Raw genomic sequence first — 57,671 nt, 5'->3', positions numbered from 1 at the left:
GCAGGCCCAAGGGCATCTCCCAGACTCACGGCGCCCTCGCCCAGTTCGTCACCTGGATGGCGGAGGAGTTCCGGATGGGGCCGGGGGCGCGGGTGGCCCAGTGGGTGGCGCCCGAGCACGACCCCGCCCTGTGCGAGGTCTTCGCGACCCTGGTAGGCGGCGGGACGTTGTGCCCGATCCCCCCGGCGATCCGGCTGAACCCCGACAAGCTGGTCGACTGGCTGATCGACGAGCGGATCACGCACATCCAGCTGATCCCCAGCTTCGCCAGAGAGCTGCTGTACGTGATCGAGGACAGAGGACTGGCCGGCCGGCTGGACTCGCTCGGTCACCTGCTGCTCATGGGCGAGGCGCTGCCGGCGGAGCTGGCGAACGAGCTGCGGGCGCGGCTGCCGCACACCAGGCTGCTCAACCTCTACGGCCCGACGGAGACGATCGCGGCCACCTGGCACGAGATCGACGGCCCGGCCCGCGGCCCGGTGCCGATCGGGCGGCCCATTCCCGGCCGGCAGGTCCTCGTGGTGGACGAGCGGGACCGGCCCTGCCCGGCGGGCGTGACGGGCGAGATCGTGATCCGCAGCCCGTACGTCACCCCCGGCTATCTCGGGCGGGAGGGGGACCACCCCGCGTTCGCGCCGCTGCGCGGTTTCGGGCCGCAGGGCTGTTACCGCAGCGGCGACCTGGGGCGCAGGCGCTGGGACGGGCTGCTGGAGTTCCGCGGCCGCAAGGACTTCCAGGTCAAGCTGCTCGGCAACCGGTTCGAGCTCAGCGACGTCGAGGCCGCGCTGAACGCGCACGAGAGCGTGGCGGAGAGCGCCGCGGTCGCCGTCGCCAACCACGAGGGGCTGGTCACCCGGCTGGCCATCTTCGTGGTGCCCCGCGAGGGCGGGGCGCCGGACGTGTGGCGGGCCCACCTGCGGCGGCGGTTCGGCAAGCTGAACGTGCCCGCCACGTTCACCGTCATGAGCGACCGGCTGCCGCGCAACCTGGCCGGCAAGATCGACAGAAGGCGGCTGCCGCGCCCGGCCGAGCCGTCCAGGCCCAGGGCCGCACGCCCGCCGCGCACGCCGGTGGAGCGGCGTCTGGCGGAGATCTGGTCGGAGCTGCTGGGGATCGAGGTGGAGGACGTCCGCGCGGAGGACACGTTCTTCGCGGCCGGCGGGCACTCGCTGCTGCTGCCCCTGCTGGCCGGCCGGATCGGCGAACGCCTCGGCGTACGGCTCCCGCTGCGGGCCTGCTTCGCCAACCCCTCCCTGGCCGCGCTCGCCGCCCTGGTCGAGTCGATGGATTCCGCTGCGACTTCCGATGCCATGCCAACCAACCCATGAAGGGGTGAGGGATTTGACGCTAGCCGAGGCCGACGTGACCGAGCAGGGCGCCGGGCAGCCGGTGAGCATCGACGGCGAGAGCCTGGACATCGCGGGCGTCCGGAGGGTCGCCGAGCTCGGCGCGCCCTGCGAGCTGGGCCCGGACGTCAAGGACAGAACGACCAAGAGCAGGCGGATCTTCGAGGACATCGCCCGCCAGGACATCCCGATCTACGGGGTCACCACCGGCTTCGGCGAGATGATCTACATGTTGGTGGGCACCCAGAAGGAGGTGGAGCTCCAGACCAACCTGGTACGCAGCCACAGCGCCGGCGTCGGGCCGCTGTTCGCCGAGGACGAGGCCAGGGCCATCCTGGTGGCCAGGCTCAACGCGCTGGCCAAGGGCCACTCGGCGGTACGGCCGCAGGTGGTCGAGCGCCTGGCGCTCTATCTCAACAAGGGCATCACCCCGGCCATCCCGGAGATCGGCTCGCTGGGCGCCAGCGGCGACCTGGCCCCGCTGTCCCACATCGCCAGCACGGTCATCGGCGAAGGCTACTTCCTGCGCGACGGCGGCCAGGTCAAGGCCGCGGAGGTGCTGCGCGAGCACGGCATCCAGCCGCTGGAGCTGCGCTTCAAGGAAGGGCTCGCGCTGATCAACGGCACCTCGGCGATGACCGGCCTGGGCGCCCTCGTGGTCGGCCGGGCCATGGCCCAGGTACGGCAGGCCGAGATCGTCTCCGCGCTGGTGATCGAGACCCTGCAGGGGTCCACCAGCCCGTTCCTGCCGGAGGGTCACGACGTGGCCCGCCCGCACCGCGGGCAGATCGACACCGCCTACAACATGCGCGTCCTGATGCGGGACAGCGAACTGACCGTCGACCACGCCCGCCTGCGCCGCCTGGTGCAGGACGACAGGAGCGACGACCAGGTCGTCCAGCGCAGCCCGCACTACCTGCAGAAGGCGTACTCGCTGCGGGCCGTCCCGCAGGTGCTCGGGGCCGTACGCGACACGCTCTACCGGGCGACCGAGACGATCGAGATCGAGCTGAACTCGGCCAACGACAACCCCCTGTTCTTCGAGGGCCAGGAGATCTTCCACGGCGCGAACTTCCACGGCCAGCCGGTCGCGTTCTCGATGGACTTCGTGACGATCTCGCTCACCCAGCTCGGCGTGCTGTCGGAGCGGCGTACGAACCGGCTGCTGAACCGGCACCTCAGCTACGGGCTGCCCGAGTTCCTCGTCGCCGGCGACCCCGGGCTCAACAGCGGGTTCGCGGGCGCGCAGTATCCGGCGACCGCGCTGGTGGCGGAGAACAGGACGATCGCCCCGGCCAGCATCCAGAGCGTGCCGTCCAACGGCGACAACCAGGACATCGTCAGCATGGGGCTGATCTCGGCCCGCAACGCGCGCCGGGTGCTGGGGAACAACAACACGATCCTGGCGCTGGAATATCTGGCCGCCGCCCAGGCCGTGGACATCTCCGGACGCTACGACCGGCTGAGCCCCGCCGCCAAGGCGGCCTACGAGTCGGTACGCGCGCTCGTACCCACGCTGGACGCCGACCGGTACATGTCCGACGACATCCAGACGATGGCCGCGGCGCTCTCGCGTGGCGAGCCGCTCGCGGCCGTCACCGCCGCCGGCGCCGAGCTGCGCTGACCCGTCACCGGTCCGGGCCGCCATCCGGCCCGGGCCGCCGCGACCGTCACCCAGCCCGCGCGGTCATCACGCCTGAGCTGCCATGAGAACAGACCTGTCACGAAGGAGGCCGAACGTGCCAACTGAGACCACGCTTGAGTACGACGCCGTCGTGGTCGGCGGCGGCCCCGCCGGAGCGACGGTGGCGACGCTCGTGTCCCTGCAGGGCCACCGGGTCCTGCTGCTGGAGAAGGAGCGGTTCCCGCGCTACCAGATCGGCGAGTCGCTCCTGCCGTCCACCGTGCACGGCGTCTGCCGGCTGCTGGGCGTCACGGAGGAGCTGGAGCGGGCGGGGTTCACGATCAAGCGAGGGGGCACCTTCCGGTGGGGCAGCAATCCCGAGCCGTGGACGTTCGCCTTCGCCATCTCCCCCAAGTTCGCCGGTGAGGGGGCGACCGCCTACCAGGTCGAGCGCATGAAGTTCGACCAGATCCTGCTCGACAACGCCCGTGCCAAGGGCGTCGAGGTCCGCGAGGAGTGCTCGGTGCTCGACGTCGTCGAGGAGGACGGCCGGGTGGCCGGCGTGCGCTTCACCGACCAGGACGGCGTCCGGCACACCGTACGCAGCCGCCATGTCGTGGACGCCTCGGGGCACAAGAGCCGCATCCACGGAAAGGTCGGCGGCAAGCGCCACTACTCCGAGTATTTCCGTAACATCGCGCTCTTCGGCTATTTCCTGGGCGGCAAGCGGATGCCGCCGCCCAACCAGGGCAACATCCTCGCCGCCGCCTTCGACTCGGGCTGGTTCTGGTACATCCCGCTCACCGACGAGCTGACCAGCGTGGGGGCGGTGCTGCGGCACGAGGAGCTGGAGCGGGCCCAGGGCGACCGCGAGCAGGCGCTCCTGAGCCTGATCGACGACTGCCCGCTGATCGCGGAGTATCTGGCCGGCGCCCGCCTGGTCGACAGCGGCCCGTACGGCGAGATCCGGGTGCGCAAGGACTACTCCTACTCCAAGGAGAGCTTCTGGCGGCCCGGCATGGTGCTGGTGGGCGACGCGGCCTGCTTCATCGACCCGGTCTTCTCCTCGGGCGTCCACCTGGCCACCTACAGCGCGCTGATGGCGGCCCGCTCCATCAACACCGCGCTGCGCGACCCGGCGGCGGAGCAGGCCGCGTTCGAGGAGTACGAGGCCCGCTACCGCCACGAGTACGCGCTCTTCCACGACTTCCTGGTCGCGTTCTACGACATGCACCAGGACGAGGAGTCGTACTTCTGGAAGGCCAAGCGGGTCACGCACCACACCGCGACCGAGATCGAGGCGTTCGTCGAGCTCGTGGGCGGAGGCGCGTCCAACGAGACCGCGCTGATCGACGCGGGCTCCTACATCGAGCGGCGTGACTTCAGGGAGCTGACCGAGATCGTGGAGTCGCCGGTGCTGGCCCTGGGCGAGGACCGCAACCTGCTGCAGGCCTCGCTGGCCAGGTCGGTCGTCAAGGCGGGCGCCCGGATCCAGGTGCAGGCCGCCCTGGGCGAGAACGTGGACGAGGTGCTGCCGATGCGGGAGGGCGGGCTGGTCCCCTCGCTCGACGGCATGCACTGGACGGCACCGGCCTCCTGACCGCCCCGCCCGTCCGGCACGAAAGCGCCGCCCTTCGGACCGAAGGGCGGCGCCTCTGTTGGTGCGGCGGCTAGTTGGCGTCCCTGGACAGCCACGAGCGGCCGGGCTCGGGCCGCAGGACGGCATGGCGCAGGACGCGCAGCAGCATGGGCGGCCGCATGAGCGCCTGGGGCGGGTCGATGAGCCCGGCCACGCGCATGAACCCGTCGGTCACCTTGGCGTCCTTGGTGGCCGCGTACTGCAGGCGCGCCATGTAGGCGTTGCCCATCCGGACCTTGAGCGTGCGCCGCCCCTCGACCCCGGGGAAGTCCAGGTCGCCACCGGCGGAGATCTCCCACGGCGTGTCGATCACGCGGGCGATGTCGGCCAGGAACGGGCGCGGCCGCGGCTCGACGCCCCGGCGCAGGTGCTGGCGGAGCATGACGGCCTCGATCGCGGCCACGCTCATCCCCTGCCCGTAGACGGGGTTGAAGCTGCAGGCCGCGTCGCCCATGACCACCAGCCCGTCCGGGAAGCGGGTCAGCCGCTCGTAGCGGCGCCGCACGCTGGCGGGGAAGCGGAACGACACCGGCTCGTCCAGCGCCTCGGCGTCACGCACCGCCTCGTACACGTCGGGCACGGGCAGGGACCTGACGAACTCCATGAACGCCTCGGGCTCGGTCGGCGGGTAGTCGCCGAGGATCCCGGTCAGCGACAGGATGCAGACGTCCCGGCCGACCTGGCCGAAGAAGGCGCCGCGCGGGTGGGCGGGCGAGGCCACCGGGTTGATGGACTGCACGCCGTGGAACATCTCCGGCCGGATCCGATAGTGACGGGTCGTGTAGGCCAGGCCGACCTTGACCCGCTCCTCCACGGGCCGCTCGTACCCGAACTCCTCCAGCCAGGCGGGAGTACGCGAGCCGCGGCCGGTGGCGTCGACCACCAGGTCCGCCTCCAGCGATTCCGGCACGCTCCCCTCGGCCCGCGCCTGCACCAGCGCGCCGATGATCCGGTCGCGCGACGGGGTGGCGATCAGCCCGAGGATGTCGTGGCGCTCCTTGAAGGTCACGTTCGGCAGTGCGGCGACCCGGGTGCGCACGTGGTGCTCCAGCACCGGGCGCGGCGCGGTCACCGAGGTCAGCCCGGTGCGCGCGGGCCGCAGCCGCCTGGCGTTGAAGTACCAGCGCATCTCCCCCAGGTCGCCGGTGGGCACGCCGGCCGCGGCCAGCTCCTCGGTGAGCCCGGGGAACAGCTCCTCCAGGATGAGCTGGCCGCGGGCGTGCAGGCCGTGGGCGTGCCGGGTGTGCGGCGCGCCCTTGCGCGGTGAGCTCACCCCCAGCACCGTGTCGCGGTCCACCACCACGACCTCCCGGTACGACTCCGCCAGCACGCGGGCGGCCAGAATCCCGGCCATGCTCCCGCCGAGCACCACGACCCGATCTCCAACCTGGCTGCTCATGAGCTCCCTTTCACCTGAGGATCCCGATGGGGTGCCATGCGCCTCGGCCATACGTGCGCGATGGCCGCATGGAGGATGCGCGGCTTGATATGCGGCATTGGGCATGAAGGATGCGCGGCGCGACATGCGGGGTCACGGAAACCTCCCGCTATTCGTGGAGGTCGCCGGGCGATCGGGCGGGAATGTCGGGGGTGCGGACCCGCGGGTGTACCGGGCAAACCTTTTTCTCCCCGATCGTCATCCCGGCAGGCAGGCGGCGCATCTCTTGTCGTGCGCACCGGGTGTCCCGCGGGCGATGCGGGGTCGCGGGCCGCACGTACGAAGATGTGCCGTGGCGGGCGCGGAGGGAGACTGCACCAGGGCGGCGGACAGCGGGTGTGCGCTAAACGAAGGAGAACACCCATGCCTGGCTTCGCGCGCTCCGTCCGCCACCGAACCCGCCGTACCGGGGCGCTCGCGCTGGCCGCGCTGGCCGTCGCCAGCGGGCTGAGCGTGACCGACACCGCATACGCCCACCGCGCCAAACCGTCCGGGGCCATCCTCGGCATCTGGGAGGCGCAGAGCCTCAGCGGCGCGGGCAACAACAAGGCTCACCCCGAATGGGGCCAGGCCGGCAGGATCTACCCGCGGGTGGCGCCCGCCAACTACGCCGACGGCGTGGGCCGGCCGGTTTCCGGGCCCAACCCCCGCTACGTGAGCAACCGCATCGTCAACGACACCGGCACCGTCCTCTACACCCCGCGCGGCGTCAGCCAGTGGGCGTTCGTCTGGGGCCAGTTCGTCGACCACACGTTCGCGTTGCGGCTGGGCCGGCGGCAGTCCGGCGAGCCCGGCGAGACCGCCAACATCCCGGTCGACGCCGGCGACCCGCTGGAGTCCTTCCCCAACCGGCTGGGCATGCTGTTCTTCGAGCGCTCCATCCCGGCGCCGGGCACCGGGGAGACCGTCCCGCGCGAGAGCATCAACCAGATCAGCTCCTACGTCAACGCCGCCGCCGTCTACAGCAACTCCGAGGCGCGCCTCGACTGGATGCGCGAGGGCACCGTGGACGGCAACCCGGCCAACAACCAGGCGCGGCTGCTGATGCCGGGCAACTACCTGCCGCGCAGGGACAGCCGCGGCAACCCGGAGACCTCGCCTTCCATGGTGGTGGGCGGCCACCTCGTCAACACCCCGTTCAAGGCGGCGGTCGCCGGGGACCAGCGGGCCAACGAGAATCCCGCGCTGCTCGCCACGCAGACGCTGTTCGCCCGCGAGCACAACAGGATCGTCGCCGCGCTGCCCGGCTGGCTGTCGCAGGAGGACAAGTTCCAGATCGCCAGGGCCGTGGTCATCGCGGAGCAGCAGTACATCACCTACAACGAGTACCTGCCCGCGCTCGGCGTGAACCTGCCTCAGTACACCGGCTACAAGCCCAACGTCAACACCGAGGTGACCAACGAGTTCGCCACGGTCGGCTTCCGCGGGCACAGCCAGATCCGCGGCAAGTTCGTGATCGAGTCCGCGGCCTCCCGCTACACCCCCGCCACGCTGGACGCCCTCAGGAGCATGGGCGTGACGGTCACGGTCGAGGGCGACGACGTGGAGCTGGTCGTCCCGCTCGGCGAGGACGCCTTCTTCCGCCCCGACCTGCTCGAAGCGATCCAGCTCGGCCCGCTGCTGGAGGGCATCGGCCGGCGCGCGCAGGCCAGGAACGACGAGCAGATCGACAACCTGCTGCGCAGCTTCCCGTTCGAGCTGTCCGGGGACCCGGCCTGCCGGGACGATCCCGAGCTGCCTCAGTGCGTCACCGGCTTCAACGACCTGGCCGCGGTCGACATCGAGCGGGGGCGCGACCACGGCATGCCGACCTACAACCAGCTGCGCGCCGCGTACGGCCTGCCCGCCAAGACCTCGTTCAAGGCGATCACCGGCGAGCCGTCCGAGGCGTTCCCCGCCGACCCCGAGCTGACGCCGGGTGACGAGATCAACGACCCGGACAGCCTGGACTTCACCGCCCTGTACGACGCCGCGGGCAACCCGACGACCCTGGAGGCCGACGACGCCACCCGAGGGGTGCGGCGGACGCCGCTGGCCGCCCGGCTGAAGGCCATCTACCAGGACGTCGGCAAGGTGGACGCGTTCATCGGCATGAGCGCGGAGCCCAACCTGCCCGGCCGGGACTTCGGCGAGACGCAGCTGGCGATCTGGCGCAAGCAGTTCGCGGCGCTGCGTGACGGCGACCGCTTCTTCTACGCCAACGACCCGATGCTGCCCTGGATCAAGGTCCTGTTCGGCATCGACTACCGCCGTTCGCTCGGCGACATCATCGCGCTGAACACCGACATCCCGCGCAACGCGATGGCGGGCAACGTGTTCTTCGCCCAGGAGGCGGCCGTGCGCGGCAAGCCCGCCGAGGTGGACGCGCGCACCAAGGCCCGGACCCAGCAGGCGCCGCCGTCCGGCGCGGGCGCCAGGAAGGGCGCCGAGGCCGCGGCGCGCTTCCGCGCGCCCGGTTCCTGACCGCGGCCCTCACCCGCGGGCTCCACGCCCGCGGGTGAACTTCCGCGGGTGAACTTCCGCGAGTGAACCTTCGCGAGTGAACCTTCGCGGGCGTCTGCGGGTGAATCCGCAGGACGAGGCGCCGTCCGCCGCGCCGTCCCGCACACCGCAACACCGGAGATGCGACCCGCAGAGCCCGCCGATCACATTGGAAGGGCTTTCCGACCAGGGGGAGGGACATGACGAGCCTAGGGTCCGCCGAGGTCAAGCACGTACCGATCAACCAGGCCATGCGCGGCTACCTGCTCAGGTCCTGCACACCGCCGGATCCGGTGGTGAGCAGCCTGGTGCAGCGCACCCTCACGGTCGGGGCGGCCTCGGGCATGATGGTGCCGGTCGAGCAGTCGACGTTGCTGACGCTCCTGGCCAAGCTGGCCTCGGCCACGATGATCGTGGACGTCGGCACGTTCACCGGCCTGTCGGCGCTGGCACTCGCCCGCGGCCTGGCGCCGGGCGGCAAGGTGATCACCTGCGACGTGACCGACACGTGGTTCGACCTCGCCAAGGAGCACTGGGAGCAGGCGGGGGTGGCGGACCGCATCGAGTTCCGTCTCGGGCCCGCGGGCAAGACGCTGAGCGAGCTGCCCCAGGGCGAGGCCGACCTCATCTTCCTCGACGCCGACAAGATGAACTACGTCTCCTACTACCAGCTGGCCGTGCCCCTGCTGCGCGGCGGCGGCCTGCTGCTGGCCGACAACGTCCTGCTCGACGGCTACGTGATGGACCCGGAGCTGGCCGAGAACACGTTGATGCGCCGGTGCGCCGAGACGATGCGGACGTTCAACGCCGCGCTCGCCACCGACGACCGTCTGGAGACGGTGATGCTGCCCGTGGCCGACGGGTTCACGATCGCCAGGAAGAAATGAGGCAACATGGTGGAGACCTCGCTCTGGAAGGCCCCCGTTCCCACGGCCGAGCGGCCCGCCGGCGCGAACGGCGTGGACCGGATCCCGCTCTCCTACCAGCAGGACTTCCTGCGCCTGGTGGACATGGGCGACGAGGCCGGGCCGTTCGGGCCCCGGTACACGATCGTGGGCGGCTGGCGGCTGACCGGCCCGCTGGACCTGGACGCGCTGCAGGGCGCCCTGGACGACGTGGTGGCCCGGCACGAGGCGCTGCGCAGCACGATCATCCGCGCCGAGGACGACTCCCACCAGCGCGTGCTGCCGCCGCTCCCGGTGAACATGCGGGTCAGGAGCCTGTCCGCGGACGATCCCGGCTCCCGTGACCGGGTCGCCGAGGAGTTCCTCAACGAGATCGAGGCGGGCACGCTGACCATGCGCGAGGTCCCGGTCCTGCGGACGGTGCTCGGCCGCTTCGACGACCAGGACGCGGTCCTGGTGGTCGCCGCGCACCACACGCAGGTCGACGGCTGGTCGATCCAGGTCATCATGCGTGATCTGGCCACCTGCTACGCGGCCAGGGTGGAGCACCGCACGCCCGACCTGGCGCCCGCCCGGCAGTACCGGGAGTTCGTGACCTGGCAGCGCGGCCAGGCCGACAGCCAGGCCGTCAGGGACGCGCGCGCGTACTGGCGGCGCAAGCTGCGCGGAGCCCGCATGACCGGTATCAAGATGGACCGGCCGCGGCTCGCCGGGGCGCCCTGTGACAGCGCCTGGTACCGCTTCCTGGTGCCCGAGGAGTACCGGGCGGCGACGCTGCGGCTGTCGAGCAAGCTGCGCTGCTCGCCGTTCATGCTGCTGATGGCGGCCTACACGGTGCTGCTGCACCGCGTCACCGGCGAGCGCGACATCGTGCTGCCCACCTTCACCCTGGGACGGCGTGAGCCGTGGACGCACGAGATCGTCGGCTCCTTCAACAACTTCCTGCCGCTGCGGACCGACATCAGCGGCTGCGCCGACTTCCGCGACGTGGTGGCCCGGGCCAGGCAGACCTGCCTGGAGGCCTACGCCCAGGAGATCTCGTTCCTGGAGCTGATGGAGGAGGCTCCCGAGCTGATGGACTCGGTCACCGAGGACGACTACACCTCGTGCGGGTTCGAGGTCGTGCAGTCCCCGTTCATCATGGGCGGCGAGTCGGCGGGCGGCCTGGTGTTCACCGCGATGCGGCGCAGGCTGCTGTCGCACGCGCTCGGCTCGGAGATCCCGGACGGCGCGCTGTGGGCGCTGGAGCTGCAGGCGTCGGGAGGCATGGTCGGCAAGCTCGGCTACGTGAAGGCCCAGTTCGACGAGTCCTCCATGATCGCGATCGTGGACGAGTTCGTCCGCGTACTCAAGCACACGGTGTGCGACCCGGACCGCCCGCTCGATCGGATCTGACACATGAAGGCTCTCGTGCTGGCCGGGGGATCGGGGACCCGGCTGCGTCCCTTCAGCTACTCCATGCCGAAGCAGCTCATGCCGGTGGCGAACACGCCGGTCCTCGAACACGTGCTGCGCGGCATCCGTGACCTCGGCATCACCGAGGTCGGGCTGATCGTCGGCGACTGGGCCGCGGAGATCGCCGAGACCGTCGGTGACGGGTCCCGCTTCGGCCAGCGCATCACCTACCTGCGTCAGGACCAGCCGCGCGGGCTGGCCCACTGCGTGAGCGTGGCCCGGGGCTTCCTCGGCGAGGACGACTTCGCCATGTACCTGGGCGACAACATCCTGCTCGGCAGCCTCGGCGAGGTGGCCGAGGAGTTCCGCGCGCGGCGGCCGGCCGCGCAGGTCCTGGTGCGCTCGGTGGCCGACCCGCGCGCGTTCGGGGTGGCCGAACTGCAGCCGAACGGCAACGTGCTCCGCCTGGTGGAGAAGCCCGAGCAGCCGCGCAGCGATCTCGCGCTGATCGGCGTCTACTTCTTCACCGCCGCGGTGCACGAGGCGGTGGCGGCCATCCGCCCGAGCGCGCGGGGCGAGCTGGAGATCACCGACGCGATCCAGTGGCTGGTCGAGAGCGGCAGGGACGTCAGGGCCAGCGTGTACCACGGCTACTGGAAGGACACCGGGAAGATCGAGGACCTGCTGGAGTGCAACGCCCGCCTGCTCAGCGAGCTGCGCAAGGACGTGGCCGGCCAGGTGGACGCCGTCAGCAGGCTGCAGGGCGAGGTCTCGGTCGCCGAGGGAGCCCGCGTGGTGCGCTCGTGGATCGCCGGGCCGGTGGTCATCGGCGCGGGCACGCTGATCGAGGACAGCTACATCGGGCCGAACACCTCCATCGGCCGCGACTGCACGGTGCGCTCGGCCGGGCTGACCGAGTCCATCGTGCTGGACGGCGCGTCGATCTCCCACGTGACCGGCGTACGCGGGTCGCTCATCGGGCGCCACGCCACCGTGGGCGCGGGCGACCGCGGCGACGTGCACCACCGCCTGGTCATCGGCGATCACGGGCGTATCGAGATAGCGGCCTGAGCACGGTCGGATATGCCGGGGAAGCGCCCGCTGATGCACGCTGGGATTCCATCCGGTCGGAAAGGCTGCATAATATGACGCAAATTTGTCGTATCTGCGGTGGCGCGGTCCACAAATTTCTGGATTTCGGCCGTCAGCCCTTGTCCCACGCGTTTCTGAAACCCGCCGAGGTCGGCAAGGAGACGTTCTATCATCTGGCGGTGGGAATCTGCGCGTCGTGCACGATGGTGCAGCAACTGGAGGAGGTTTCCCGGGATTTGCTGTTCGGCCCGGGATACTCCTACCGGTCGTCCGGTTCCGCGGTCATGCGCAAGCATTTCGACCGCCTCGCGCAACGTTTCCTGAACCGTGAGCTGGCCGGCGCCGGCCGTTTCGTCGTGGAGATCGGGAGCAACGACGGCATCTTCCTCAAGACGATCAGCGAGGGCGCCGTCGCGCACCTCGGCGTCGACCCGTGCCCGCGGGCCGCCGAGATCGCCGCGGACAAGGGCGTCGAGGTGCTGGTCGACTTCTTCGACGAGGACACGGCCACGCAGATCCGCGCCACCCACGGGCCCGCGGACGTCATCTACGCGGCCAACACCCTCGGCCGGCTCCCCTACCTCCCCTCGGCCCTGCGCGGGGTGGACGCGCTCCTCGCCGACCGCGGAGTCTTCGTCTTCGAGGAGCGCTATCTGGGCGACATCGTGGCGCAGACCCGCTTCGACCAGATCTACGACGAGCAGTTCTACCTCTTCACGGTCCGCTCCGTGCACGCGGCGGCGGCCCGCCACGGTTTCGAGCTGGTGGACGCCAAGCGCCTGCCGGTGCACGGCGGCTCCGTCCGCTACACGCTCGCCCGCCCCGGGGTCCGCCCACAGAACATCAACGTCGCCGGGTTCCTGTCCCAGGAGCGCGCTCAGGGCCTGGGAGACCCCGCCACGATGCTGGCCTTCGCCGAGCGGGTCCAGCATGCCCGCAGCAGGCTGCGCACGCTCCTGCGCGAGCTGCGCGACTCCGGGCAGCGGGTCGCCGGGTACGGCGCCACCGCCAGGTGCGCCACCGTCGCCACCTATTGCGGCCTCGGGCCCGACCTCGTCCCCTACATCTGCGATCCCAGCCCGGCGAAACACGGAAGGCTGGCGCCGGGATCGCATATTCCCATCCGCTCGCCGAAGGCTTTCTCGGACCCGTATCCCGACTACGCGCTCCTGTTCGCGTGGAACCGCGCGGACGAGATCATGGCGAAGGAGCGCGAATTCAGAAAGGGAGGTGGCCGCTGGATCCTTTATGTCCCCGAGGTGCGCATCGTTTGACGCACCGGCCCGTTCCCGACGAGCCCGGGAATGGACCCAGGTCGGCCCGCTCCCGACGAGCCCGGGAGCGGGCCGAATTTTTTTGTGTCCGGCGGCCTCGGCGGCCGGCGGGGCCGTCACGCCCGCTGCCGAGGCGCCCGCGGGCGTCAGTACGGCAGCTGCCGCCCCGAGGGGGTTCGCCTGTCCGGCTGGCACTCGTCGCGTCGAATCGGTCTGCGGGGACGGATCCTGACCTGTCGCATGGTGCGCTCCTTCTGTCTTGCTGTCTGGTCGGGTGGCGACGAGCACCTGGTGTCACGATCGACAGTGCGGCCTCGCCGGCGCGCGGGCCAGGTGATCCTGGCGCAGCAAGGTGCCCGCCGCCCCCGCTTCCTGTCACCTGGCGCCGAACACGGTCATCGCCGCGAGCCACGGGTCGGACCGCAGGGTCTCCTCGGCCAGGCGCGCGAGGATCAGGTCCTCGTTGAGCGCCTCCTCGTCCGTCAGCTCGAAGTTCGTGTTCAGCGCGGCCTCCGTCATGGCGGTGGTGGCGTGCCTGGCCGCCTCGACCACCTCCGAGGAGGACGACTGCGCCAGCGACCAGTGGGCGCCCAACTGCTGGACGGCCCTGGCCCAGGCGGCCATCCCGGTCTCGACGGGGTTGCTCTGCTCTACCGCGGGTGCCGCGGCGACCTCTGTCATCTTCTTCGCGCTCCTTCACACCGGGTACGGGCGCGCGCGACGCCCTACCTGATTCACGAAGTCCCAGGTCCCGGGGGCTGCACGCCTCCGTGCGGTCTCCGTGCGTTCTCCGCCGGGCACCCGTTGGCAGGAAGCGGACGCGGCGGGGCAGCTTACTGACTTCCATTCGTCTGGATCGGCGATTGCCGAAAGCGCAGAGTTGGTTGTGCGAGAACAAACACAACAACTCCCGAAAGGCCCGAGAAATGTACACCATCGCCGCCGCCAGGACCCGCCGCATTTCCCGCGTCTCGCTCGTCGTCGGCACCGGGATCATCGCCGGAATCTTCACTCTGAACGCCACGCCCGCCTCCGCCGGCAGCACCTGGGACCGCGCCGCCAGCACCCTCTCCACCGCAGGTAGCACCTGGGACTCGGCCTCCACCGCCGGCTCCCCCGACGACAGCACCTGGGACTCGCCCGCCCGCCTCGACGACAGCACCTGGGACTAATTCGAAATCGGCTCGGGTAAATGTGAGAGGCGAATTCACATGGGCTTGAGAATTCTCGTCACCGGTGGGGCCGGATTCATCGGATCCCATTATGTGCGCACTCTGCTCGGGAAGAACGAGAACATCAGGCTGACCGTGCTCGACAGGCTGACCGCAACCGGCGACCTGGCCAACCTCGACTCCGTACGCGGCGACGACCGCCTCGCCTTCGTCCACGGCGATGTCTGCGACCCGGCCCTGGTCAACGCGCTGGTCGCGCAGCACGACGAGGTCGTCCACTTCGCCGCCGAGTCGCACGCCGGCCACCCGATCCCGGACGCCGCCGAATTCGTCAGAACCAATGTCAGCGGCACCCAGGTGCTGCTCGACGCGGCCCTGCGTACCGGGCTGCGGACTTTCGTCCACGTCTCCACCTATGAGGTCTACGGCTCCGCCGAGGACGGGCCCTGGCCCGAGACCCAGCCCCTCGCCCCCTGCTCCCCGTACGCGGCCACGAGGGCCGCCGGCGACCTGCTTGCGCTCTCCTACCACCGCACCTACGGGCTCGACGTGCGAGTGAGCCGCTGCTCCAGCACCTACGGCCACCATCAGTCGCCCCACAAGCCGATCCCGCTGATCGTCTCCAACCTGCTGCGAGGCGCCGGGGTCCCCCTGTACGGCGGCGACCCGAGCGTTCGCGACTGGTTGCACATCGACGACCACGTCCAGGGCATAGAGCTGGTCCGCGTCGCCGGGCGCCCCGGCGAGGTCTACAACATCGGCGGCGGTACGGAGCTCACTCTCGGGGAGCTGACCGGCCTGCTGCTGGAGGCGTGCGGAGCCGGCGTGAGCGCCCGCTGGGACGCGGAGGAGTTCTTCGGCGGGCAGGCGGGCCGGGCCCGGCACTGCTCGGTCGACTGGACGAAGATCCGGACCGAGCTCGGCTACCGGCCGGCGAAGGACATCGAGACCGGGCTCGCCGAGACCGTGGCGTGGTACCGGGAGAACCGGGGCCGGTGGACACCGCCCAGGCGGAGCCCGGCCCTGGACGCGACCCGCGAGCCGCAGCCGGCCAGGGTCCTGACCGCCGCGGCCTGAGCGCGATCCTCACCTCTGGGGCCTGAGCGCGATCCTCACCTCTGCGGCCTGAGCGTGGCCCGGCACCCTGGGAGATGATCCTTTCTCCTCGTGCGAGCCATCATGAGGTGGTCCCCTTCCTGGAGCGCCGATGAGACGAGCCCCCTGGACCCGTTGCGTTCATGACGTACCGAACGAGGAGGTCGCGGCATGCACGCGCCCGTAGCGCCGATCCCGGCGCACAGCCTGCTCGTCTTCCTCCTCCAGCTCGGCCTGCTCCTGCTGCTGGCCCACGTGTTCGGCAGGGTGGCGGCCAGGCTCGGGATGGCGGCCGTGGTCGGCGAGCTGTTCGTCGGAGTGGTGCTGGGCCCCTCGTTCCTGGCGCACGTGGCACCGGGGGTCCACGCCTGGCTTTTCCCCGCCGACCCCGCCCAGTTCCATCTGCTCGACGCCGTCGGGCAGGTCGGCGTCCTGCTGCTGGTGGGACTCACCGGCATCTACATGAACATGGGCCTGATCCGCCGCTTCGGCAGGAACGCCGCCGGGATCAGCATCGGCGGGCTGGTCGTGCCCCTCGGCTTCGGCATCGGCCTGGGTTACCTGCTCCCGAGCGCCCTCATCCCCACCGGCGTGAACCCGACTGTCTTCGCGCTGTTCATGGGCGTGGCGATGTGCGTGAGCGCCATCCCGGTCATCGCCAAGGCGCTGCTGGACCTGCGGATGCTGCACCGCGACATCGGGCAGCTCACCCTGACGGCCGGCGTGATCGACGACGCCTTCGGCTGGTTCATGCTCTCGATCGTCAGCGCCTTGGGCATCGGCGTGGTGACCGCGGGCACCGTACTGTCGTCGCTGGCCCATCTCCTCCTCGTGGTGATCATCGCGTTCACGGTCGGCCGCCTGATCGTCAGCGGCGCCCTGCGGCTGGCCGCCAAGTCGTCCGAGGCGGGGCCGACCGTCGCCATCGCCATCGCCCTCATCCTGCTGTCCGCGGCGGGCACGCACGCCCTGGGCCTGGAGGCGGTGCTCGGCGCCTTCGTCTGCGGCGTGCTGATCGGCTCGGCCGGGCGCGTCAACCCGGCCAGGATGCTCTCGCTGCGCACGGTCGTGCTGTCCGGCGTGGCCCCCATCTTCTTCGCCTCCGCGGGCCTGCGCATGGACTTGACCTCGCTGGCCGACCCGCCGGTGCTGCTGGCCGGGCTGGCGGTGCTGGCCATCGCGATCCTGGGCAAGTTCCTCGGCGTCTACGCGGGGGCCAAGCTGAGCGGCCACACCTCATGGGAGGCGCTGGCCCTGGGAGCGGGGCTCAACGCGCGGGGCGTGATCGAGATCGTGGTGGCCATGGTCGGGCTGCGCCTGGGCATCCTGACCGTCGAGGCGTACACCATCGTGGTGCTGGTGGCGATCGTCACCTCGCTGATGGCGCCGCCCATCCTGCGGGTGGCGATGGCGCGCGTCAAGCCGACCACCGAGGAGAAAGCCCGCGAGAGCGAGTACGCGAGCGAAGCCGCCTTCTGACGCCCGCGGCCACGCTACGACTTGTCCAGCTCCCGGGCACGGGCGGCATCCAGTTGCTCCTGCAACTGCTTGGCCAGCGCCGTGTCCAGCCCTCTCATCAACTCCTGCACCCTGGACCTGGCCTCCTCGCCCGCCTGCTCGTCGTCGGTGCTCAGCACGGCGTTCTGGACCAGGACCAGGGTCTTGGCCTCGTAGAACGGCATCTGCATCTTGCGGAACAGCGTGGCGGCCTGCTGGAAGATCACCACGGCCTGCCGCGGGTCGCCGTCCGCGAGCGCCAGCTCCCCGAGCGAGCTCAGGACCTGGGCCTTGGCCAGGCGCTGGTTGTAGGTGTCGGCCACGGCGAGCGCCCGGCGCAGCACGGTCTCGGACTCGCCGAGCGCGCCCCGGCGCAGGTGCGACACGCCCAGCCCGATCAGGCTGTACGCCTCGCCCACCGGGTCGCTGATGGTACGGGCCGCGTTCAGGGACTGCTCGAAGGCCTCCGCGGCCACCACGTACTCCTCGGCCCGCAGATGGGTCATCCCGATCCGGTAGAGCACCTGGGCCCGCACTCTCCTGCCGCCGTGCGCGTTGCTGCGCACCAGGGCCTCGGCGAGCAGCAGCTTGGCGCCGTCGATGTCCTCGCAGTCCAGCCGGAGCTGGGCCAGGCTGTGCAGCACGTAGGCCAGCTCCCCCTCGTGCCCCGAGCTGCGGAAGATCGCCAGCGCCTCCTCGTAGTGGTTGGAGGCGTCCTCGATGCGACCGTTCAGCCGGTCGAGCAGGCCGAGGTTGTGCAGGACCCTGGCGGTCCACAGGTCGTCGCCCACCTCGCGGGAGTGCTCCAGGGCCAGCCTGAAGTTGCGCCTGGCATCAACGAAACGCTGCTCGGTGATGGCCAGCGCGCCGATGGAGTAGCGGGCCGCGGCCTGGCCCCGCTTGTCCCTGGCCTGCCGGGTGACCTCCAGCGCGACCTCGTGGATCTCCCGCCAGTCGTCCAGATAGACCCGCGACTCGAAGAACTGCTCGGCGGTCACCGCGAGCCCCCAGCACAGCTCGACGAAGCCGGCCTGGGCGGCCTGCCTGATGGCCGAGACGATGGTCGGGCGCTCGCGCTCGAACCACTGGATCGGCTGGGCGACCAGCTTCTGGACCAGTTTGCCCGGCAGCGACCAGTACTGGGAGGAGTCGAGGACCCGCAGGTCGAGGCCGTACTCCTGGAGCCTGGCGGCGTCGGTCAGGGCGAGCAGGGCGCCGAGCACCCTGGTCAGCGCCGCGCTGCGCTCGGCCGCCGGCTCCTCCGCGGCCAGCCGCTCCCTGGCGAACACCCGGATGAGGTCGTGCAGGCGGTATTGGGCGTGCACGCCGTGCCCGCGGCCGGTGATCTCCACGAGCTGCGCGTCCGCCAGGTCGTCCAGCAGGTCCTGCGCGTCTTCGAGCGGCTTGTTCAGCAGGGCCGCGCTGATCCACGCGGAGAACACGAGCGTGTCGAGGATCGCCAGCCGGCGGAAGAGCCGCCTGGCCTCCTCGCTGATGCCGTCGTAGGTCAGCGAGATGCTGGCCCTGATCCCCATCTCGCCGTGCTGGAGCTCGTCCAGCCTGCGGGTCTCGTCCTGGAGCCGGTCGGCGAGCTGCTCGACGCTCCAGTGGGGCCGGGCGGACAGGCGTGCGCCCGCGATGCGCAGCGCCAGGGGAAGCTGCCCGCACAGTTCGGCCAGCGCCGTGGCGTGCTCGGCCTCCGACAGCACCCGCTCCGAGCCCGCGATGCGGGCGAGCAGGTCCACGGCCTCCGGGGAGCCGAAGACGCCCACGTCCAGGTGGGTCGCCCCGGCCAGCCCGGTCAGCCTGGAGCGGCTGGTGACGATCACGCACGAGGCCGGGTTGCCCGGTAACAGGGGCTGGATCTGGCTCTCGCTCTCCGCGTCGTCGAGCACGATCAGCATCTGCCGGTCGGCGATCAGCGACCGGTACATCTCCGCCCGCTCCTCCAGCTCCTCGGGCAGCGCGTTGCCCGGCACGCCCAGCACCCGCAGGAAGCGCCCGAGCACCTGCATCGGGGACACCGGGCGGGCGATCCCGCCGTGCAGGTCGGCGAAGAGCTGGCCGCCCTCGAAGGACTCGGCCAGGAGGTGGGCCACGTGCACCGCGATCGTGGTCTTGCCCACGCCGGCCTTCCCCCCGATGACGATGATCGGTACGGCCAGCCGGACGGAGTCGTAGCCGGTGAGCATCCTGCGGATCTGTTCGACCTCCTGCGTCCGGCCGGTGAAGTCGGCGATGTCGGTCGGCAGCATGGCGGGGACGTTCGGCACGCCGGGCGTGGGAGCCGGCGGCGCCGGCTGCGGCGCGGACTGGGACTCCTTCTCCGGCACGTCGAGGCTCTCGGCGGAGGTCAGGATCGCGTATTCGAGCTGCTGGAGGCGCTCGTTGGGCTCGATGCCGAGCTCCTCGATCATCATGGTCCTGCCGTCGCGGTAGACCCGTAACGCCTCCGCCTGCCGTCCTGAGCGATACAGGGCCAGCATGAGCTGCCCGCGGAGCCGTTCGCGCAGGGGGTGCTCCTCGACCAGGCCGGTCAGCTCGCCCACCACCTCGTGGTGGCGGCCGAGGCCCAGCTCCAGATCGACGCAGTCCTCGTTCGCGGAGATCCGGCGCTCGTTGAGCAGCCCGGCGGCCGACTGCACGACCCGGCTGTCGATGCCGTCGAGAGCGGAGCCGCGCCACAGCGACAACGCCTCGCGGTAGTGCCGGATGGCCTCCTCCACGTTGTCGCCTTCCCGGGCACGGCGCGCCTTCACCACGAGCTTCTCGAAATGGTGCGCATCGATTTGCTCCGGGTTTACCTGGATCGCGTAACCGTGGGGGCGCGTGACGATGACTTCCGGCCCGGCGTGTGTGGCGAACATACGCCGGAGTGCCGAGATGCAGATCTGCACCTGTGCCCGCGAGGTGTTAGGCGGGTCATCCCCGTAAATCGCTTCCATGAGGCGACCGACAGTGACCGTACGATTGGCTTCCAGTAGGAGAGCTGCGAGAACGGTCTGCTGTCTGATGCCTCCTAGGTCTAACTGCCGTCCGGCAACAGAGACTTCAAGAACCCCCAAAATGCGAAATTCCACGCATACTCCTTGAGGCAAAACTCCATTAGCCGGGGAGCAGTCGGAAAGATCACCTCCCCCTGGGCACGAAGCACGAGGTGATCCATTGAACAACACCGATCTATACTTTTGCGCGATCGTATAACTTACTGCATTGGGGCACCAGCTAGCCCGCAGGATAGTTCAATAGTTATCAACTCGAACCGGAACACGAATCGGCCGGAGACGCCAGGTCTCCGGCCGACCGCTGCAACCCGAATCAGCAAGTGTGCCACGGCTCTCCGCAGGGGACGGGGGCGGCGCCGGCCGCGGTCGCGGTCATCGCGCTGGTGACGGCCGCCCCGCCGGTGCCGGCGATCATGGAGATGAGAACGATCCTGATGGCCCTGGCGCCCAGTCGCTTGCTCATGTTCTGCCTGCCCCTGTGATCCGTCCGGCAGCCCCGCTGGCTCCCGATCAGGTGAACTGCCGTCACGGTCACAACCTGGGCCATCCGCTCCTTATTGGATCTCTTCCGGCGCGGTATCAACGCAGGTCAGAAACGTTTCACGGCCTCTTTCGCGGCGCGCGGGCGCAGGCGGCGGGAAATACCCCGAGACCACCGCCGTCGCGCTCGCCCGGACAGCGGCATGGGCCCGCGAATAGTGAGGCGAGGGCGATCCGATAGAGCCGCCCGGCACATTCACCGCAAGCCCGGGTGGACCTCCGCAAAACGGCGGCGGCACCCGGGCAGCAACGGCCAGGCGGAGCTTGGACCGACGAGACACTCAGGGAGACAGGTGGCCGGGAGATGGGCATAGCCGTTCAAACGTTGGACAGCGTCTACGGAAGGTCGGCGGCCGGCGTCAAGGCACGCCTGGAACACTCCGACCTCAGCGGCTGGCGCGTTCAGGCCGAGGCGGAGACCGACGACGACGGCTGCGTCAAGGAATGGCACGACCGGGCCTTCGCCCGCGGGCTGTACCGCATCGTCTTCGACAGCGACCGCTATTTCGTCAGCCTGGGGCTCAGCGCCGCCTATCCGGAGATCTCGGTGATGTTCCGGATGCAGGAAGACGGCGGTCCGCACGAGATCCAGATCAGGCTCCAGCTCCTCCTGTCGCCGCACGCCTACTCCACGTATTTCGGCTCGCACGGTTAACGGTGTTCACAGTGAAGTCCTTCCGCTACAACGCTCCAGATCCGCTGCCCCGGCCAGACCGGGCATGGCCCGACGCCACCATCACCACCGCGCCGCGCTGGCTCTCCACCGACCTGCGCGACGGCAACCAGGCCCTGGCCAGGCCGATGTCCCCGGCACGCAAGCAGGCGATGTTCGACCTGCTCGTCAGCATGGGGTTCAAGGAGATCGAGGTCGGCTTCCCGGTCGCCAGCAAGTCCGACCACGCCTTCGTACGCACGCTCATCGAACGGGAGCTCATCCCCGACGACGTGCGCATCACCGTGCTCGTCCAGGCCAGGGACGAGCTGATCATGAAAACCGCGGAGAGCCTGGAGGGGGCGCCCCGCGCGGCCATACACCTCTACAGCGCCACCTCGCCGTTCTTCCGGCGGATGGTGTACGGGATGAACCGCGACGAGTGCAAGGACCTGGCGGTCCACGGCACCCGGCTGGTCCTGAAGTACGCCGAGCGGCTCCTCGGCGACTGCGACCTGGCCTTCCAGTACTCCCCCGAGCACTTCGCGGACACCGAACCCGACTTCTCGCTGGAGGTCTGCGAGGCCGTCATGGACGCCTGGCAGCCGGACGAGCAGCACGAGATCATCCTCAACTTCCCCACGACGGTCGAGCGCACCATGCCCAACGTGTTCGCCGACCGGATCGAGTGGCTGCACCGGAACCTGTCCAGGCGCGAACACGTCTGCCTGTCGGTGCACCCGCACAACGACCGGGGCACCGGGGTCGCCACCGCGGAGCTGGCCATGCTGGCGGGCGCCCAGCGCATCGAGGGCTGCCTGTTCGGCAACGGTGAGCGCGCGGGCAACGTCGACCTGGTCACGCTGGGACTGAACCTGTTCACCCACGGCGTCGACCCGGGGCTCGACTTCTCCGACCTCGGCCGCATCCGCCGTACCGTGGAGCAGTGCACCGGGCTGCCCGTGCACCCGCGCCACCCCTACGGGGGCAGCCTGGTCTACACCTCCTTCTCCGGCTCCCACCAGGACGCCATCAAGAAGGCCTCCGACGCCATGGCGGCCGAGGCGGAGGCGGCGGAGACCGGGGTCGACCGCCTGCCGTGGCAGGTGCCGTACCTGCCGCTGGATCCGCGTGACGTGGGCCGCACCTACGAGACCCTCGTCCGCATCACGAGCCAGTCCGGCAAGGGCGGGCTGGCCTACGTCCTGGGCCAGTGGCAGGGGCTCCAGCCACCGCGCGACCTGCTGGTCGAGTTCGCGGGCCTGGTCCAGGCGCGTGCGGACGCCGAGGGCGGGGAGATCTCCCCGGGTCAGGTCCTCGGCATGTTCCAGCGCGAATATGTCCGGGCCCTCGAGGCCCCGACGTTCCCCGAGCCGGCCGACGGCCCCGTCCTCACGGTCCTGTACGTGGACGGCGGGGGAATCGACGCCGTGCCGGACAGGGTGGACGCCGTCGAGCGCGTCCGCCACCTGCTCACAGAACGCGGCTTCGACCTGCGCGCCGTGCACCACACGGATCGGTCCAGTCGCAAGTCGCGGATGGACATGGCGGTTTACGCCGAATGCCAAGCAGGCGGGCGTGCCTTCTGGGGCGTCGGCCTGGAATGCGACATCGAGACAGCCGCGCTGTCGGCCGTGTGCTCGGCCCTGGTCCGGGCGGGCGCACACCTGGCCGCCACCGGAGGTGGATCATGGAACTCTTCGAACGAACCGAAGCACTGAACGTCCTGGAAGAGCTGCTCGCCCACGCAGTGCTGGGCAAGGGCGGCGTGGCCATGGTCAGCGGCCCTGTGGCGAGCGGCAAGAGCGCGCTGCTGCACGCGCTGGCCGAGCGCTCGCTCGATCTGGGGGCGCTGTCCATCTCGGCCAACGCCTCCCGCATGGAGCAGGACATCCCGATGGGCGTGCTCAGCCAGTTGCTGCAGGACGCCCCGCTTGTCGCCGAGGAACGCGACAGGGCGCTCGGACTGCTGACCGAGGGGTCGCGCAGCGCGATGTCCTCGGGTTTCCAGCCGGGCGCGCTCCAGCAGGTGGACGCCCAGATCGTGCACGCTCTCTGCACGGTCCTGCTGGAGCTGGCCGACCGTTATCCCCTGCTGATCACGGTGGACGACGCGCAGTACGCCGACCGGGCGTCCCTGCTGTGCCTGGCCTACCTGGCCCGCCGGGTGCGCGCCACCCGGATGGTGATGGCCTTCGGCCACCCCGACCAGCAGCTTCAGAGCGAGAACTTCTTCCAGACGGAGCTGCTGCGCCAGCCGCAGTGCCGGCACATCCAGCTCGAACCGCTCTCGCGTGGCGGCGTGACGGCGCTGATCACCGAACGGATCGGCCTGGCCGCGCCCGAACAGTTCACCGACGAGTGGTACCAGCTCAGCGGCGGCAACCCGCTGCTGGCCGCGGCCCTGGCCGACGACTACCGCGACCACGTGCGTACGGGTGCGGGACCGCCCAACGAGGTCGTCGTGTCGGACCGGTACGGTCAGGCCGTCCTGTCGACCCTGCACCGCGGCGAGCCCGAGACGCTCAGGGTGGCACGCGGGCTGGCCGTCCTGGGTGAGCCCGACGGCCTGGCCTTGCTGCTCGGCTCGTCGCCGGCCCAGGTGACCAGGGAGATGCAGGCGCTCACCACGACCGGGCTGATCAGGTTCGGCGTGTTCAGGCACGAGGTGGCGCGCTCGGCCGTACTGCGGGACATGGACGTCCAGGATCGGATGGACCTGCACCGGCGGGCGGCGGAGCTGTCCTACGACGCCGGGGCGCCCGCCGTCGTGGTGGCCGACCACCTCCTGCAGGCGAGCAAGTGCGGCGCCCCCTGGCTGGTCACCGTGCTGGAGGAGGCGGCCAGGAGCGCGCTGCGCAACGGGCACGTCGAGGACGCCATCGCCTACCTGCGGATGGCCTGGCGGGAGTGCGCGGACGAGACCTACCGGGCGAAGATCATGACCATGCTGGTGCGGGCGGAGTGGCGCATCAACCCGGTCGCGCCCGCCGGCCATCTCAACGAGCTCACCAACGCGATGCACCGCGGCAGCCTGCGCGGCAGCGACGCGATCGTGCTGGCGCGGGCGCTGCTGTGGCACGGGCGGTTCGACGACGCGCGCGAGGTGCTCGAACAGCTCAACGAGAGCGAGGCCATCGAGGACCCCGAGACGGTCAGCGAGCTGGTCATCGCCCAGTTGTGGCTGCGCACCACCCATCCCCCGTTCCAGCAGCACCTGCGGCATCCGGTCAAGGAGCTCGGGCTGGCGGCCGTGGCCTCGGTGGCGGCCAGCCGCCGGCTGGAGTCCGCGCTCGCGCTGGCCGAGGTCCTCGCCAGGGGACCCCGCGAGGAGGACATGGGCTCCATCGAACGCATCCTGGAGGGCTCCCGCCTGGACGAGATGTCGATGGACACCGTGGAGAACGCGCTGCTCGCCCTCACGTACGCGGGGCAGTGCGAGCGGGCCACGCCCTGGTGCGACCTGTTCTTCGTGGAGGCGTCCTCGCGCCACTCGCCCAGCCGCCAGGCCAGGCTCGCCGCCATCCGGGCCGAGATCGCCATCCGCAAGGGGGACATGCAGGGCGCCGACCACTACGGCCGTATCGCCCTGGACATCATTCCCTTCAGCGGCTGGGGCGTCGCGGTCGGCGGGCCGCTGAGCAGCCTCATCCTGGCCGCGACGGCGACCGGCAACTACCACGCCGTCGCCGACCACCTGGAGCAGCCGGTCCCCGAGTCGATGTTCCAGACCCGGTACGGCCTGCACTACCTGTACGCCAGGGGCCGCTACAGCATGGCCATCGACTACCCGGCGCTGGCGCTGCGTGACTTCCAGCGCTGCGGCGAGCTGATGACCGCCTGGGAGCTGGACGTGCCCGGGCTCGTGCCGTGGCGGGCGGACGCGGCCGAGGCGTGCCTGCGGATGGGCCGCATGGACGAGGCCCGCCAGCTCGTCGAGGCCCAGCTGGCCCGCTGCGACCAGGAGACGCCGCGCGCCAAGGGCATCGCGATGCGGGTGCTGGCGGCCACCTCCGAGCTGCGCAGCCGTCCGGCGCTGCTCCGCCAGGCGGCCGAGTTCCTGCAACGCAGCGGCGACAGGTACGAGCTGGCCCGGGCCCTGTACGACCTGGTCGAGGCCCATCAGGGGCTGGGCGAGCAGCGGCGGGCCGGGCTCATCGCGGCCCAGGCCCAGGCGGTGACCAAGGAGTGCAGGGCGGAGCCGCTGACCAGCGCGCTGTCACGGGGCGAGGACGTGGACGCGATCGCGCTCCCGCTGGCGAACGAGGTGACGGCCGCGCTCAGCGAGGCCGAGCGCCGGGTGGCCGTACTGGCGGCCATCGGCTACACCAACCGGGAGATCGCCAACCGGCTCTACATCTCGATCAGCACGGTCGAACAGCATCTGACCAGGACGTACCGGAAGCTGGAGATCCACGGGCGGGCCGATCTGCTGCCGCGTCTGAGGTTCGACGGGCAGGGCGCGGCCGAGTCGCTGCGCGACGCCTGAGCTGCTCGACATTTGAGAAGGTGCCGCCGCCGGCCGAGGATGCGATGCTCATGGCACGTGTCCGGGTCCCCGGCGGCATCCTCATGTGGAGGTGGTGGGCGGATGGCACTGCTGATCGTCGAACGCGGGGCTCCCACGGCGGAGGAACTCGCGGCACTCACGGCCGTGGTCGCGGCACGGCTCCAGTCCAGAGCGCGACTCGTCCGGCCCGAACCGCCCGCATCAGGCCAGGCACACCCCGGCCACCGGTCCGGCTCCGGGCGGCAGGGCGGGCGGCGGCTCGCGCCGTGGGTCGTCCGGGCGGGCGCCGTTTCGCCCCGGCCCGCGCCCAGCGCCCTTTGAGCGCCCGTCCAGCGTTTTTGAGCGCAGCGCCCGTCCAGCGTTTTTGAGCGCCACTCGCGTTCTGCGTCCTTGGGGAGCCGCCCGGTCCCCCGCGCGACGGGGGCGGGCGGGGGTCAGGCTCCTATCTCGCACACCATGGATCCCGAGGGGACCGTGTCCCCCACGGCGACCGTCAGGCCGCTGACCGTGCCCGCCCGGTGCGCGGTGAGCGGCTGCTCCATCTTCATGGCCTCCAGGATGACGATCGTGTCACCGGCGGCGACCGTGGCGCCGTTCTCCGCCACCACCTTGACGATCGTGCCCTGCATGGGGCTGACCAGCACGTCCTCCCCGGTCGCGGTGGCGACGGCCGTGCCGCGGCCGGGCAGGGCGGGCACCTCCCACGCGGGCTCGGAGGCGAGCACGGCCGGCAGCGTGATCTCCAGCCGTTTGCCCGCCACCTCGACGGTGACGCGCTCCCGCCGGTCCGCGCGCCCCGCGGGCTCGGCGTCCGCGGGCGGTAGCCGGTTGTCGAACTCGTCCTCGATCCAGCGCGTGTGCACGCCGAAGGGCGCCGAGGTGAAGGCCGGGTCCGCGACGACGGCGCGGTGGAAGGGCAGCACGGTGGGCAGCCCGCCGATCTCCAGTTCGGCCAGCGCCCGCCGCGCCCTGGCCAGGGCGTGCGCCCGGTCGCGCCCCGTCACGATCAGCTTGGCGAGCAGCGAGTCCAGCTCCTGCGGCACCGTCATCCCGGCCGTGTAACCGGCGTCCACCCTGATGCCCGGCCCCTCCGGCATCCGCCAGGAGGTGATGGGGCCGGGGGTGGGCAGGAAGCCCCGGCCCGGGTCCTCCGCGTTCAGCCGGAACTCGATGGAGTGGCCGCGCGGCCTGGGGTCGTCGTAGCCGAGCGGCTCGCCGTCGGCGATGCGGAGTTGCTCGCAGACCAGATCGATCCCGGTGACCTCCTCGGTCACGGGGTGCTCGACCTGGAGCCGGGTGTTGACCTCCAGGAACGAGATCAGACCCGTCGAGCTGACCAGGAACTCGCACGTGCCCGCGCCGACGTAGCCCACCTCGCGGAGTATCGCCTTGGAGGAGTCGTGGAGCAGGCGGAGCTGCTCGTCGGTGAGGAAAGGGGCGGGCGCCTCCTCGACGAGCTTTTGGTGGCGGCGCTGCAACGAGCAGTCGCGGGTGGAGATCACCGCGACGTGGCCATAGCGATCGGCCAGGCACTGCGTCTCCACGTGGCGCGGCCGGTCGAGGTAGCTCTCGACGAAGCACTCGCCCCGGCCGAAGGCCGCCCGGGACTCGCGTACGGCCAGTTCGTAGAGCTCGGGGATCTCCGCCAGGGTGCGCGCCACGCGCAGCCCGCGCCCGCCGCCGCCGTAGGCCGCCTTGATGGCGATCGGCAGCCCCTGCGCGCGGGCGAAGGCGACCACCTCGTCGGCGTCGCGTACCGGCCCCGCCGTACCGGGGACGAGCGGGGCGCCGACGTCCCTGGCCGTGTACCGGGCTCGCACCTTGTCGCCGAGCGCGACGATGGCGCCGGGCGGCGGGCCGATCCAGGTCAGCCCGGCTTCGGCGACGAGCTCGGCGAAGAAGGAGTTCTCGGCCAGGAAGCCGTAGCCGGGGTGGATGGCGTCCGCGCCGGACCTGCGGGCGACCTCCAGCACCTGCCCGGCGTCCAGGTAGGCCTTGACGGCGTCGTCACCGTCCAGCCGGTACGCCTCGTCCGCCAGCCGGACGTGCGGGGCGTCCAGGTCGGGCCCGGCGTAGACCGCGACGCTGGCGAGGCCCGCGTCGCGGCACGCCCGCACGACCCGTACGGCGATCTCGCCCCTGTTCGCGATGAGGACCTTGCGCACGCGCCCTCCCGTATGACCGCCTGCCGGATTCGCTGGACAAGACGACGATCCCGCGCTCGTCACCGCATTGCTTCTCGGTGCGTGCCGAGCGATCCACACCGCAATCTGGGAAATGCCTGGCGGAAATCGCGCCTCCCATTCTGTGGTCAGGCGACCCGAGGAGACGCGCATGAAGACCACCGCGAAGCTGACCACGCCGGCGTCACTCGCCGTCGCCCAGCGGATTCCGCGGCGGCGAGCCCTGATCGTCGTGGTCAGCGCGCTGATCGGGTTCCTGCTGACGGTGGTCTGGTCGGCCGAGTTCGTCGATTCGGGCATCGGCGACAACGTCGCCAACACGCTGCTCGGGCACGACGCCAAGGCGACGCCGATCGCCGGGGTGCTGGCCGGCAGCGCCTTCGCCTTCGCCACCGGGGTCGCGGGGACGTTCACCGCCTGCAACATCGCCGCCTTCGGGGCGATCGCGCCGCTGCTGGGCAGCGCGGGCGGCCGGTGGGGACGTCTGGTGCGGGCGCTCAGGCCGCTGGGCTGGCTGTCGGCCGGAATGATCACGGTTTCTGCGGTCTACGGGGCCGTCGTCGGGCTCTACGGCACCCGCATGCCGCAGTTCTCCACCGCGCAGAACGTCGCGGGCACGCTGTCGCCGCGCGGCATCCAGTCGATGGTGGTGTTCGGCGTGATCGGGCTGACGCTGTGCTACCTCGGCCTGGCCGCGCTCCACCTGGTGCCCGATCCGCTCGCCCGCCTGACCCCGCGCTTTCCCGGCGCGCCGATGGTGGTCATGGGCGCGCTCATCGGCGCCTTCCTCATCGGACGGCCGTTCGGCCTGTTCCGCCAGCTCTTCAGGGACGCGGCCGCCAGCGGCAACCCCTGGTACGGCGCCGCCGCCTTCGTACTGCAGTCCGTCGGCAACATCGTCATCATGGCGCTGCTCTTCCTCGCCGTGACCGTCTTCGCAGGGGAGCGCCTGCACCGCTGGCTCGCCGCCAGGCCGGCCAGGGCGGCGGCCCTGGCGGGCGCGGCCCTCATCGTCGCGGGCGTGTTCACCTTCCTGTACTGGGACATCAGGATGCTCGCCGCCCGGGAGATCATCCCGTGGTATCCGAGGGCCCCCTGGTCCTGACCCCCGTCACCGGCACCCATAGGGACAACAACCCCTAAACACCGCATTTAACAAGATGCAACCCTATTTCTCCACATATCACCATAAATGGGGCTGACCAGACCCTGAGGAGATTTCATGTCGACCCTTCTGGGCTCATTACGCAGGCTCTTGCTGGCTCCATCGCTCGCCGAGGTGACGTTCGCGGTCCGCGGCTTCCCCGCTCCCCCATCACCCGCCGTCACCCGGCTGGAGGCCATCCCCCAGTCGGTGATCTGCGGCTTCGAGTGGGCCATCGACACCCGTGACTCCTGGGAGCTCGAACGCCGGCTGAGCATGGTGGAGACGGAGCTGCGCGGCTTCGCCTACGAGGGCGCGACCATGGCGTGCGTGGTGCTCGACGCGATGGGCGGCGGGCGCGGCAGGCGTACCAGGGAGCTGATGCTCGGTCCCGCGGCGCCGCACATCTTCCTGACCTACATCGGCATCGGCTTCGCCATGTCGAGGCTGCCCAGGCCGCTGTGGAAGAAGGTCGTCCCCGACCTGAGCGGCTCGGCCTACTACCCCACCATGAGCTGGCTGGCCGTGGACGGCTACGGGTTCGACCTGGCCTACTTCCACACCAGGCGCTGGGTGGACGAGCAGCGCGAGCCCGTGCCCTACCCGTGGGAGGGACGGCCGGACTACTTCCCCCGGGCCTTCGACCAGGGCGTCGGCCGGGCCCTGTGGTTCATCCACGGCGCCGAGGCGCCGGAGGTCGCCGCGGCGGTGCTGCGCTTCGCCGGGCACCGGCAGGCCGACCTCTGGAGCGGGGTCGGGCTGGCCGCCGCGTTCGCGGGCGGCAGCGACGGCGAGCGGCTGGCAGAGCTGCGGCGGGCGGCCGGGGCGCACGCGGCCGAGCTGGCCCAGGGCGCGGTGTTCGCGGCGAAGGCGCGTTCGTTCGCCGGCCACGTGCCCGCGCACACCGAGGTCGCCACCACCGCGCTCACCGGCCTGTCCGTGGCCGAGGCCGCCGCGCTCGCCGACGCGGGCGCCGTGCCGCCCGGCACGAGCGGTCCCGTCCCCGCCTACGAGCTGTGGCGGCAGAACGTCCGCGCGCACTTCCCGAACGCGCTCTCGACCGTGGCCCACGCTGACAAGGGGTGACCCAAGAAATGACCAGCTCGCTCAGGGCGCTGCGTCGCCGTCTCATCACACCCGGCCCCTCCTTGATGCGCGACACCGTCGGGGGCTTCCACGAGAAGAACCCGGAGTCCCGCGAACTGCTGGAGACGGTCGGCCACTCCTTCCTCGCGGGCTACGCCTACGCGGTCGAGGCCCGCTCGCCCGCCGACGCCGAGGAGCGGCTCGAACAGGTGCCGCGGCGCTTCAAGGGCTTCGCGTACGAGGGCGCGGGCATGGGCTTCGCCATCCTCGACGCGGTGCCGATCTGGAGCAGCGGCAACGTGTCCCGCTTCCTCACCGGCCGCGGCCAGTTCCACAACTACATGGTCTACGTCGGGGTCGGCTGGGCCATGGCCAAGCTGCCCCGCTTCCTGTGGCCGAAGAGCTCGGAGTTCGACCCGCTGCTCCTCTGGCTCATCCTCGACGGGTACGGCTTCCACCAGGCCTTCTTCCGCACCGACACCTACGTCCGCGGGCACTACGTGGACCCGGACTTCCGCTGGCCGGGCGGCCCCTTCGGCTCCTACGCCAACCGGGCCATCGACCAGGGCATCGGCCGGGCGCTGTGGTTCGTCGGCGGGACGGACGTCGACCAGGTCGCCTCGCTGGTCGACGGCTACGACACCGCCCGGCGGCCCGACCTGTACGCGGGCGTCGGGCTGGCCGCCACCTACGCGGGCGGCAGCTCGGCCGCCGAACTGCGCCGGCTGCGGGAGCTGGCCGGCGACCACCGTATCCACCTGGCCCAGGGCAGCGTCTTCGCCGCGGAGGCCAGGATCAGGGCCGATCTCCTCGTACCGCACAACGAGGTCGCCACCGGCGTCCTGTGCGGGATCTCGCCGCAGGAGGCGGCGCGGATCAGCCACCAAGCCCGCCCCGTGGGAACCCCTCGGGGCGACCTGCCCGCCTACGAGGTGTGGCGGCAGACCATCGCCGAACAGTTCGTAACACTTGGGAGGTACTAGCCGTGGCCAGGACAGCTGGTTGGCTGCGCCGGCAGACACCGGGCATCGTCGCCCTGGTGCTCATGACCACCGCCTTCGCGGTGGGGAAGCCGGGCTTCGCCTCGGACGACAAGAAGGCTGAACTGGCGCGCGCGTACGCGTTCACCCCGGTGAGCATCGCGATGCCCGGCGGCGCCAAGCAGCAGACGGTGCGCAAGGTGAACCAGGCCTACGAGCACATCGACGCGTGGATCTCCTCCGTCGGGGCCGGCATCGCCATGAACGACCTCGACATGGACGGCCTGCCCAACGACCTGTGCATCACCGACACGCGGACCGACGAGGTGGTGGTGACGCCCACCCCGGACGAGCGGTCGGGCAGGTACCGTCCGTTCGCCCTGCCCACCGGCGGCCTGCCGATGAACGCGGCCATCGCCCCCATGGGCTGCCTGCCCGGTGACTACAACGAGGACGGCAGGAACGACCTGCTCGTCTACTACTGGGGCCGCACGCCCGTGCTGTATCTGACGCGGGCCGACGCCACCGGCCTGAGCGCCGCCGCCTACCGGCCCGTCGAGCTGGTACCCGGCCCGAGCGGGAGCACCTACACCGGCCCGCAGTGGAACACCAACGTCGCCACCACGGCCGACTTCGACGGCGACGGCCATCTGGACATCTTCATCGGCAACTACTTCCCCGACAGCCCCGTGCTCGACGAGACGGTCAACGGCGGGGTCGAGATGAACGACTCCCTGTCGTCCGCCGTGAACGGCGGCGAGGACCACCTGTTCCGCTGGACGGGCGCGAGCGGCGGCACGCGGCCGGCGGCGAGCTTCCAGCGGGTCGACGACGCGCTGCCCAGGAACATCTCCAAGGGCTGGGAGCTCGGCGCGTCCTCGGCCGACCTCGACGGGGACCAGCTGCCCGAGCTGTTCCTGAACAACGACTTCGGCCGGGACCGGCTCCTGCACAACAGGTCGACGCCGGGCAAGTTCAAGTTCGCGCTGGTCGAGGCGCCCACCTCGGCCTGGGTGCCCAAGTCCAAGACGCTCGGCCACGACTCGTTCAAGGGCATGGGCTCCGACTTCGGCGACCTCAACCGCGACGGCATCCTCGACATGTTCGTCAGCAACATCACCACCTCGTTCGGCATCGAGGAGAGCAACCACCACTTCCTGTCCACCGCCAAAGACCAGGCCGACCTGCGCGCGAAGCTGCTCAAGGGCGAGGCGCCCTGGCAGGACGTGAGCGGCGCGGCCCGTACCGCCTGGAGCGGCTGGGGCTGGGACGTGAAGATCGACGACTTCAACAACAGCGGCGACCTGGCCATCGCGCAGGCGACCGGCTTCATCAAGGGCGAGGTCAACCGGTGGTCGCAGCTCCAGGAGCTGGCCACGGCGAACGACGGCGTGCTGCGCAACCCGCGCTCCTGGCCCATCGTCAAGGAGGGCATGGACCTCGCCGGCACCCAGACGCTCGCCTTCTTCGTCAAGGACGGCGAGAGCGCCTACACCGACGTGTCCCCGCAGCTCGGCCTGGCGGTGCCGGTGCCCACCCGGGGCATCGCGACCGGTGACGCCAACGGCGACGGCCTGCTGGACCTGGCGGTCGCGCGGCAGTTCGACGCCCCGGTGTTCTACCAGAACAAGAGCCCGCGGGCCGGCGCGTTCCTCGGGCTGCGGCTGACCCACGACACCGCCGGTGACGGCGGGGCGTTCCCGGCCGCCGGCTCCCCGGTGATCGGCGCGCAGGTGACGGTGACCACGCCCGACGGGCGCCGGCTCATCGGCCGGGTGGACGGCGGCAGCGGCCACTCCGGCAGGCGCAGCAACGACCTGCACATCGGCCTGGGCCGCGACGTCACCGGGCCGCTCCAGGTGCACCTGCAGTGGCGTGACAGAACCGGACAGATCCGCCGGCAGGACCTCCAGCTCACTCCCGGCTGGCACTCGCTCAAGCTCGGCGCACAAGCCAAGGAGATCTGACGATGGCCGAGAAAACGAAAACCCCGCCCCGTCACGACATCAAGGTCATCACGGCCCTGCGTAACTTCGCCATCTCGATCACGGTCTTCAACATCCTCGGGTACACGGTGCTCGGCTTCGAGCAGCCCTACACCTGGCCGTTCATCGCACTGGCCACCGGCTACACGACGGAGATCGTGCTGGAGATCATCGGGGCCAGGGTGGAGGGCCGCGCCCCGCGCTTCCGCGGCAACGGCTTCCGCGGCCTGGTGGAGTTCCTCTACCCCGCCCACATCACCAGCATCGCGCTGAACATGCTGACCTACGTCAACGACCAGGTCGGCGTCATGATGTTCGGGATCATCGTCGCGGTCGGCACGAAGTGGGTGCTACGGGCCCCGGTACGCGGCCGCCTGCGCCACTTCATGAACCCGTCGAACTTCGGCATCGCGGTCATCCTGCTGCTCTTCCCCTGGGGCAGCATCGCCCCGCCGTACCACTTCACCGAGCACGTGACCAACCCGATCGACTGGATCATCCCGGGCGTGATCATCCTCGGCGGGACCATGCTGAACGGCAAGCTCACCAACCGGATGTGGGTGGTCGTCTCCTGGGTGGTCGGCTTCGCCCTCCAGGCGGTCATCCGCGGCCTGATCATCGACGACATCTCGATTCTGGGCGGGCTGGCCATGATGACCGGCGTCGCGTTCGTGCTCTTCACCAACTACATGATCACCGACCCCGGTACGAGCCCGTCCAAGCCGCTGTCGCAGATCGCCTTCGGCGGCGGCGTGGCCGCCATGTACGGCCTGCTGCTGGCCATGAACATCCCGTACGCGATCTTCTTCGCGACGGCCCTGGTCTGCCTCATCAGAGGCGGTTTCCTCTGGTCGCTGGAGATCGTCGACCGCGCCCGCGCGCGGGACGCCGAGCAGGTCGCGATCGCGGCGGCGAAGGCGCTCGACCCCGTCAAGAAAGAGGCCGCTTCCGCATGAGCAGGATCGCGATCGTCGGCATGGCGTGCCGCTACCCCGATGCCGCCTCACCCCGTGAGCTGTGGGAGAACGCGGTCGCGGGTCGCCGGGCCTTCCGCCGCCTGCCGGACGAGCGCATGCGGCTGGAGGACTACTGGGACGCCGACCCCGCCACCCCCGACCGCTTCTACGCCCGCTCGGCGGCGGTCATCGAGGGGTACGAGTTCGACAGAGTCGCCTACCGCATCGCCGGCAGCACCTACCGCTCGACGGACCTGACCCACTGGCTCGCGCTCGACGTGGCGGCCCAGGCGCTGGTCGACGCCGGATTCCCCAAGGCGGAAGGGCTGCCGCGGGAGCGCACAGGGGTCGTCGTCGGCAACACCCTGACCGGGGAGTTCACCAGGGCCAACACCATGCGCCTGCGCTGGCCGTACGTACGGCGGACGCTGGCGGCCGCGCTGAAGGAGCAGGGCTGGGAGGACGAGCGCCTGGCCGAGTTCCTCGAAGGCTACGAGGCCGTCTACAAGAGCCCGTTCCCGGACGTCAACGAGGACACGCTGGCCGGCGGGCTGTCCAACACCATCGCCGGGCGAATCTGCAACTACTTCGACCTCAACGGCGGCGGCTTCACGGTGGACGGGGCGTGCTCGTCCTCGCTGTTGTCGGTGACCACCTCGGCCAAGGCGCTGGCCGACGGCGACCTGGACGTGGCCATCGCCGGGGGCGTGGACCTGTCCATCGACCCCTTCGAGATCATCGGCTTCGCCAAGACCGGCGCGCTGGCCAAGAGCGAGTTCCGGCTGTACGACCGGCACTCCAACGGCTTCTGGCCGGGCGAGGGCTGCGGCATGGTCGTGCTGATGCGCGAGGAGGACGCGGTGGCCGCCGGTCACCGCGTCTACGCGACGATCCCGGGCTGGGGCATCTCCTCCGACGGCAAGGGCTCCATGACCAGGCCCGAGGTCAGCGGCTACAAGCTGGCGCTGCGCCGGGCCTACGAGCGGGCCGGGTTCGGCATCGAGACCGTGGGCCTGTTCGAGGGCCACGGCACCGGCACCGCGGTCGGCGACGCCACGGAGCTGACCGCGCTCTCCGAGGCCAGGACGGAGGCGGGAGCCGCGGGCCCGGCGGCGGTCGGGTCGATCAAGGCCATGATCGGGCACACCAAGGCGGCGGCGGGCGTCGCCGGCCTGATCAAGGCCACGATGGCGGTGCACGAGCAGGTGCTGCCGCCCACCCTCGGCTGCCACGAGCCGCACGAGATCCTCACCGGCGGCTCGGCCGCCCTGCGGGTGACCCGCAAGGCCGAGCCGTGGCCGTCGGGCGTCCCGACCCGCGCCGGCGTCACCGCCATGGGCTTCGGCGGCATCAACACCCATGTAGTGGTCGAGGGGGCGCCGCCGCGCCGCCGCCCCGCCCTGCCCACCCGCACCCGGGCGCTGGCCTCCTCGCTGCAGGACGCCGAGCTGCTGCTGGTGGACGCCGCCACGCCGGGCGAGCTGGCCGAGCGGCTGGCCGAAGTGGCCGCGTTCGTGGCACGGATCTCCTACGCCCAGCTCTCCGACCTGGCCGCCACGCTCCAACGGGGCCTGCGCGACCTGTCGTGCCGCGCCGCCGTCGTCGCCTCCTCGCCCGAGGAGGCCGAGCGGCGGCTGCGCCGGCTGCTGGAGGCGCTGGAGAGCGGGCAGACCGAGCTGGCGAGCGCCGACGGGCGCGCCTTCCTCGGCCGGGCCGAGCGCGCCTGCCGCGTCGGCTACCTCTTCCCCGGGCAGGGCTCGGGCCGGGGCACCAGCGGGGGCGCGCTGCGCCGCCGCTTCGCCGAGGTCGAGGAGATCTACCGGCGGGCGGCGCTGCCCGCCGACGGCGACATGGTGGCCACGGAGACCGCGCAACCGCGCATCGTCACCGGCTCGATGGCGGGCCTGCGGGCCCTCGACCTGCTCGGCGTGAGCGCCGACGTCGCGGTCGGGCACAGCCTGGGCGAGCTGTCCGCGCTGCACTGGGCGGGCGCGATGGACGAGGAGGCGCTGCTGCGGCTGGCCGGCGCACGCGGCCGGGCGATGACGGAGCACAGCGCCACGGGCACGATGGCCAGCCTGCGCGCGGCCCCGGAGGTCGTCGCGGAGCTGGTCGCGGGCGGGCCCGTGGTGATCGCCGGCTACAACGGGCCCGAGCAGACGGTGGTCGCCGGGCCGGTCGAGGCGGTGGAGGCCCTCGGGCGCGCCGCGACGGAGGCCGGGGTCGTCTGGACCAGGCTGGCGGTGTCGCACGCGTTCCACTCGCCGCTGGTCGCGCCCGCCGCGGAGGTGCTGGCCGGGTATCTGGCCGAGGAGGACTTCGACGCCGTCGCGGGGCAGGTCGTCTCCACGGTCACCGGGACGAAGCTGCGCCGCGACACCGACGTCCCGGCGCTGCTGCGCGAGCAGATCACCGCGCCGGTGCGCTTCGCCGAGGCGGTCGAGACCGCGGCCAAGGAGGTCGACCTGTTCATCGAGGTCGGTCCTGGCCGGGTGCTCACCGGGCTGGCCGGGGTGATCTCCGGCGTGCCCGCCGTCGCGCTGGACACCGACGACGAGTCGCTGGCCGGGCTGCTCAAGGTGGTGGGCGCGGCCTACGTGGCCGGGGTCCCGGTCGTACCGGAGGAGTTGTTCCACGGCAGGCTCACCAAGCCGCTGGAGATCGGCGCCCGGTTCAGCTTCTTCGCCAGCCCGGCCGAGCAGGCGCCGCAGGTCGGCGTGGGCGCGGCCGTCCGGCGCGCCGAGCCGGCCCGGTCCGCGGACCGGCCCGCCGACGGACAGGCGGCGGAGAACGGGACGGCGGAGGCGGCGGAGAACGGGGTGGACCTGCTGCGCCGCCTGGCCGCCGAGCGCGCCGAGCTGCCGCTGGAGATGGTCTCGCCCGACAGCAGGCCGCTGGACGAGCTGCACCTCAGCTCGGTCACGGTGATGCACATCATCGACCAGGCCGCGCAGCGGCTGGGCGTGTCGGCGGCCATGGCGCCGACGAACCTGGCCACCGCCAGCCTGAGCGAGCTGGGCCGGGCGCTGGAGGAGCTGGCGGGCAAGCCGCAGCCGCAGAGCGCCGGGACGATCGCGGGCACGGCGGCCTGGGCCAGGCCGTTCGCCGTCGACCTCGACGAGGTGCCGCTGGCGGCGACGGGCACGACGCAGGAGAGCGGGTCGTGGCAGCTGTACGCGCCCGCGGAGCACCCGCTCGCCGAGCGACTGCGCAGGGCACTCGAACAGGAGAAGGTCGGTTCCGGTGTGCTGGTGTGCCTACCGAGCGACGCCGCCGAGGAGCACCTGGAGCAGGCGCTCCAGGGCGCCAAGGCGGCGCTGGCGGGGGCCAGGGGCGGCAGGTTCGTCCTGGTCCAGGACGGCCGGGGCGCGGCCGGCCTGGCCAAGACGCTGCGGTTGGAGGCCCCGCACCTCCGCGTTACCGTCGTGCACGTACCGCCCCTGCCGGAGGCGGTCGCCTGGGTGGTGGCCGAGGTAGCCGCCACCACCGGCTTCACCGAGGCGTACTACGACGAGCAGGGCGTGCGCAGGCTGCCGACCCTGCGGGCGCTGCCGCCCGCGCAGTCCCGGGTGGAGCAGCCGCTCGGCGCCGCCGACGTGCTGCTGGTCACCGGCGGCGGCAAGGGCATCACCGCCGAGTGCGCGCTGGCGGTGGCGGTGGACAGCGGCGCCAAGCTCGGGGTGCTCGGCCGTTCGAGCCCCGACGACGACGAGGAGCTGGCCGCCAACCTGCGCAAGATGGCCGAGGCCGGGGTGGGCGTGCACTACGCCCGCGCCGACGTCTCCGACCCGGAGCAGGTACGGCGGGCCGTCGGCGAGGTGGAGGCGGCCCTCGGGCCGGTCACCGCCGTGCTGCACGGCGCGGGCCGCAACGAGCCGGGCATGCTGGCCGGGCTCGACCTGGCGGCGTTCGCCGACACCTTCGCGCCCAAGGTCAACGGCCTGCGCAACGTGCTGTCGGTGGTGGACCCCGGCCGGCTGCGGTTGCTGGTGACGTTCGGCAGCATCATCGGCAGGGCGGGGCTGCACGGCGAGGCGCACTACGCCACCGCCAACGAGTGGCTGGCCGACCTGACCGGCGAGGTGGCGCGGCGGCATCCGGACTGCCGCAGCATCTGCATGGAGTGGTCGGTCTGGTCGGACGTCGGCATGGGCGAGCGCCTGTCGGTGGTCGACCACCTGTCCCGCGAGGGCATCACGCCCGTCTCACCCGAGCAGGGCGTGGCGATCATGCGGCGGCTGGTGACCGACCCTGACACGCCGCCGATCGTGGTGATCAGCGGCCGGACGGGGGCCATCGACACCGTACGGCGCGACCTGCCCACGCTGCCGCTGCTGCGGTTCGTGGGCAAGCCGCTGATCCGCTACCACGGCGTCGAGCTCGTCACCGAGGTCGAGCTGAACAGCGGCACCGATCCCTACCTGGCCGATCACCTGCTGGACGGGAACCTGCTGTTCCCCGCCGTGTTCGGGCTGGAGGCGATGGCGCAGGCGGCGCACGCCGTGACGGGGCTCGGCACCGTACCGGTGTTCGAGCAGGCGGAGTTCGTCCGGCCGATCATCGTACGGCCGGACTCCAGCGCCACGCTGCGCATCGCGGCGACCGTCACCGAGCCGGACACGGTCGAGGTGGCGATCCGCTGCGCGGATTCCGGCTTCGAGGTGGACCACTTCCGCGCCCGGGTGAGCCTGGCCGGCGCCGTGCCGCCCGACGGGCCTCCCGAGCAGGTGGCCGCGGGACTGCCGCCGGTGGACCTGGACCCGCCCGCCGAGATGTACGGCGACGTGCTCTTCCAGGGCGCCAGGTTCCAGCGGCTGCGCCGCTACCACCGGGCCGCCGCCCGCCACGTGGACGCCGACGTGACCGTCTCCGGCACGAGGGACTGGTTCGCCGCCTTCCTGCCCTCCGACCTGCTGCTCAGCGACCCCGGCATGCGGGACGCGCTGATGCACGGCAACCAGGTCTGCGTGCCGGACGCCACCCTGCTGCCCACCGGCATCGAACGCCTCTACCCGGCGAGCGGCGCGCTGGCCGACACGCAGGTGCGATACTGCGCCACCGAGCGCAGCCGCGAGGGCGACGCCTACGTCTACGACATCGCGGCCAGGACCGCCACCGGCGAGGTCGTCGAACGCTGGGAGGGGCTGCGCCTGCAGGCGGTGCGCAAGCAGGACGGCCGCGGGCCGTGGCTGGCCCCGCTGCTCGGCTCGTACCTGGAGCGCTCGCTGGAGGACCTGATCGGCGCCCGGGTCGCCGTGGCGGTCGGCCCGCGGCAGGACGGCACCGAGGTCACCGTGGGACGCGCGCTCGGCCGCCCGGCCGACCTCGCGTACGACGCGGCCGGCCGGCCGGAGGTCGAGGGCACCAGGATCGCGGTCGCCGAGGGGGCCGGGGTCATCCTGAGCGCCTCCACCCTGGGCACCGTGGCCTGCGAGGTGGCGCCGGTGGGCGGCGAGCCGGTGCCCGCCGCGTACGCCGGGGTCGCCGAGCGGGTGGGCGCGGCGCGCGGCGAGCAGCCCGACACCGCGGCTGCCCGGGTGCGCGCCGCCCTGGCCTGCCTGGAACGGGCGGGCGTGGCGGCCGGGGCGCCGCTGGAGGTGGCGGAGCCGGGGCAGGCGGCCTGGGCGGTCTTCGCCTCGGGCAACCTGCGCGTCGCCACGCTGGTGACGACCCTGCGCGAGGTCAGCGACCCTGTCGTGTTCGCCATCCTGACCGAAGGGCGGCCCTAGCCATGGCCAAGTACTTCGAGTATCTGCACACGGTCGGTTTCGAGGAGACCAACATCGTGGGCAACGTCTACTACGTCAACTACCTGCGCTGGCAGGGGCGCTGCCGGGAGATGTTCCTCAAGCTGCACGCCCCCGACGTGCTGGCCGACCTGCAGGACGACCTGAAGCTGTTCACGCTGAAGGTCGACTGCGAGTTCTTCGCCGAGATCACCGCCTTCGACGACCTGTCCATCAGGATGCGCCTGGTCGAGCTGGCCCAGACGCAGGTCGAGTTCAGCTTCGACTACGTGCGGCTGGACCCGGCCGGGGGGCCGGAGACGCTCGTGGCCCGCGGGCGGCAGCGCGTGGCGTGCATGCGCGGGCCGAACACCAGGACGGTGCCCGCCAGGGTGCCGGAGGCGCTCACCCGGGCGCTGGAGCCGTACGCGGCGTAGTCAGGGATCGACAGGCAGGAGGCCGAGCGTGAAAGTGCACGATTCACCGTTGTCCCTGGGGCTGACGGACGCCATGAGGCTGCGGCGGGCGTTCGGCACCTTCGCCACGGGCGTCACGGTGATCACCACCGGCGAGCCCACCCCGCACGCCATGACCGCCAACTCCTTCACCTCCGTGTCGCTCGACCCGCCGCTCCTGCTGGTCTGCGTCGATCGCAACGCGCTCATGCACCGCTACCTCAGCGAGAGCAGTTTCTTCGGGGTGTCGGTGCTGTCGGCCGACCAGGAGACGGCGGCCCGGCATTTCGCCAACCGGCTGCGTACGCTGGGCCTCGCCCAGTTCGACCAGGTCGACTGGCGGCCCGGGGACCTGACCGGCGTGCCGCTGCTCAGCGGCACGCTGGCCGAGTTCGAGTGCGAGACGTGGCGCTCCTACGACGGGGGCGATCACACGATCTTCGTGGGGCGGGTGCTGTCCGTGGACCGCCCCACCGACCTCGACCCGCTGCTGGTCGCCCAGGGCAGGTTCCGCACGGTCACCCCCGACTGGTACGAGGTGCCGTCATGAGCGCGGCCCGCCGGGTGCCGCCGGGCCCGCCGCTGACGGCCGGTCCCGGCCTGTTCAAGAAGCTCGCCACCGACCGGCTGGGCATGATGACGTACGCCACCCGTTACGGCGACGCCGTCAGGCTGCGCATCGGCCCCAAGGCGCTCTACTTCTTCAACCACCCCGACCACGCCAAGCACGTACTGGCCGACAACGCCGCCAACTACCGCAAGGGGATCGGCCTGGTCCAGGCCCGCCGGGCCATCGGCGACGGGCTGCTGACCAGCGAGGGCGAGCTGTGGCGCAAGCAGCGCCGCACGATCCAGCCGGTGTTCCAGAACAAGCGGATCGCCGGTCAGGCGCGGGTGATCGCCGAGGCGGGGGCGGCCCTGGTGGAGCGGCTGCGCGCGCACGAGGACGGGCTGCCGGTGGACGTGGCCGGCGAGATGACGGGGCTCAGCCTGAACGTGCTCGGGCACACCCTGCTCGACGCCGACCTGGCCGGCTTCGAGACCATCGGTCACTCCTTCGAGGCCGTGCAGGACCTGGCCATGTTCGAGATGGTCACGCTGGGCATGGTGCCGCTGTGGACGCCGCTGCCCAAGCAGCGCCGCTTCTGGCGGGCCGACAGGGAGTTGCGGCGGGTGGTCGAGCACCTGGTCGCCGACCGCCTGGCGCGTGGCGCCGACGGCGACGACGTGGTGTCCCGGCTGATCGTCTCGACCGCTTCCGAGACGGACCCGGCGGTCGCCAAGCAGCGCATGCGGGACGAGCTGGTCACCATCCTGCTGGCCGGGCACGAGACGACGGCCAGCACGCTGTCGTGGACCTTCTACTACCTCGACCGGCATCCGGAGGTGCGCCGGCGGCTGCACGCCGAGGCCGTCGAGGTGCTCGGCGACCGGCTGCCCGGCTACGACGACCTGCGCGAACTCACGTACACCGCGATGGTGGTGCAGGAGGTCATGCGGCTGCGGCCGCCCGTGTGGATGCTGCCGCGGCAGGCCGTGGCCGACGACGAGGTGGGCGGATACCGGGTGCCGGCCGGCTCGGACGTGCTGATCAGCCCGTACACGCTGCACCGGCACGAGGCGTTCTGGACGGATCCCGAGCGGTTCGACCCGGACCGGTTCGATCCCGGGCAGCCTGCCGGGCGGCCGCGTTACGCCTACATCCCGTTCGGCGCCGGGCCGCGGTTCTGCGTGGGCAATCACCTGGGGATGATGGAGGCCACGTTCGTGATCGCCATGGTGGCGCGCGATCTGCGGCTCTCCCTCGTGCCCGGCTACCGGGCCGAGCCCGAGCCGATGCTGTCACTGCGGGTGCGCGGCGGGCTGCCGATGACCGTGCACGCCGCCAGGCCCGTACGAGTGGGGGCCTGAGCGGCGGCGGGCGCGATCCCCGGCCCTGGGCTCAACCGGCGGGGCCGGGGAAACGGGCTCAACCGGCGGGGCCGGGGAACGGGCTCAGCCGGCGGGGCCGGGGAACGGGCTCAGCCGGCGGGGCCGGGGAACGGGCTCAGCCGGCGGGGCCGGGGTTGGCCAGCAGGTCGCGCATCGCCAGCAGGGCCGGGGGGTCCATCGGGCGCATCGGCCGCAGCCGCAGGTCCACCCGCGCGACGGGAGCGCCCTGCCGCACGGTGATGGGACCGTGGCGGCCGACGCACAGCGCCCGGTCGCCGCCCGGAGGATGGTTCAGCGTGTCCTCCCGGCCGGCCTCGACCGACTGCGCGATCAGGTGCCACTCGCCTTCGGGCACGTCGAACAGCAGGAACGGCCCCGGCTGGGGCAGCACGGTGTAGGCGACCGGGCGGCCCTCCATGATGCGGTGCGGGAACATGCCCGCGAAGACGGGCCGGTCGGGCAGCGGCGACAGGATGGCACCGCGGACTACCCGGGCGCCGCCCTCCGGCCGGCCGTTGGACTGCCCGTTGAGACCGCCGTGGTGGTGGCCGTTGCCGAGGAACTTCGGCTGCGGCGCGCCCATGGACTGGCGGTACACGGTGGGAGCGGTCCCCACGCTGCCGGTGAAGCGTGAGCTGAACGTGCCCACGCTGGAGAAGCCCACCCGGTGGCTGATCTCTGTGACGGTCAGGTTCGTGGTCACCAGCAGCCGCTTGGCCTCCTGCAGCCGGACGGCCGACAGGAACCGGCCAGGCGACAGCCCGGTGGCCCGCTGGAAAACCCTGGAGAAGTGGAACTTGCTGAACATCGCCCGTCTGGCGAGGTCATCAACGGTGAGCTCGTCTCCCAGGTTTTCGTACATCAATTCAACGGCTCTCAGTACGGCTTCCTCTATATCTCTCTCCATTGCCCCTCCCCCGCGTATTTAGGGCGTCTGCCCGGCCATTTCCCAGGGGTGGAAAACCGTGGCGGGCTCGGCTCTTCTCTATGACACGCCGTGAGGTCGGGAAAATGCTGCACAGCTACGGGCAGCGGTGGGGCTCTTTATGTCGGGCCGTGACCGCGAGGGCGGCCCGGGCACGCAGAGTGGTCGGCGGACTCATCGGTCCGCGCGTACGGGAGAATGCGTCTCAGCGGGCGCTCGCGGTGCCGCGGATGCCGCTCGTGCGGATAGCCGAGCGACACCTCCTCGAAGCGCACGCCGTCGTGCCAGCTCGTTCTGGGGATGTGCAGGTGCCCGTAGACCACCGCGGCGGCACGGTAGCGCAGATGCCAGTCCGCGGTGCCCTCCGTGCCGCACCACTGGGCGAACAGGGGGTGGCGGAGCACGTCGGTGGGCTCGCGGACCAGCGGGAAGTGGTTGACCAGCACCGTGGGCAACCGGTGGTCGCGGGCGTCGAGCAGGCGCTCGGTCTCCCTGAGCCGCGCCTGGCACCAGTCAGCGCGGCTCGGGTACGGATGGGGGTGCAGAAAGAACTCATCCGTGCAGATCACCCCCGATTCCCGTGCCATGGCGAGCGCCTCGGCCCTGCTGAGGTGCGCGGGCCTGAAGGTGTAGTCGTACAGGACGAACAGCGGCGCGACCGTGACCGGGCCGCCCTCACCCCGCCAGACGGGATAGGGATCCTCCGGTGTGATCACGCCGAGCCGCCTGCACAGCTGCACCAGCTGCCGGTAACGGTCGTCCCCGCGCAGCTGGCTGGGGTCGTGGTGCGGGGTCCACAGCTCGTGGTTGCCCGGCGCCCACACCACCGTCTCGAAGCGCTCGCTGAGCAGGCCGAGCGCCCACTCGATGTCGGAGATCCGCTCCCCGACGTCGCCGGCGACCAGCAACCAGTCGCCGTCGCCGTCCGGACGCAGCTCCTCGACGAGGGCCCGATTCTCCGGATAGGCGACATGGAGATCGCTGATGGCCAGCAAGCTCCCGTCGGTTCTCTTGGAATCGCCCACGTCGCGATGGTAATGCTGGCGTGATTTATCGGGAATTGATGGAAGCAATTTGTCGGGTCTGACCTCGGCGAGCGTGGGGTCTCCAGGGTCGAATAGGGGTTGCCCCCTGGTATATAAAGGACAATTCTGGAGACATTCCGCAGAATCTCGTAAATGCCTACAATGCTGCGATTGTCATGATGAAGCGTAACCTAATGGCGACGGCGTCGGACGACGATTTCACGCGCTATGTTAAGAAAGCCCGGCCGACGCTACGGCGCATGGCCTTCCGGCTTTCCTCCGACTGGTACGAGGCCGACGATCTCGTCCAGCGAACGCTCATCGCCATTTACCGCCGATGGGAACTCCTGCAGAGCCGGGACAAGATGGCCCGCTACACGTACGCGATCATGACCCGGCTGATCATCAGCGACCGGCGGGCCCACCGCTGGTCGCGTGAGGTCCTGTACGACCTGCCCCCAGAGCCTCCACCGCTGCCCGACCCCTACCGCCCGCTCGACGACCGGCTCCGGCTCTTCGACGCCCTGGCGGCCCTCGCACCCCGACAGCGGACCGCCGTCGTGCTGCGCTACTGGGAGGACCGCAGCGTGGAGGAGACGGCCAGGGTCATGGGCAGCAGCTGCTCGACGGTGCGCAGCCAGACTGTCCGGGCCCTGGCCGCGCTCCGTTCGGCGCTGGAGGCCGGCCCTGAGGAGGAGCCACCCGCCCCGCCACCGCCCGATGACGCGGACGGCGAATCCCAAGAGGCCCCAAGGAAAGGGGAGGTACCCGCATGCCATTGCCGACACGGAATAGCATCCTGACCATCGAGGCGTTCGCCGACACCATACTCCCGGGCGAGAAGCGGACGCCGGACGACCGGGCCGTCGCGGGCGCGGCGCCGGGCGCAGGCGCCGTCGCGGCCGGCGCCCTCGACCTGCTGCAGTGGTCGGCGACGGGGGTCCACGACGGGCTCGACGACTTCGCGGCGGCGCTGGACGGGCACGCCCTGGCCTACGCCGAGGAGCTCGGCCTGGAGCTCGACCAGGACGTCCCGCCGTTCGTCGCGCTGCCGTTCGAGCACCGTACGGCCCTGGTGGGGCGGCTGACCACACCCGGTCACCGCGAGAAGGAGCTGTGGATCAGCCTGGCCCTGTTCAGCTACATGGCCTACGACTCCGCGGCCCATCTCAACACCGCCGAGGCGATCGCCGCGGGCCACCCGGGACTGACCGCCCTGGGCATCGCCAAGCCCGGCGCCGACGGCCTGTGGAGGTTCCCCGACTTCTCCTACGGCCGCAAGCTCGCCGACCCGCATCCGGACACGATTCCCACGGGGAGCCTGCCATGACCACTAGCGAACGCACCGACGTCCTCGTCGTCGGCAGCGGCTTCGGCGGCGCGATCGCGGCCTACCACCTGTCGGCCGGCGGCGCCCGCGTGGTGGTGCTCGAACGCGGCCCGTGGCTGGAGGGCGAGGACTTCGAGCACGACTTCAAGCTCGGCTCCTCCTACACCCGCGCCTTCGACTTCGTCGTGGGCGACGGCATGAGCGTGCTCGGCGGCAACTGCGTGGGCGGCGGCAGCGTCGTCTACTTCGCCGCGATGCCGCGCGCCCCTGGCTTCGTCTTCGAGCGGCACGGCAGCATCGGCAGGCGCATGTGGCCGGCCGCCGTCAGCCGCTCCACCCTCGACCCCTGGTACGACCGGGTGGCCGAGTCGATGCCGGTCACCACGCAGGGCTGGAACGACGTCACCTACGCCGGCGGGCTCTGGGCGGCGGCGTGCGACCACGCGGGCCGCACCGCCAACCCGGTGCCGGTGGCGGTGGACAACGACAGGTGCGTCAACTGCAACTGGATGATGTCCGGCTGCCGCTTCGACGCCAAGCGCTCGCTGCTGACCAACTACCTGCCCGCGGCCATCGCGCACGGCACGCAGATCCGGCCGCTGCACGAGGTGCAGCGCATCTCCAGGACCGACGACGGCGGCTACCGGGTCCACTACGACCTCATCGACGAGGAGGACTACCGGCTCAGGAGCCCGGGCGGCACCATCGACGCGAAGATCATCGTACTGGCCGCCGGCGCCGGGGCCACACCCGTCATCCTGCAGCGCAGCGAGGCGGAGCTGGGGCCGATGCCGCACGCCGTGGGCCGCTACTTCTCCGGCAACGGCGAGCGGCTCAACACCGCGGTGTTCGACGAGGACAAGGTACGCGAGGTGCTCGGCCTGTCGCGGCCCGGCGGCCTGGCCTACGAGGCCAACCAGATCGGCAAGGGGCCGACCGTGGCCAACTGGGACCGGCTGGACCCCTCGCTGCCCGAATACACCCGTTACTCGCTCGAACAGCTCTACTTCCCGCCCGGCCTCGGCACCGTGCTCGCACAGGTGCCCGAGGGGGACGGCCCCACCTGGTTCGGCGTCAAGAAGAAGGAGATGCTGGCGCGCTGGCGCTCCTGGCTGATCATCTTCCAGATGATCGAGGACGACAACGAGGGCGTGTTCGGGCCGCCGCCCGCCACCGGCAACGCCGACCGGCTGTCGCAGCAGATGCTGGGCGTGGGCCGCCTGCGGTACAACCCGTCGGAGACCACCCTGCGGGCCTGGGCCATGGCGGACGCCGAGGTGAAGGAGATCCTGGAGCGCGACGGGCTGGCCACCGTCACGGCCTGGACCAACGACGTCATCGGCGCCTACACCGTCCACCCGCTGTCCTCCTGCCGCATCGGTGACGATCCCGCCACCTCGGCACTGGACGACCGGCACGAGGTACGCGGCCACCCCGGAATCTTCGTCACCGACGGCTCCGCCGTACCCGGGGCCCTGACCGTGAACCCCGCGATGACCATCGCCGCGCTCGCCGAGCGGGCCGTCCCCGCCATCGTGGCGGCGGCCCGCGAGCGAGGCGTCGAGGTCGTCTACGGAGCGCCCGCGCCCGACGGGGCCACCAGCGGGCGGCGGGGCGTGGCCGGCCAGGTGGCCGGACTGCTGCGCGGATAGGAGGGCCCCGCGATGGGCGAGATGCTCACCAAGGCGACGCTGCCGGGCGTGCTGGCGCAGGTCCGGCACGTCACCCCGGTCCGCCCGGCCGCCGCGCAGGGCCTGGTGGCGCAGGTGTACGCGCAGGTGGAGCGGGAGTTCGGGATGCTGGCACCGCCGGTGATCCTGCACTCCCCCGCCCCGCAGACCCTGGCCGCCTCCTGGGCCATGCTGCGGGAGTCGCTGCTCGCCGAGGGCACGCACAGCAGGGAGACCAAGGAGGCGGTCGCCGCCGAGGTGTCCCGTGCCAACTCCTGCCCCTACTGCGTGGACGTGCACCAGGCCACGCTGGACGCCCTGCTGCGCACCCGGCCGGCCCCGGCGGGCGGCCCGGCCCGCTCGCCGGAGCTGGTCGCGGTCAGCGCCACGTTCCACTACCTCAACCGCATGGTCAACGTCTTCCTCGGTCCGTCACCGCTGCCGCCGCGGCTGCCCGTGGCGGCCCGCGGGCTGATGCTGCGGCTGTTCGGCCTGATCATGCGACCGGCCGCGGCCAAGCCCCGGGCCCCCGGCGCGGCGGCCGCGCTGCTGGCCCCGGCGCCGCTGCCGGCCGACCTGGCGTGGGCCCGCGACGTGCCGCACCTGGCCGGCGCCTTCGCCGGTGCCGCCGCGGCCATCGACGCCGCGGGGCGCCGCTCGGTGCCGCAGGGCGTCCGCGAGCTGGTCACGTCCTGCCTCGACGGATGGGACGGCACTCCGCCGGGCCCGAGCCGCGCCTGGCTGGCCGAGCCGGTGTCCGGCCTGCCGCCGGCCCAGCGTCCGGCCGCCCGCCTGGCCCTGCTCACCGCCATGGCCTCCTACCAGGTCGACCAGGAGGTCGTGGCCGAGTTCAGGCGCCAGGAGCCGAGCGACCTGACGCTCGTCGAGTTCACCGCCTGGGCGAGCCTGGCCGCGGCCAGGCTCGCCGTCCGGCGCTCGCTTTCCGACAGCCATCCGACACCCCATGAGAGGACGTAACCGTGAGCGACTTGGAGAACGTGCTGCGCGACCTGGCGGCTGACGGCGATCAGCTCGATCGGCTGGTGTCCGGCCTGGAGCCGTCGCAGTGGCAGTTGCCCACGCCCGCGACCGGGTGGAGCATCGCCGATCAGATCGCCCACCTGGCCTTCATCTTCAAGCTGGCCAAGCTGGCGGCCTCCGACGCCGAGCTCTTCCAGCACCTGATCAGGGACGCCGCGCACGACTTCGACGGCGCCGTGAACGCCGCCCTGGCGGACTATCGGGACGACTCACCCGAAGTGCTGCTCGGGCGCTGGCGGGCCGAGCGGGAGGGCGCGGTGAGCGCGCTGGCCGCGGTGCCGCCGGACCGGACCGTGCCGTGGCTGGTCAACCCGCTGCCGCCGACCATACTCGGGAGCGCCGGCATCATGGAGCAGTTCGCGCACGGGCAGGACATCGCCGACGCGCTCGGGACGCGCCTGGAGCGTACCGACCGGCTCCGCTACCTCGTCATCTTCGCGGTCCTGACCAGGGACTTCGGGTACCTCGCGCGCGGTCTGACGCCGCCCGCGGAGGAGTTCCGCTTCGAGATCACCGCGCCGTCCGGCGAGCTGTGGGCCTACGGGCCCGCCGATGCCGAGCAGCGCGTCACGGGTCCCGCGGAGGACTTCTGCCTGCTGGTGACCCGGCGCAGGCACCGCGACGACCTGCGGGTCACCGCCGTGGGCGCCGTGGCCGACCACTGGCTGGACATCGCCCAGGCGTATCGGGGGCCGGCGGGGGCGGGTCGTACTCCGGGGCAGTTCGACGACCTGGCCGCACGGGCCTGACCGACGAAGGCGAAGGCGCGGCCGGACCCGGCCGCGCCTTTGTCGTCCACCCCTTTCGCGGGGCAACATCCGGACACGGGGCTGCAGTTTCGTGCGCCGGATTTCCCTTCCGAGGCCCGCCCGGAGTGCGGCACCATTGCATTATCAGCAAGGCGGAAATGGCAAGGGCAGCCTCAATAGAAAGGGACGGGAAAGTGCGCGCCGGTGGGAGGGAGCGGGAGCCCTCCCGCCGGTGAGCTCGACGGACACCACGGTTTTCTCCCGGCACCGCGACATTCCCGAATCGTCGTCATGACCTGAACAATGCGTCGCCGTGGCCTTTGCCGGTCGCCGCGGCCTCTACATATCTGGGCGTCACAATGGGGTGTTGCCGTGTTTGCGCGGCGGGCGCTGGCGGTGCTTGTTACGCAGCATCGCCAGCGCGCGGGCGACGGCCGAGCGCGTGTGCGCCGGGTCGATGACGTCGTCGACCAGTCCGCGCTCGGCCGCGAAATGCGGGTGCATGAGTCGCTCGCCGTACTCGGCCATCAGCGCCGCGCGCAGCCCGGCCGGGTCCTCGGCGGCCGCCAGCTCCTTGCGGAAGATCACGTTCACCGCGCCTTCCGCGCCCATCACGGCGATCTCGTTCGTCGGCCACGCCAGTGACACGTCGGCGCCGATGGAGCGGGAGTCCATCACGATGTACGCCCCGCCGTAGGCCTTACGCAGGATCACCTGGACGCGCGGCACGCTGGCCTCGCAGTAGGCGTACAGCAGCTTGGCACCGTGCCGGATGATGCCGGCCTGCTCCTGTTCGGTCCCCGGCAGGAAGCCGGGCACGTCCACCAGGGTCAGCAGCGGGATGTTGAAGGCGTCGCAGAGCCTGACGAACCTGGCCGCCTTCTGCGAGGCCGCCGCGTCGAGCACCCCGGCCAGCACGAGCGGCTGGTTGCCGACGACGCCGACCACCTCGCCGTCGATCCTGGCCAGCGCGCAGATCACGTTGGCGGCCCAGTCCCGGTGCAGCTCCAGGAAGGCGCCGTCGTCCACCACCTCGGCGATGACCGCGCGCATGTCGTACGGCTTGTTCGGCTCCACGGGCACGATCTCCGCCAGCCGGGGCCGCACGTCCGTCACCGCGCCCCGGGGCGGGCCGCTCGGCGGGAGCTCCTGGTTGCCGGCCGGCAGCAGCGAGACGAGGTAACGCACGTGCTCCAGGCATCCGCGCTCGTCGTCGTGCACGAACGTGGCCACGCCCGACGTACGGCCGTGCACCTCGGCGCCGCCGAGCTCGGCGTGGGTGGGGCGCTTGCCGCTGACCGCCGCCACCACGTCGGGGCCGGTCAGGTAGATGTAGGAGGTGTCGCGCACCATGAAGGTGAAGTCGGCCAGCGCGGCCGAGTAGGCGGCGCCGCCCGCGCACGGGCCGAGCACCACGCAGATCTGCGGGATGACGCCGGAGGCCTGCACGTTGCGCTGGAAGATCCCGCCGTAGCCGTTGAGGGACATCACCCCCTCCTGGATCCTGGCGCCTCCGCTGTCGTTCAGGCCGATGAACGGCGAGCCCGTGGCGAGGGCCAGGTCCATCACCTTGTGGATCTTCGTGGCGTGCGCCTCGCCGAGCGAGCCGCCGAAGATGGTGAAGTCCTGGGCGTACACGAACACCCGGCGGCCGTGGACGGTGCCGGACCCGGTGATCACGCCGTCCGTGGCGGGCCGCTGCTCCTCCATGCGCAGCCCGTGCGCCTGGTGCTGCCGGTACATGTCGATCTCGGTGAAGGACCCCTCGTCCAGCAGCATGGCCAGCCGCTCGCGCGCGGTGTGCTTGCCCAGGGCGTGCTGGCGGTCCACGGCGTCGCGGCGGCCGGCGAGGATCCGGTCGCGGAGTCCGTCGCGCTGCTCGCGCAGCAACCGCATGGACCGCTCCGGACGCGCCCCGTTCCCGCCACCACCTCCGCTTCCCCCGTTGGCGGCTCCGTTGGCGGCCCCGTTGGCGGCTCCGTTGGCGGCCCCGCCGGCGCTTTGGGCGGCGCGTCCGTCGGGGGTCGCGCCGTCGTCACCGCCGTTGGGGCCGTCGGCCGTAGCGGGGGCTGTGCTGAGCTCAGAGATGCTCACTGGTTCTCCTTCAGATCCAGTTCTCCTCCTTCGCCCGCAGCGCCGCCTGGAAACGGTTGACGGCACCGAGCCGGGCCATGAGGTCGGCCACGTAGCGGCGGTAGGTCCGGACCGAGACGTCGATCTCGCGGGCGGCGACCTCGTCCTTGTCGGCCGTGGCCATCACCGAGAGCACCCGCCGTTCCAGTTCGGAGAGCTGAGGAGCGTCCGCGCTGGGCTCGGTGAAGTTACGCAGGTCGACCGCGTCCTGCCAGACGCCGTCGAAGTAGGTGATGAGCTGGGAGACCAGGCCGGGCTCGCGGACGAGCAGGGCGCCGCGGTGGCTCTCCTTGGGATGGATCGCCACCACGGCCACGCTGTCGAAGATGACCATACGGTCCATCTGGGCCTCGGTGATCCTGATCTGGGCTCCCAGGCTCGCCAGGTCGCGCAGGTAGGAGTCCATCAGCGGGTTGCCGAGTGCCGTGGGGTGGTAGACCTCCCGTACGGAGAGCCCGCGGCGGAGGTTGCGGGTGGCCACCACCCGGCCGGTCTCGATGGCGCCCGGCGAGAGCGGTCCGCCGGGGTGCAGCGCCAGGGTCTGCTCGTAACAGAAGAAGCCGAGGTCGTCGATGCGCCGCCGTACCTCGTCCAGGCCCTCCACCCGCTCGATGGCGAGCACGCCGCTGGAGGACTCGCCGCCGCGCAGGTCCTCCTCCAGCGTGGCGATCACGTCGCGGGTTTCGAGCACCCGGCGGATCTCCATGTTGAGCTCGTCGAGACGCTTCTCGATGAGCCGCTCGACGCCCACCCTCGGCTCGGTGGCCACGACCCGGTGCCGGTCCTTGATGTCCAGCAGGCCCAGCCGCCCGAGTTCCTCCACGATGGCTTGGACCCGCTCCGGGTCCGCGTCGGCGAGCCGTTGCCGGGCCGAACCGACGCTGTCGCCGGGGTGCCGTAGGAAATACCGGTAGATCTCAACTGCTTCAGCTGAAACCCCGATGACAGCAATGTCCATGGCTCACCTCGACGCGCCTGCGCGCTAAGTGCCCCGTGGGGTGTTCTGGTAGGCGGCCAGGCGCCACTGCCCGTCCTCCCTGACGACCACCCAGGTGGCCCTGATGGCCCGCTCCTCGGCGACCTCGCTCTCACCGGGCGCGAGCACGCCGCCCTCGGTGGTCAGGATCGCCGTGTCCGCCCCGTAGAACCTGACGTCGATGACCTCGCCGGTCACCTTGGTGTTCCGGTACGGACCCGCGAAGGCGGCCCGCATGAACGCCTGGATGTCCTCCCGGCCCTTGCGGTAGCGCCCGGGCAGGATCATGGTCCCGTCCACGCTGAAGGTCTCGGCGAAGGCGGCCGCGTCGTGCTTGGCCCAGGCCACGATGATCTTGCCGGGCACCGCGGCGACGGCTACCCGGTCGTCGGGACAGACCTCTTCGGCGACGGCGGGCGCGGGACTGGTCGTGGTCATGGCGTGTCCTTTCACAGGTAGAGCGTGTTGGGTGCCTGGCCGCACAGGATCCGCCCGTACAGCTCCGCGTTGGTGTCGGGGTGCATCAGGGCGTGCAGGTTGATCGCCTGCACGTCGCGCGCGATGCGCTGGATCGGCTGGTCGGAGTAGATCGACGAGCCGCCGCTCGCCGCGGCCAGGATGTCCACGGCCTCCTTGCCCAGGCGGACCACCATCCCCATGTCGGCGCGGGCCTTGACGCGCTCCTCCACCGTCCACGGCGTGGCGTCCTCGCCCTTGCGGTCCACCAGCTCGGTGAGCCGGCGGGCGTGGAACTCCGCCTGGTCGATCTTCATCGTGGCCTCGGCCACCTGAAGGTGGGTCAGCGGGGCCTCGGCCTGCGACGTGTAGTCGGTGTAGGTGATCTTGCGGTGCGGCAGCCGCTCGAAGAACGCGTCCCTGGCCCCTCTGGCGAGCCCGAGCACGGTGCCGATCGAGGAGGCGGAGGCCACCGGCAGCAGCGACGAGCGGTAGATCGGCCGTTCGGCGTTGAGCCGGGAGGCGAGCTGACCCTGCAGCACGACGGGCAGCGGCAGCACGCGCGCGGCCGGTACGAAGACGTCGGCGGCGACCGTGCTCACGCTGCCCGTGCCCTTCAGCCCCGAGGTGTTCCAGTCGTCCACGATCCGCAGGTCGGACATCGGGACCAGCCCGATGATCGGGTACGGCTCGCTGCCCTCGCCGACCAGCACCGCCACGATCATCTGCCAGTGGGCGTGCGCGGCGCCGCTGATGAAGGCCCACCGGCCGTTGACCACGACGCCGCCCTCCACGGGAGCGGCCATCGCGCTGGGGCTGAGGGTGCCGCAGACCCGCACGTCCGGGGTGGCGAACACCTCGTCCTGCACCTCGTCGGGGAAGGCGGCCGCCCCCCACGTGGCGATCCAGTAGACCGAGGTCACCCAGGCGGTGGATCCGTCGCCGGCGCCCAGCGCGGCGGCCACCTCGGCCAGCGTGCGCGTGTCGGCCTCGTACCCGCCGTAGCGGACGGGAGAGCGGAGCTTGAACATGCCCGCGTCGGTCAGCGCCTCGATCGTCTCGTCATGCAGGCGCCGGTTCTCTTCCGCCCACAACGCGTGCTTCTGGAGGGTGGGGGCCAACTCGGACGCGCGACGAACCAGCTGCTCCCGGGTGGGGGTGTCGGTGCTCGGCACGGTTCCTCCTACAGGAATGCAGACGACAGGCACCCCTGAGTGGGGTCGTCATCCCGACAGTCGCAGCCGCCGCCCGACCTGCGCACCTTCTGGATTGCCCAGCGGGCAGCGCAACTTGCGAGTAGCCCCGTGAGCCGATCGGGTGCCAGCATCGACCACAGAGAACAGGCCGACAAGGGGAGCCGACGTGACCTTGGCACGGCACACATCCCGCCCGCTGACCGGCGAGGAATACGTCGAGTCCCTGCGTGACTCGCGAGAGATCTACATCTACGGCGAGCGGGTTGACGACGTCACCACGCACCCCGCCTTCCGCAACCCCGTGCGCATGACGGCGCGCCTGTACGACGCGCTGCACGACCCCGACCTGCGCGGAGTGCTCACCGGGCCGACGGACACCGGCGGTGACGGCTACACGCACAAGTTCTTCACCACCCCGCGCAGCGCCGAGGACCTGGTCGGAGCGCAGCAGGCCATCGCGGCCTGGGCCAGGATGACCTACGGCTGGATGGGCCGCAGCCCCGACTACAAGGCCTCCTTCCTCGGCACGCTGGGCGCCAACGCCGAGTTCTACGCGCCCTTCTCCGACAACGCGCGGCGCTGGTACCGCGAGTCGCAGGAGAAGGTGCTCTTCTGGAACCACGCCATCGTCCACCCACCGGTCGACCGCAACCGGCCGCCGGACGAGGTGGCGGACGTGTTCGTGCACGTGGACGAGGAGACCGACGCCGGCCTGGTGGTCAGCGGGGCCAAGGTGGTCGCCACCGGCTCCGTGCTCACCCACTACAACTTCATCGCCCACTACGGCCTGCCGATCAAGGACAAGCGGTTCGCGCTGGTGGCGACCGTACCGATGGACGCCCAGGGCATGAAGCTGATCTGCCGTACGTCCTACGCCGCCACGGCGGCGGTGATGGGCAGCCCGTTCGACTACCCGCTGTCCTCCCGGCTGGACGAGAACGACACCATCCTTGTCCTGGACCGGGTGCTCATCCCGTGGGAGAACGTGTTCATCTACGGCGACCTGGGCAAGGTCCAGCTGTTCACCGCCCGGTCCGGTTTCCCCGAGCGGTTCACCTTCCACGGCGCCACCCGCCTGGCGGTGAAGCTGGAGTTCATCGCCGGCCTGCTGGCCAAGGCCCTGGACATCACCGGCACCTCGGACTTCCGCGGCGTACAGACTCGTCTGGGCGAGGTGCTGGCCTGGCGCAACCTGTTCTGGGCGCTGTCGGACGCCGCCGCGCGCAATCCCGTCCCGTGGGAGAACGGCGCCGTGCTGCCCAACCCCGCCTACGGCATGGCCTACCGGTGGTTCATGCAGCTCGCCTATCCGCGGGTCAAGGAGATCATCCAGCAGGACGTGGCCAGCGGCCTGATCTACGTCAACTCCAGCGCCGACGACTTCAAGAACCCTGACGTCCGCCCGTACCTGGACAAATACCTGCGCGGCTCCAACGGCGCCGATGCCGTGGACCGGGTGAAGGTGATGAAGCTGCTCTGGGACGCGGTGGGCACGGAGTTCGGCGGCCGGCACGAGCTGTACGAGCGCAACTACTCGGGCAACCACGAGAACGTCCGGGTGGAACTGCTGCTCTCCCAGCTCGCGGTCGGCCAGGTGGACGCATACAAGGCCTTCGCCGACGAATGCCTGTCCGAGTATGACCTGGAGGGCTGGACGGTCCCCGACCTGTCATCATTCCCCGACCTCCGCCAATCCCGCAACACCCTCCTGAACAGCTGACCCCCACCCGCCCCGCCGCCCGGCCACGCCGACCATGGCGTGCTCAGCGGTGGCGGGGCTCGCTCGTGGCGGGGCTCGCTCGTGGCGGGGCTCGGTCGTAGCGGGGCTCGGTCGTAGCGGGGCTCGGTTGCGACGGGGCTCGGTTGCGACGGGCTTGGCAGTGGCGGGGTCGGCAGTGGCAGGCTCAGTCGTGGCGGGCTCGGCGGTGGCGGGGCTCGGTCGTTACGCAGGCGGCCGTCACGCACGCGGCCGTCACGCACGCGGCCGTCACGCACGCGGCCGTCACGCACGCGGCCGTCACGCACGCGGCCGTCACGGAGGCGGCCGTCACGGGCTTGGTTGGCGGCGGGTTGGTGTCTTTCGGCGTGGGCTCGTGCACGATGGCTGCGCGCCGGCGGTGCTGCGGCGCGCGGGTTCAGCGGCCAGTCACGCGCCTGGTGGATGGGCCCCCAGCGGGGCGTCCCTCGATGGCGCACTGCAGCGCCTGTGGGTGCGCGCGTCTGCCCTCGGTTTCCAAGCCCGCTACCGGGCGCCCAATGCACACGCCGACGCCCGGACGCCCAAACGCAGCCGCCCGGAACGCCCGACATAACCCGCGGACGCCCGGACCGCGACGCACCCGCCGCCCCTCGGACGCCCAACGCACCCGCCCACGCCCGGACGCCCAAACGCGGCCGCCAACGCCCAGCCGCCCGACGCAGCCGCCCGGACGCCCGACATAACCACCGAGACCCGGACGACCGACGCGCCAGCGCCCGGGTAACCAACGCAGCCGCCGAGGCCAGGCGCCCCGGCGCGGGCCGGGCAGGGGTCGGGGAGTGGGCCGGGCAGGGGCCGGGCAGTGGGCGGGGTGGTGGGTTTGTGGCGGGTTGGTTGGAGTGCGTGGTGGCGCCGGTCCTTCAATGGCAAGCGCCCCGGCGAGTGGGCCGGGGCGCTGTGTCGGTCGGGGCGCTGCATCGGGCGGGGTGGGGGCGTCAGGGTGCCCGGGTGGCGGTGGTGTGGAGGGTTTCGGCGCGGTCGGTGGACTCCCAGGAGAAGCCGTCGCGGCCGAAGTGGCCGTAGGCGGCGGTTTCGGAGTAGATCGGGCGCAGCAGGTCGAGGTCGCGGATGATGGCGGCGGGGCGCAGGTCGAACACCTGGAGCACCGCGTCCTGGATCCGCGCGACCGGCACCTTCTCGGTGCCGAACGTCTCGACGAAGACGCCGACCGGGCGGGCCTTGCCGATGGCGTAGGCCACCTGGACCTCGGCACGGTCGGCCAGCCCGGCGGCCACGACGTTCTTGGCCACCCAGCGCATGGCGTAGGCGGCCGAGCGGTCGACCTTGGACGGGTCCTTGCCGGAGAAGGCGCCGCCACCGTGGCGGGCCATGCCGCCGTAGGTGTCCACGATGATCTTGCGGCCGGTCAGCCCGGCATCGCCCATCGGACCGCCGACCTCGAAGCGGCCGGTCGGGTTGACCAGCAGCCGGTAGCCCTCGGTGGCGAGGTCCAGGCCGGCCAGCAGCGGCTCGACGACCTGGTCGCGGATGTCGGGGGCGAGCATGTCCGCCAGGTCGATCCCGGCCGCGTGCTGCGTGGAGACGACCACGGTGTCCAGGCGGATCGGGCGGTCGCCGTCGTACTCGACCGTGACTTGGGTCTTGCCGTCGGGGCGTAGGTAGGGGATGGTGCCGTTCTTGCGGACCTCCGCCAGGCGGCGGGCCAGCCGGTGGGCGAGCGTGATGGGCAGCGGCATCAGTTCGGGGGTCTCGCGGCAGGCGTAGCCGAACATCAGGCCCTGGTCGCCGGCGCCCTGCCGGTCCAGCTCGTCGCTGACGCCCTCCTCGCGGTGCTCGTAGGCGTCGTCGACACCCTGGGCGATGTCCGGGGACTGCGCGCCGATGGAGACCGACACGCCACAGGAGGCGCCGTCGAAGCCCTTGTGGGAGGCGTCGTACCCGATGTCGAGGACCTTGTCGCGGATGATGCCGGGAATATCGACATAAGTCCGGGTCGCCACCTCGCCCGCGACATGCACCTGACCGGTGGTGATCATCGTCTCGACGGCGACCCGGCTGCCGGGGTCCTCCTTCAGCATGGCGTCGAGAATCGCGTCACTGATCTGATCGGCGATCTTGTCCGGATGGCCCTCGGTGACCGACTCGGAGGTGAACAGGCGCCGAGTCATGATGCGGAACTCGCAAGCCGGCTGCCGCCGGGCGGCAACGCGCGGGTGGGACACGTCCTGTGTGCGATTCTCATCAGCGCTCCCGAGCTCGTCGATGACCTCATCATGACTCGGCGTCCGAGGGCCGATCACCTCTGTAGTTGCCGTGGCAGGCCCTCGGGGCAGGGCGT

General features: G+C 71.2%; 43 protein-coding genes (2 of these 43 cut by a window edge). 30 read left to right on the top strand and 13 right to left on the bottom strand.

From position 1 onward, the window contains the following. The 3 genes from BLS95_RS11920 to BLS95_RS11910 form a co-directional block, all read left to right on the top strand. Positions 1–1,328: the final stretch of a non-ribosomal peptide synthetase gene (locus BLS95_RS11920; protein WP_218135702.1), read on the top strand. It extends 1,825 nt beyond the left edge of the window; the window shows 1,328 of its 3,153 coding nt (coding positions 1,826–3,153); the start codon falls outside the window, past its left edge; the stop codon is at positions 1,326–1,328. Positions 1,329–1,341: 13 nt separating this feature from the next. Beyond that, positions 1,342–2,970, top strand: coding sequence for a tyrosine 2,3-aminomutase (gene cmdF / locus BLS95_RS11915; RefSeq protein WP_218135701.1), 1,629 nt, complete (start codon positions 1,342–1,344; stop codon positions 2,968–2,970). Positions 2,971–3,085: 115 nt separating this feature from the next. After that, positions 3,086–4,570 (top strand): tryptophan 7-halogenase, encoded by a 1,485-nt coding sequence (locus tag BLS95_RS11910; RefSeq protein ID WP_245764991.1) that lies wholly within the window; start codon positions 3,086–3,088, stop codon positions 4,568–4,570. A 70-nt stretch (positions 4,571–4,640) separates the two neighbouring features. On the opposite strand, the gene BLS95_RS11905 is transcribed toward BLS95_RS11910, so the two are convergent. Further along, the gene (locus BLS95_RS11905) at positions 4,641–6,008 is read right to left on the bottom strand and encodes an FAD-dependent oxidoreductase (RefSeq protein ID WP_090930955.1); all 1,368 of its coding nucleotides are present in this window, start codon (positions 6,006–6,008) and stop codon (positions 4,641–4,643) included. Positions 6,009–6,410: 402 nt separating this feature from the next. Here BLS95_RS11905 and BLS95_RS11900 point away from each other — a divergent pair, with 402 nt between their 5' ends. The 5 genes from BLS95_RS11900 to BLS95_RS11880 all read left to right on the top strand — a co-directional run bounded on the left by BLS95_RS11900 (position 6,411) and on the right by BLS95_RS11880 (position 13,194). Then, positions 6,411–8,510 carry a peroxidase family protein gene (locus tag BLS95_RS11900; RefSeq protein WP_090930954.1) on the top strand — a complete coding sequence of 700 codons (2,100 nt, stop codon included), beginning with the start codon at positions 6,411–6,413 and terminating at the stop codon, positions 8,508–8,510. Between the two features lie 218 nt (positions 8,511–8,728). Beyond that, the gene (locus tag BLS95_RS11895; RefSeq protein ID WP_090930953.1) at positions 8,729–9,415 is read left to right on the top strand and encodes an O-methyltransferase; all 687 of its coding nucleotides are present in this window, start codon (positions 8,729–8,731) and stop codon (positions 9,413–9,415) included. A gap of 6 nt (positions 9,416–9,421) precedes the next feature. After that, positions 9,422–10,828, top strand: coding sequence for a condensation domain-containing protein (locus BLS95_RS11890; RefSeq protein WP_090930952.1), 1,407 nt, complete (start codon positions 9,422–9,424; stop codon positions 10,826–10,828). Between the two features lie 3 nt (positions 10,829–10,831). Next, positions 10,832–11,899, top strand: a complete 1,068-nt coding sequence (locus BLS95_RS11885; RefSeq protein ID WP_090930951.1) for a glucose-1-phosphate thymidylyltransferase — start codon at positions 10,832–10,834, stop codon at positions 11,897–11,899. A gap of 74 nt (positions 11,900–11,973) precedes the next feature. Next, positions 11,974–13,194, top strand: coding sequence for a class I SAM-dependent methyltransferase (locus tag BLS95_RS11880; RefSeq protein ID WP_090930950.1), 1,221 nt, complete (start codon positions 11,974–11,976; stop codon positions 13,192–13,194). A gap of 375 nt (positions 13,195–13,569) precedes the next feature. On the opposite strand, the gene BLS95_RS11875 is transcribed toward BLS95_RS11880, so the two are convergent. Further along, positions 13,570–13,875: a hypothetical protein gene (locus BLS95_RS11875; RefSeq protein WP_090930949.1), complete on the bottom strand. Its 306-nt coding sequence runs from the start codon at positions 13,873–13,875 to the stop codon at positions 13,570–13,572. A 245-nt stretch (positions 13,876–14,120) separates the two neighbouring features. Between BLS95_RS11875 and BLS95_RS11870 the strand changes: the two genes are divergently transcribed. From BLS95_RS11870 to BLS95_RS11860, 3 genes are all read left to right on the top strand, one after another. After that, positions 14,121–14,366, top strand: coding sequence for a hypothetical protein (locus tag BLS95_RS11870; RefSeq protein ID WP_090930948.1), 246 nt, complete (start codon positions 14,121–14,123; stop codon positions 14,364–14,366). A gap of 93 nt (positions 14,367–14,459) precedes the next feature. After that, positions 14,460–15,443 carry a dTDP-glucose 4,6-dehydratase gene (locus BLS95_RS11865; protein WP_245764990.1) on the top strand — a complete coding sequence of 328 codons (984 nt, stop codon included), beginning with the start codon at positions 14,460–14,462 and terminating at the stop codon, positions 15,441–15,443. 189 nt (positions 15,444–15,632) lie between these two features. Continuing rightward, on the top strand, positions 15,633–16,940 hold the full coding sequence (locus tag BLS95_RS11860; protein ID WP_090930946.1) for a cation:proton antiporter: 1,308 nt from the start codon (positions 15,633–15,635) through the stop codon (positions 16,938–16,940). 14 nt (positions 16,941–16,954) lie between these two features. Here BLS95_RS11860 and BLS95_RS11855 read toward each other — a convergent pair whose 3' ends face one another. Next, complete coding sequence (locus BLS95_RS11855) at positions 16,955–20,038, bottom strand: AfsR/SARP family transcriptional regulator (protein WP_090930945.1); 3,084 nt, start codon at positions 20,036–20,038, stop codon at positions 16,955–16,957. A 238-nt stretch (positions 20,039–20,276) separates the two neighbouring features. Next, positions 20,277–20,426, bottom strand: a complete 150-nt coding sequence (locus BLS95_RS55565; protein WP_176993138.1) for a hypothetical protein — start codon at positions 20,424–20,426, stop codon at positions 20,277–20,279. 402 nt (positions 20,427–20,828) lie between these two features. Between BLS95_RS55565 and BLS95_RS11845 the strand changes: the two genes are divergently transcribed. The 4 genes from BLS95_RS11845 to BLS95_RS11830 all read left to right on the top strand — a co-directional run bounded on the left by BLS95_RS11845 (position 20,829) and on the right by BLS95_RS11830 (position 25,986). Further along, positions 20,829–21,158 (top strand): hydroxyisourate hydrolase, encoded by a 330-nt coding sequence (locus BLS95_RS11845; protein ID WP_176993137.1) that lies wholly within the window; start codon positions 20,829–20,831, stop codon positions 21,156–21,158. 11 nt (positions 21,159–21,169) lie between these two features. Continuing rightward, positions 21,170–22,876 carry a 2-isopropylmalate synthase gene (locus BLS95_RS11840; RefSeq protein WP_090931051.1) on the top strand — a complete coding sequence of 569 codons (1,707 nt, stop codon included), beginning with the start codon at positions 21,170–21,172 and terminating at the stop codon, positions 22,874–22,876. Continuing rightward, positions 22,846–25,644, top strand: coding sequence for a helix-turn-helix transcriptional regulator (locus BLS95_RS11835; protein ID WP_090930942.1), 2,799 nt, complete (start codon positions 22,846–22,848; stop codon positions 25,642–25,644). The genes BLS95_RS11840 and BLS95_RS11835 overlap by 31 nt, the downstream gene beginning before the upstream one ends. 102 nt (positions 25,645–25,746) lie before the next feature. After that, on the top strand, positions 25,747–25,986 hold the full coding sequence (locus tag BLS95_RS11830; protein ID WP_176993136.1) for an acyl-CoA carboxylase epsilon subunit: 240 nt from the start codon (positions 25,747–25,749) through the stop codon (positions 25,984–25,986). A gap of 113 nt (positions 25,987–26,099) precedes the next feature. Here the strand turns inward: BLS95_RS11830 and BLS95_RS11825 are convergent, their stop codons facing one another. Beyond that, positions 26,100–27,830 carry an acetyl/propionyl/methylcrotonyl-CoA carboxylase subunit alpha gene (locus BLS95_RS11825; RefSeq protein ID WP_090930940.1) on the bottom strand — a complete coding sequence of 577 codons (1,731 nt, stop codon included), beginning with the start codon at positions 27,828–27,830 and terminating at the stop codon, positions 26,100–26,102. 169 nt (positions 27,831–27,999) lie between these two features. On the opposite strand from BLS95_RS11825, the gene BLS95_RS11820 reads away from it, so the two are divergent. The 9 genes from BLS95_RS11820 (at position 28,000) to BLS95_RS11780 (ending at position 42,091) form a co-directional block, all read left to right on the top strand. Beyond that, complete coding sequence (locus BLS95_RS11820; protein ID WP_218135700.1) at positions 28,000–28,953, top strand: hypothetical protein; 954 nt, start codon at positions 28,000–28,002, stop codon at positions 28,951–28,953. 117 nt (positions 28,954–29,070) lie between these two features. Continuing rightward, positions 29,071–30,078 carry a DUF1702 family protein gene (locus BLS95_RS11815; RefSeq protein ID WP_090930938.1) on the top strand — a complete coding sequence of 336 codons (1,008 nt, stop codon included), beginning with the start codon at positions 29,071–29,073 and terminating at the stop codon, positions 30,076–30,078. A gap of 8 nt (positions 30,079–30,086) precedes the next feature. Further along, a complete protein-coding gene (locus tag BLS95_RS11810) occupies positions 30,087–31,061 on the top strand; it encodes a DUF1702 family protein (RefSeq protein WP_090930937.1) in 975 nt (324 codons plus the stop codon). A gap of 2 nt (positions 31,062–31,063) precedes the next feature. Further along, the gene (locus BLS95_RS11805; protein WP_090930936.1) at positions 31,064–33,025 is read left to right on the top strand and encodes a CRTAC1 family protein; all 1,962 of its coding nucleotides are present in this window, start codon (positions 31,064–31,066) and stop codon (positions 33,023–33,025) included. 2 nt (positions 33,026–33,027) lie between these two features. Further along, positions 33,028–33,999, top strand: coding sequence for an RnfABCDGE type electron transport complex subunit D (locus BLS95_RS11800; RefSeq protein ID WP_218135699.1), 972 nt, complete (start codon positions 33,028–33,030; stop codon positions 33,997–33,999). Further along, the gene (locus tag BLS95_RS11795; protein WP_090930935.1) at positions 33,996–39,728 is read left to right on the top strand and encodes a type I polyketide synthase; all 5,733 of its coding nucleotides are present in this window, start codon (positions 33,996–33,998) and stop codon (positions 39,726–39,728) included. Before BLS95_RS11800 ends, BLS95_RS11795 begins: the two co-directional genes overlap by 4 nt. Before the next feature lie 2 nt (positions 39,729–39,730). Further along, complete coding sequence (locus tag BLS95_RS11790; RefSeq protein ID WP_090930934.1) at positions 39,731–40,162, top strand: acyl-CoA thioesterase; 432 nt, start codon at positions 39,731–39,733, stop codon at positions 40,160–40,162. A gap of 28 nt (positions 40,163–40,190) precedes the next feature. Further along, complete coding sequence (locus BLS95_RS11785; protein ID WP_245764989.1) at positions 40,191–40,730, top strand: flavin reductase family protein; 540 nt, start codon at positions 40,191–40,193, stop codon at positions 40,728–40,730. Beyond that, positions 40,727–42,091, top strand: coding sequence for a cytochrome P450 (locus BLS95_RS11780; RefSeq protein ID WP_090930933.1), 1,365 nt, complete (start codon positions 40,727–40,729; stop codon positions 42,089–42,091). Before BLS95_RS11785 ends, BLS95_RS11780 begins: the two co-directional genes overlap by 4 nt. 136 nt (positions 42,092–42,227) lie before the next feature. Here the strand turns inward: BLS95_RS11780 and BLS95_RS11775 are convergent, their stop codons facing one another. Together BLS95_RS11775 and BLS95_RS11770 are read right to left on the bottom strand one after the other, a co-directional pair. Continuing rightward, positions 42,228–42,974, bottom strand: coding sequence for a helix-turn-helix domain-containing protein (locus tag BLS95_RS11775; protein WP_090930932.1), 747 nt, complete (start codon positions 42,972–42,974; stop codon positions 42,228–42,230). A 182-nt stretch (positions 42,975–43,156) separates the two neighbouring features. Then, positions 43,157–44,062 carry a metallophosphoesterase family protein gene (locus BLS95_RS11770; RefSeq protein ID WP_218135696.1) on the bottom strand — a complete coding sequence of 302 codons (906 nt, stop codon included), beginning with the start codon at positions 44,060–44,062 and terminating at the stop codon, positions 43,157–43,159. Between the two features lie 176 nt (positions 44,063–44,238). Here BLS95_RS11770 and BLS95_RS11765 point away from each other — a divergent pair, with 176 nt between their 5' ends. Genes BLS95_RS11765 through BLS95_RS11745 form a run of 5 tightly spaced genes read left to right on the top strand, consistent with a single transcriptional unit; the run spans position 44,239 to position 48,852 of the window. Beyond that, on the top strand, positions 44,239–44,865 hold the full coding sequence (locus tag BLS95_RS11765; protein WP_342742693.1) for a SigE family RNA polymerase sigma factor: 627 nt from the start codon (positions 44,239–44,241) through the stop codon (positions 44,863–44,865). Next, positions 44,835–45,392 (top strand): DUF5987 family protein, encoded by a 558-nt coding sequence (locus tag BLS95_RS11760; RefSeq protein WP_090930930.1) that lies wholly within the window; start codon positions 44,835–44,837, stop codon positions 45,390–45,392. Before BLS95_RS11765 ends, BLS95_RS11760 begins: the two co-directional genes overlap by 31 nt. Continuing rightward, positions 45,389–47,044 (top strand): GMC family oxidoreductase N-terminal domain-containing protein, encoded by a 1,656-nt coding sequence (locus tag BLS95_RS11755; protein WP_090930929.1) that lies wholly within the window; start codon positions 45,389–45,391, stop codon positions 47,042–47,044. The genes BLS95_RS11760 and BLS95_RS11755 overlap by 4 nt, the downstream gene beginning before the upstream one ends. A 12-nt stretch (positions 47,045–47,056) precedes the next feature. Then, a complete protein-coding gene (locus BLS95_RS58965) occupies positions 47,057–48,040 on the top strand; it encodes a carboxymuconolactone decarboxylase family protein (RefSeq protein ID WP_090930928.1) in 984 nt (327 codons plus the stop codon). A 2-nt stretch (positions 48,041–48,042) separates the two neighbouring features. After that, positions 48,043–48,852 carry a TIGR03084 family metal-binding protein gene (locus BLS95_RS11745; protein ID WP_090930927.1) on the top strand — a complete coding sequence of 270 codons (810 nt, stop codon included), beginning with the start codon at positions 48,043–48,045 and terminating at the stop codon, positions 48,850–48,852. A gap of 354 nt (positions 48,853–49,206) precedes the next feature. On the opposite strand, the gene BLS95_RS11740 is transcribed toward BLS95_RS11745, so the two are convergent. The 4 genes from BLS95_RS11740 to BLS95_RS11725 form a co-directional block, all read right to left on the bottom strand. Then, positions 49,207–50,748 carry an acyl-CoA carboxylase subunit beta gene (locus tag BLS95_RS11740; protein ID WP_090931048.1) on the bottom strand — a complete coding sequence of 514 codons (1,542 nt, stop codon included), beginning with the start codon at positions 50,746–50,748 and terminating at the stop codon, positions 49,207–49,209. A 208-nt stretch (positions 50,749–50,956) separates the two neighbouring features. Then, the gene (locus BLS95_RS11735; protein WP_090930926.1) at positions 50,957–51,943 is read right to left on the bottom strand and encodes a helix-turn-helix domain-containing protein; all 987 of its coding nucleotides are present in this window, start codon (positions 51,941–51,943) and stop codon (positions 50,957–50,959) included. A 24-nt stretch (positions 51,944–51,967) separates the two neighbouring features. Next, positions 51,968–52,399 (bottom strand): SgcJ/EcaC family oxidoreductase, encoded by a 432-nt coding sequence (locus tag BLS95_RS11730; protein WP_090930925.1) that lies wholly within the window; start codon positions 52,397–52,399, stop codon positions 51,968–51,970. A gap of 11 nt (positions 52,400–52,410) precedes the next feature. Next, the gene (locus BLS95_RS11725) at positions 52,411–53,592 is read right to left on the bottom strand and encodes an acyl-CoA dehydrogenase family protein (RefSeq protein WP_090930924.1); all 1,182 of its coding nucleotides are present in this window, start codon (positions 53,590–53,592) and stop codon (positions 52,411–52,413) included. A gap of 187 nt (positions 53,593–53,779) precedes the next feature. Here BLS95_RS11725 and BLS95_RS11720 point away from each other — a divergent pair, with 187 nt between their 5' ends. After that, complete coding sequence (locus tag BLS95_RS11720; RefSeq protein ID WP_218135695.1) at positions 53,780–55,333, top strand: 4-hydroxyphenylacetate 3-hydroxylase family protein; 1,554 nt, start codon at positions 53,780–53,782, stop codon at positions 55,331–55,333. Between the two features lie 974 nt (positions 55,334–56,307). Here the strand turns inward: BLS95_RS11720 and metK are convergent. Continuing rightward, a complete protein-coding gene (metK, locus tag BLS95_RS11715; RefSeq protein WP_090931046.1) occupies positions 56,308–57,501 on the bottom strand; it encodes a methionine adenosyltransferase in 1,194 nt (397 codons plus the stop codon). Positions 57,502–57,670: 169 nt separating this feature from the next. Next, on the bottom strand, position 57,671 holds a 1-nt sliver of the coding sequence (locus BLS95_RS11710; RefSeq protein ID WP_090930923.1) for a VOC family protein. The gene runs 404 nt beyond the window's last position; a 1-nt sliver of its 405-nt coding sequence is all that appears in the window; the start codon falls outside the window, past its right edge; the stop codon is cut by the window's right edge — 1 of its three bases falls inside, at position 57,671.

It is taken from the genome of Nonomuraea jiangxiensis, assembly GCF_900099965.1.
Taxonomy (GTDB): Bacteria; Actinomycetota; Actinomycetes; order Streptosporangiales; family Streptosporangiaceae; genus Nonomuraea; species Nonomuraea jiangxiensis.
Note: the sequence above shows the minus strand (reverse complement) of the source record. Positions and strands in the feature narration are given on the sequence as shown.

What these genes read in the sequence shown, in the direction of transcription:
- BLS95_RS11905 (WP_090930955.1), bottom strand. Translation starts at nt 6,008, where the DNA reads ATGAGCAGCCAGGTTGGAGATCGGGTCGTGGTGCTCGGCGGGAGCATG.
- BLS95_RS11900 (WP_090930954.1), top strand. Translation starts at nt 6,411, where the DNA reads ATGCCTGGCTTCGCGCGCTCCGTCCGCCACCGAACCCGCCGTACCGGG.
- BLS95_RS11895 (WP_090930953.1), top strand. Translation starts at nt 8,729, where the DNA reads ATGACGAGCCTAGGGTCCGCCGAGGTCAAGCACGTACCGATCAACCAG.
- BLS95_RS11890 (WP_090930952.1), top strand. Translation starts at nt 9,422, where the DNA reads ATGGTGGAGACCTCGCTCTGGAAGGCCCCCGTTCCCACGGCCGAGCGG.
- BLS95_RS11885 (WP_090930951.1), top strand. Translation starts at nt 10,832, where the DNA reads ATGAAGGCTCTCGTGCTGGCCGGGGGATCGGGGACCCGGCTGCGTCCC.
- BLS95_RS11880 (WP_090930950.1), top strand. Translation starts at nt 11,974, where the DNA reads ATGACGCAAATTTGTCGTATCTGCGGTGGCGCGGTCCACAAATTTCTG.
- BLS95_RS11875 (WP_090930949.1), bottom strand. Translation starts at nt 13,875, where the DNA reads ATGACAGAGGTCGCCGCGGCACCCGCGGTAGAGCAGAGCAACCCCGTC.
- BLS95_RS11870 (WP_090930948.1), top strand. Translation starts at nt 14,121, where the DNA reads ATGTACACCATCGCCGCCGCCAGGACCCGCCGCATTTCCCGCGTCTCG.
- BLS95_RS11860 (WP_090930946.1), top strand. Translation starts at nt 15,633, where the DNA reads ATGCACGCGCCCGTAGCGCCGATCCCGGCGCACAGCCTGCTCGTCTTC.
- BLS95_RS55565 (WP_176993138.1), bottom strand. Translation starts at nt 20,426, where the DNA reads ATGAGCAAGCGACTGGGCGCCAGGGCCATCAGGATCGTTCTCATCTCC.
- BLS95_RS11835 (WP_090930942.1), top strand. Translation starts at nt 22,846, where the DNA reads ATGGAACTCTTCGAACGAACCGAAGCACTGAACGTCCTGGAAGAGCTG.
- BLS95_RS11830 (WP_176993136.1), top strand. Translation starts at nt 25,747, where the DNA reads ATGGCACTGCTGATCGTCGAACGCGGGGCTCCCACGGCGGAGGAACTC.
- BLS95_RS11820 (WP_218135700.1), top strand. Translation starts at nt 28,000, where the DNA reads ATGAAGACCACCGCGAAGCTGACCACGCCGGCGTCACTCGCCGTCGCC.
- BLS95_RS11815 (WP_090930938.1), top strand. Translation starts at nt 29,071, where the DNA reads ATGTCGACCCTTCTGGGCTCATTACGCAGGCTCTTGCTGGCTCCATCG.
- BLS95_RS11810 (WP_090930937.1), top strand. Translation starts at nt 30,087, where the DNA reads ATGACCAGCTCGCTCAGGGCGCTGCGTCGCCGTCTCATCACACCCGGC.
- BLS95_RS11800 (WP_218135699.1), top strand. Translation starts at nt 33,028, where the DNA reads ATGGCCGAGAAAACGAAAACCCCGCCCCGTCACGACATCAAGGTCATC.
- BLS95_RS11795 (WP_090930935.1), top strand. Translation starts at nt 33,996, where the DNA reads ATGAGCAGGATCGCGATCGTCGGCATGGCGTGCCGCTACCCCGATGCC.
- BLS95_RS11790 (WP_090930934.1), top strand. Translation starts at nt 39,731, where the DNA reads ATGGCCAAGTACTTCGAGTATCTGCACACGGTCGGTTTCGAGGAGACC.
- BLS95_RS11780 (WP_090930933.1), top strand. Translation starts at nt 40,727, where the DNA reads ATGAGCGCGGCCCGCCGGGTGCCGCCGGGCCCGCCGCTGACGGCCGGT.
- BLS95_RS11775 (WP_090930932.1), bottom strand. Translation starts at nt 42,974, where the DNA reads ATGTACGAAAACCTGGGAGACGAGCTCACCGTTGATGACCTCGCCAGA.
- BLS95_RS11765 (WP_342742693.1), top strand. Translation starts at nt 44,239, where the DNA reads ATGATGAAGCGTAACCTAATGGCGACGGCGTCGGACGACGATTTCACG.
- BLS95_RS11760 (WP_090930930.1), top strand. Translation starts at nt 44,835, where the DNA reads ATGCCATTGCCGACACGGAATAGCATCCTGACCATCGAGGCGTTCGCC.
- BLS95_RS11755 (WP_090930929.1), top strand. Translation starts at nt 45,389, where the DNA reads ATGACCACTAGCGAACGCACCGACGTCCTCGTCGTCGGCAGCGGCTTC.
- BLS95_RS58965 (WP_090930928.1), top strand. Translation starts at nt 47,057, where the DNA reads ATGGGCGAGATGCTCACCAAGGCGACGCTGCCGGGCGTGCTGGCGCAG.
- BLS95_RS11740 (WP_090931048.1), bottom strand. Translation starts at nt 50,748, where the DNA reads ATGCGGTTGCTGCGCGAGCAGCGCGACGGACTCCGCGACCGGATCCTC.
- BLS95_RS11735 (WP_090930926.1), bottom strand. Translation starts at nt 51,943, where the DNA reads ATGGACATTGCTGTCATCGGGGTTTCAGCTGAAGCAGTTGAGATCTAC.
- BLS95_RS11730 (WP_090930925.1), bottom strand. Translation starts at nt 52,399, where the DNA reads ATGACCACGACCAGTCCCGCGCCCGCCGTCGCCGAAGAGGTCTGTCCC.
- metK (WP_090931046.1), bottom strand. Translation starts at nt 57,501, where the DNA reads ATGACTCGGCGCCTGTTCACCTCCGAGTCGGTCACCGAGGGCCATCCG.